The sequence below is a fragment of the Rhodococcus sp. no. 34 genome (genome assembly GCF_054589475.1).
The window spans coordinates 300378-358048 of sequence record NZ_BAAILK010000047.1 but is presented as its reverse complement, the minus strand read 5'-3'; the positions used below and the strand labels follow the sequence as shown (position 1 = coordinate 358048).

Here is a 57671-nt window from a genome sequence, read left to right as displayed (position 1 = left end):
TACTGCGGTTGATCTGACCGCTACCGTTGCTCCGAGCAACGCTGTGGGTTCGGTGCAGTTCAAGTCGAACGGCGCGGCCATTGGTTCACCGATGACAGTCTCCGCGGGTGTTGCGACTCTGTCGCACGTATTCGATATTGCTGGCGCTCAGAGTGTTACGGCTGACTTCACCGCTGGTGCTGGGTTTGTCAGCTCGTCGGCGTCTGCTCAGACGGTGACGGTCTCGGATCCGGCTCCGGTGGATGTGGAGACGACGACGTCGTTGTCGGTTCCGGCTACTGCCATCTCTGGTACGGCGATTGATCTGACCGCTACCGTGGCTCCGAACAACGCTGTGGGTTCGGTGCAGTTCAAGTCGAACGGTGCGGCGATCGGTTCACCGGTGACAGTCTCCGCGGGTGTTGCGACATTGAGTCATGCGTTCGATGTTGCTGGCGCTCAGAGTGTTACGGCTGATTTCACCGCTGGTGCAGGGTTCGTGAGTTCTTCGGCGTCGGCTCAGACGGTGACGGTCTCGGATCCGGCTCCGGTGGATGTGGAGACGACGACGTCGTTGTCGGTTCCGGCGACGGCGATTGCGGGTACTGCGGTTGATCTGACTGCGACGGTTGCTCCGAGCAATGCTGTCGGTTCGGTGCAGTTCAAGTCGAACGGCACGGCGATCGGTTCCCCGGTGACGGTGGCTGCTGGTGTTGCGACGCTGTCGCATGCGTTCGATGTTGCTGGTGCGCAGAGTGTTACGGCTGACTTCACCGCCGGTGCTGGGTTTGTCAGTTCGTCGGCGTCGGCTCAGACGGTGACGGTCTCTGATCCGGCTCCGGTGGATGTCGAGACCACGACGTCACTCTCGGTTCCGGCGACGGCAATCACGGGTGCGGCTGTTGATCTGACCGCGACGGTTGCTCCGAGCAATGCTGTCGGTTCGGTGCAGTTCAAGTCGAACGGCACTGCAATCGGTTCCCCGGTGACGGTGGCTGCTGGTGTTGCGACTCTGTCGCATGCGTTCGATGTTGCTGGTGCGCAGAGTGTTACGGCTGACTTCACCGCCGGTGCAGGGTTCGTGAGTTCGTCGGCGTCGGCTCAGACGGTGACGGTCTCTGATCCGACTCCGGTGGATGTCGAGACCACGACGTCACTCTCGGTTCCCCCGACGGCGGTTACGGGTGCGGCTGTTGATCTGAGCGCGACGGTTGCTCCGAACAATGCTGTTGGCACTGTGCAGTTCAAGTCGAACGGCACGGCGATCGGTTCACCGGTGACAGTCTCCGCGGGTGTTGCGACATTGAGTCATGCGTTCGATGTTGTTGGCGCTCAGAGTGTTACGGCTGATTTCACCGCTGGTGCAGGGTTCGTGAGTTCTTCGGCGTCTGCTCAGACGGTGACGGTCTCGGATCCGGCTCCGGTGGATGTGGAGACGACGACGTCGTTGTCGGTTCCGGCGACGGCGATCACGGGTACGGCGGTTGATCTGACTGCGACGGTTGCTCCGAACAACGCTGTGGGTTCGGTGCAGTTCAAGTCGAACGGTGCGGCGATCGGCACTCCGGTCACAGTCTCCGCGGGTGTTGCGACGCTGTCGTATTCCTTCGATGCTGCTGGTGCACAAAGCGTTACCGCTGATTTCACCGCCGGTGCTGGCTTTGTGAGTTCTTCGGCGTCGGCTCAGACGGTGACGGTCTCGGATCCGGCTCCAGTGGATGTCGAGACCACGACGTCGTTGTCGGTTCCGGCTACGGCGGTTACGGGTACTGCTGTTGATCTGACGGCGACGGTTGCTCCGAACAACGCTGTGGGTTCGGTGCAGTTCAAGTCGAACGGTGCGGCGATCGGTTCCCCGGTGATGGTGGCTGCTGGTGTTGCGTCTCTGTCGCATGCGTTCGATGTTGCTGGTGCGCAGAGTGTTACGGCTGATTTCACCGCTGGTGCAGGGTTCGTGAGTTCGTCGGCGCCTGCTCAGACGGTGACGGTCTCTGATCCGGCTCCGGTCGATGTCGAGACCACGACGTCGTTGTCGGTTCCGGCTACGGCGATCACGGGTACGGCTGTTGATCTGACGGCGACGGTTGCTCCGAGCAATGCTGTCGGTACGGTGCAGTTCAAGTCGAACGGTGCGGCGATCGGTTCCCCGGTGACGGTTTCCGGTGGTACCGCGACCCTCTCACATTCCTTCGATGCCGCTGGCGCGCAGAGCATTACCGCGGATTTCACCGCTGGTTCCGGATTCAAGAACTCGGTTGCGAGTGCGAAGTCAGTTCAGGTCAGTGTTGCCGACCAGGAATCCGTCGTCGAACTGAATATCCCGACCGACGCCAAAACTGGTGTGGCGACCGACTTGTGGGCAACCGTCCGAACGTCGTCGGATGATGCTGTCGGCGTCGGAACCGTGCAGTTCTACGACGGTGGCGTCGCGATCGGCGGTCCTGAAGCGGTTACGGCCGGCGCTGCCGGCCTGACGCATTCGTTTACCTCTGCGGGTGCGCACAGCATCACTGCGGTCTATTCGGGAGGAGCTGGCGTGGTCGGATCCTCGGCCCAGGCGCGGACGGTGAATGTAACGGACCCTGCGCCTTCGGATGTCACCACGGAGACTGTGGTGACGGTGCCTGGTGATGCCGTGGTGAACAAGTCGGTGACCCTGTCGGCGACTGTCAGTTCGGTGCAGAACGGTGGAACGGTGCAGTTCATGGATGGGGATACTCCGATCGGTGACGCTGTTGCAGTGGTCAACGGGATCGCGGCGCTGAACCACACCTTCACCACAACTGGCACGCATTCGATTTCGGCAATCTACAGCGGGGCAACCGGATTCACAGGATCCACCTCGACGGCCCACGCAATTCAGATCAAGGCTGCAACCGGCGGTGGCACGGGCAGCCTCGGTTCAGGAAGCGCTGGCTCGAGCGATTTCCTTCCGTTCGGTTCCTGACCGGAACAGTTCAGGTCGCGGCCCCGAGGCAATATCCCTCGGGGCCGATCGACAGGGTGAACTGCATCGAGCGTGAGTTACCCGTTCCGTCGCGGACGGGCAGGGTGACACGGACGTAGTCGCCGCGAACCGGAGTGACTGTTGCAGCGTCGGCGTCGAAAGACTTGATACCGGCCAGCTGATTCGGATCGAGCTTGAGTGGCGGCTGGCCGGTTGCGCCGGTGCCGTCGGGATCCCACGGGCTGTTGCCGGGGCAGATCAGTGGATAGAACGTCTCGACGTCGCGGGTATTGACCGGCCGTCCCGTGGCGCGTGAGAGAAACCTGACGACGGCGTGGGAAGCGTCGGCCGCGGTGTAGAAGTTTGATTGCCCCGCAGGGAAGACGAACGGGCACGCATAGCCGGAAGCGATCTCCGAGCGCTTGGCGGCGACGGAGAGTCCGCCGCCGCTCCAGGTGACCGCGTACTGGCCGTCGACGCCTGGTGCAGCGATGGCCGTCAAGATGGCGGGCACATCCGAATATCGGTCGGCGATCGTTGTGGGCGGCATCGTCCAGCATGCGTTCGTGAGCGCAGCCACGTCCAAGGACACCAGGTCAGTTGCCCAAGCTGCCAAGGCCGGCGCAGCAGCCGGATTGCCGGGCACGTCACCAACCGGAGGTGGCGCGACCGGCGCAGCGGGCGCAATTGTCGTCGTGGGTGCGAGAGTGGTTGTCGTCGTGGTTTCCGTCGTCGGCGGAGACGGTTCGTCCGTCAGGATTCCCGTCCGTCCGTCGTCCTCACATGCGGTTATCGCCAACGTCATGGCGAGTGCGACTGCCCCCACTGCCGCTCGTCCTGCCGACTTCATTCGTTCGTACGCCCCTTTTGCGACATTCTGACCAACACCCACCCCAGAACTGCTGCGGGTCAGATCACGGATTCCCGTCTACGCTAGCGAACTGTGGATCCCGTTTACAGAACAGTCATCGGCATCGCCCGTACCGTCTTCGCTTTCGAGGGCCTGAAGTTCTCCGTCAAGGGAGAGCAGAACATCCCGGCGTCCGGTGGCGCCGTGATCGCGATCAACCACACCGGGTACATGGACTTCACGTATGCGGGACTGCCGGCACGGACCCCGAAGCGCTACATCCGGTTCATGGCCAAGAAAGAGGTCTTCGACAACAAGATCTCCGGACCGATCATGCGGGCCCTCAAGCACATCCCGGTCGACCGCGGCGCGGGCGCCGACTCCTACAAGGCAGCCGTAGATTTCCTGAAGCGCGGCGAATTGGTGGGCGTGTACCCCGAAGCCACGATCAGTCGGAGCTTCGAGATCAAGGAATTCAAGTCCGGCGCCGCCCGCATGGCGATCGAGGCGGGCGTCCCGATCGTTCCCGTCGTCATCTGGGGCGCTCAGCGCGTGTGGACGAAGGGTTATCCGAAGCGTTTGGGCCGCACCAACACTCCCATCTCCATTGCCGTCGGCGAGCCGATTGCACCTTTCGAGCCGGCGAGTGAGCTGACGGCGAAGCTGCGGTCGACGATGCAGGAGTTGCTGCTCGATCTGCAGAAGAACTACGACCATCCCGCCGGCGAGTACTGGGTGCCGGCCCGCCTCGGTGGCAGCGCGCCGACGCTCGAGCAGGCCGACAAGATGGATGCCGATGAGGCCGAGGCGAAAGCCAAGGCTCGCGAGGCGCGGAAGTCCGAAGGCTGACCGATGTCCTTCGAACCCGTTTACACCGCTGTCGAGGTAGTCGCGCGTGGTCTGAGCGGTTTCCAGGGTGTGAAGGTCACCCGCACCGGGACTGAGAACGTCCCGGTGTCCGGTGGCGCCGTCATCGCGATCAACCACACGAGCTACCTCGATTTCATACCGGCGGCCCTGGCGGTCGGTACCGCGAAACGCAAGCTCAGGGTGATGGCAAAGGCCGAGTTGGCGGACAACAAGGTCCTCGGCTTCCTCATGCGTGGATGCGGAGTCATCGAAGTCGATCGCTCTGCCGGAGCGCAGGCGTATCGAGCCGGAGTCGACGCCCTGAAACGGGGCGAACTGGTGGGCGTCTACCCGGAGGCGACGATCAGCCGGAGCTTCGAGATCAAGGAAATGAAATCCGGAGCAGCTCGGATGGCCATCGACGCCGGCGTTCCGATAATTCCGCTGATTGTCTGGGGCGCCCAGCGGATCGTCACCAAGGGCGGACCGAAAAATCTGGGCCGCAATCATTTCCCGATCTCGGTGGAGGTGGGTGCACCGATCGATCCGGTCGAGCCCGCCGAAGCGTTGAGCGAGATTCTGCGCATCGAGATGGATGCAATCCTGCGCCACGTGCAGGACGGGTTCGTGCACGAGCCCGGGGCGTACTGGGTGCCTCGTCGACTCGGCGGTGGCGCACCGACGCCGGAGGAAGCCGCGGCCATGGACGCACAGGAACGCGCGAAGCGGGCGCGCTGAGCGAGACCGTCGTACCGGGCAGGCACAATGGCGGTGTGAGCCCAGACCGTCGTATCAGCCCTGACCGCCCAACCTTGGTTGCGACCGATGTCGACGGCACCCTCATCGATCACGACGAGTTGGTCAGTGCCCGCACCCGCGCCGCCGTGCATGCCGTCGTCGAATCCGGCACGCCGTTCCTGCTGGCAACCGGGCGTCCTCCGCGATGGATTTCGCCCGTCGTCGAGGGCTTGGGATACGCGCCACTCGCCGTCTGCGCCAATGGAGCCGTTGTCTACGACAGCTACGCCGACCGCGTCCTCAGCGCCGCGACCTTGTCGGTCGACGCACTCACCGAACTCTCCGAGCTGGCACTGGTTGCACTCCCGGGCGCAGGTTTGGCCGCGGAACGAGTGGGGGAGAGCGCACATGACGCCGCCACCCCACAATTCGTCAGCTCACCGGATTACGAACATGCCTGGCTCAACCCGGACAACACCGAGATGTCCGAGGACGAAGTGCTTGCGGCGCCGGCCGTCAAACTCCTGATTCGCCGTCCAGGCATGACCAGCACGGCGATGTACGACACGCTCGCTCCGCACGTCGGTGCGCTCGCCGACATGACGTACTCCACCGAGAACGGACTGATCGAACTCTCGGCGCCGGGCATCACGAAGGCGTCGGGCCTGGTTGCCGCCGCTGAAAGGTTCGGCTTCGACCTGTCGGGTCTGGTGGCCTTCGGAGACATGCCCAACGACATCCCGATGCTGGGGATGGCACGCCTCGGCGTTGCCATGGGCAACGCTCACCCCGAAGCCAAAGCCGCAGCCGACGAGGTCACCGACAACAATTCGGCACACGGGGTCGCAAAAGTCCTCGAGCGCTGGTGGTCGTAGAACCCGCCAGCGCCCGAGGACGTGTACTGCTCGAGTGTCAGCCGACAGGCGCGCTGTTGGCCATTTCCTGGGCGAAGGTCTCGTTGTAGGTCTTGAGGACCTTCGTGACCATGCCGGTGATCTGGTTGAAGATCAGCGAACCGTTCTCGAAGTCACTGCGCAGGCCGTCCGGGATCGAGTACTCGTCCGAGATCGGCAATCCCAGTTCACCCGCGTCGGAACCGAAACTCTGCCACGACTTGAAGATCTCGCCGAGCACGGTGAACACTCCGCCGTTCGGCGAGGTGTAGACAGCGCCGTTCTGGAACAGCGCACCCTGGTTGCCGAGCTTCGCCTGCAGAATTCCGGACAGTGCCTGGCCGAGGCGTCCGATCTCGCCACCTTCGGCGATCCACTTCTGCGCGAGCGGTGAATTGTCGGTGATCTGCAGAATCTGGGTGACCAGATCCGGGATCGACGAACCGGTGCCACCGGTGACCGTGTCGACCGGAGTGGTCGGCTTGGGCGCAGGCGTCGACGGATTGGAAGGGTTCGAGGGGTTCAACGTTCCCCCGATGTTCGCGGCCGCGATGTTCCGGATGTCGTTCATGTGTGCGTATGCGGCATCACCCGGGCACGCGGTGTTTCCGACGTCGCGGTGGGCGAAAATGATCGGCAGATCGACTGCTGCGCCCTGCGGGTACGGCGTGAACTCGGTGCCCTCGGAGTACATCGTCGTTCTGCCCTTGGGATCGAGTCCGGCCATACCGAGCTTCCAACCGAGGAACTTGCCGACGGCGTTGAGCGTCGCCTGCGAAGGCTCGACGGTGGAGTAGTCGCCCATCATCGCGATACCGGTGGTGTTCTCGTTGAATCCACCCGCGTGTGCACCCTGAACTGCCTTGTCGAGTCCGCCTGCGCGGCCTTCGAAGGTCTGACCGTACTTGTCGACGAGGACGTTGTATCCGACGTCGCACCAGCCGAGCGTCTGTGCGTGGTAGGCGTAGATCGAGCGGACGATGCCGGCCGATTCGGCCTTCGTGTAGTTGTTGCTACCTGCGGTGTGGTGAACGGTCGCGCCACCGATGAAGTCGTCGTAGGTGGGGGAGTCGCAGCGAAGTGACTCGTCTGCTCCCCACTGAGCACGGGTGATGACGGACGGTCCGCTGCCGCCGAGCGGCGCTGCGACGGCCTGCAGATTGCTGTCTGCCTCGCTGGCACCCGGGTCGATCAACACGGCGGTGACGGCATCTGCTGCCGTCGTCACCTGGCGAAGCGGCTTGGACACCGAAGCGGGTGTGTACCCGAGTTCGCCGGTGGCTGCGGGTGCTTCAGCGGGGGCAGCTTCCGGAGCGGGCGCGGGGGCAGCTTCCGGAGCCGGGGCCGGCGCAACCTCGGCTGCGGGAGCAGCGGCGCCCTGCGGCGTGAGGATCTGGATGGACTTGGTGGCGCCGACGAAGACCGGTTCGGTGGCGGTACCGGAGTTGGTGGCCTGATCCGAGCTGGCGGAGTCGATGGCGTCAGGGGTGAACCACGGGCCCCAGGTGCCGTCTTCGGCCAGGGCGCGGACCTTGGACTGCGCCGAGGCGATGGTGTCCGAGGTCAACGCGACCATGCTGAACGGAGTGTCGCGGGTGACTTCCTTGACCACGGCACCTGGCTCTTCCTCGGAAGGAACCGGAGCGGTTTCGGTCGGGGCGCCGGGAGCAGCGGGTGCCGGGAACAGCTCGGTCGGCAGCGTGATCCCGGGAGGTAGCGGGATTTCGGTCGGGAGCTTGAGGTTCCTGAGATCGCCCAGGTTGATGTCGGGGAGATCGAGACCGGTCAGCTCCTTGACCGGAATGATGATGTCGGGCACCGACGCGAGGAGCACCTCTGCGATCTGGGTCGGCACTGCTACTGACGTCGTCTCGTTCGCGGAACGTACATCGGACGTAGTGCTCGTGAAGCCGTAGACCGCAAAAGGACTTGCGACAGCCACTGCGGCTACAGCCCCGAGTACGAGCGAGGGCTTCGGTCGACGGTGTGGCAAGGGATTACTCCTCGGTTGTAGTTACTTGCGAGCGAACTTCAGGGCCGATGACGGCCGTGAACGGAATCCTTCAAAACCGGATCCGAGCAGGTCGGATGCCATGTTCTGGGGTTGAACTCCAGTTTTCGGACGCGTACGTCTGCAACTCGTGATGCTGATGTGACTCGTGTGACTGGTGTTGCTAACTCCAAACACTCTTGCCACACTAGTCACAAAAGTCCATAACGCTCAACCTTAGGGTGAGACTTTAGTTAAATCGTTGTGGACTGGCCTGCGCGCGAAGTACCGACTTCGCGGACTCGTGAGGCCGGTAGCGATGAGGAGAGCATTGATGGCGAGAAGCGGAAGAAGCGGAACTGCAGGTAAGAAGCCTGTGTCCGGTCGCGCAGGTCGCTTTCTGGTGGGCGGACCCGGGAGGCGAACCTCGCTGATGCGGATCTCGGTCCTCGGTCTCGTTCCGGCTCTTGCGCTCGGCGTCGCGATCGGAGGTTTCACGCAAATCCGCGCTGACGAGCCGTCGATCCTGCACGCCGTCGCTGCCGACACGCAATTCACGCTCTCCGGTCACGGCAACGGACATGGCCGTGGAATGGGCCAGTGGGGCGCTTACGGCTACGCCAAGAACGACGGCTGGTCCGGCGAGCGAATCCTCAGTCACTACTACGGCGGGACCGTCCTGGACTCGATGCCGCCCGCCCAGATGAGTGTGCGGCTCACGGCCCAGGACAACTCGACGCTCGACGTCTACTCCGACGCCGGCCTCGTGGTCAACGGTCAGCGCACCGCGCCCGGCGAGGCTGCCCATCTCACTGCACTGCCCGGTGGCGGTGCGCAGGTAGTGGTCACCAGCGGGTGCGGTGGCGGGGTTGTCTGGGAAGCGGTCACCGAGCATCCGTGGGTGGACCCGGTGGACCTCGGTCCTGATCGACCCGCCGACCAGTTCCTGAAGCTGTGCAACAACGATGCGCCCTATCGAGGCGCCCTCGGCGTAGTGCTCGACAACAGCTCGGCTCGGACAGTCAATCTCCTCGACATGGAGGACTACCTGCTCGGCGTGGTGCCGGTCGAAGCGAAGGCCGAATGGGCCGATTCCGGTGGGGCCGAAGCGCTACGGGCGCAAGCCGTGGCAGCACGCTCGTACGCTGCGACCGAGCATCGCAGCTCGTACGCCGACACCTGCGACACTCAGGACTGCCAGGTCTACGGCGGAGCGGGCAAGGAAGATCCCCGCACCACCGAAGCCGTCCGGTCCACCGCCGGCGCCGTTCTGTCGCGTGACGGCAAGATTGTTGCCACCGAATTCTCCTCGTCCACAGGAGGTTACAGCTCCGGCGGTGAATTCCCGGCCGTCGAGGATCTCGGTGACGCCCTTTCTCCGAATCATGACTGGACAGTGAATCTGACCGCAGGGCAGATTGCGGACGCCTTCGATGTGGGTGAGCTGCAATCGCTCAAGATTCTCTCGCGCAACGGATTCGGTACCGACGGCGGGCGAGTGACGGCAGTCGAGGTAGTCGGAACAGATGCAACTGTTGGCGCCACCGGAATTCAGTTCCGCCAGAAACTCGGCCTGAAATCCGACTGGTTCACCATCGGTGACGGTGCGGGTGTGGTAGTGGCACCGGATTCGGAATCGACAGTGCCGGAATCCAATTCGCCATCCGACGATCCATCGGGTACGGTTACGGAGACGCAGATCGAGAAGAAGTATCGGGAGCTCGGCGGTGAAAGCGGCTCTCTCGGTGCTCCTGCCGGCCCGGAGATGCAGTTGCCCTCCGAAGCAGGCACTTTCCGTGTCTACGAAAACGGAACCATCATCTGGACAAAGGTTTTGGGCGCGCAGGTAGTTGATGCCAACGTGCTCCGCGAGTGGATACCGACGGGCGGAAGCTAGGGGAAGGTCGGTCGGTAGCGACTCGCACGTATCGACTCTGAAGGGTCTCTGCCGTAACCCGGCGGAGGCCCTTCAGGTCGTTCAGGGTTCGTTGGTTGTCGGTCAGATGGTCGGGGCGTCGCCGAGCAGGCGGTACTCGAGCCACAACTCCGCACGTTCCGTGGGGGAGCCGAGGTCGAGCTGGAGAAGGCTCTCGATCCGAGCGAGTCTGCTGCGCAACGTATGCCGATGAATATTCAGCGCTGTGGCCGCGGCGTCGCCCACACCGTTGTGTGCCAGCCACATGGCCAAGGTCCGGTAGAGATCGCTACCGCCCTTCGCTTCCAGAAGCGGGCGCAAGTGTGCCGCCGCGAATGCCGTCGAGCGATCCTGGTCGAGAAATGCGGACAATCCGCTCTCCGAGAGTTCGGCGAACCGCATCGAAGGCAGGTTGCGGGCACCGGCCTCGGCTGCTGCCTGCGCGGCTTGGCGTCTGGCGCGCGAGAGATCGTCCCACCACAGCATGTCCGACACGCCGACGGTGACGTCGATTTCGTTGACACGGGCGAGGATTCGCCCGCTGTCGGTAGCCGAGACGACGGCAATCAGTGCACCGTCGGTGATGCCGAACGCCAGATCGCGGCTGAGACCATCGAGCAGTGAGACGGACACGCTCTCGAGCAGGCCACTTGGGCCCGCTACGTGGAAGACCTGGAAAGGCTCGACCGGAAATCCTCCCCACAGTTCCCCGGAGATGTTGCGGGCGAGCGCATTCTGTCCCTCGAACAGCTGATGCATCGCAACGGTACGAAGGTGGTTCATCGTCAGCTGTGCGTCTCGGGTTCGAGCCGTCATCAACGTGAGCAGAGACGCGGCTGCGATGACGATGCCCTGATTCAGTGAACCGACGGCGCCGGGGCAGCCGGCGACGAGGTACCCCATCAGCTTTCCCCTCGACGTCAGCAGCGGATGGGAGATGACGTCCTCGTTCTCACTCGTGAGGAAACTGACTTCCATCGGGCGGGCGTCGCGCTCGGGGGCAGTTCGCTCGATTCCGGCGGCCGCGGCGGTGTGTGAGATCTCGACGGTATGTCCGGCCGAGTCCAGCAGAGCCGCCCATCCGCCGATCAATTCCGCCACCCGTCGTACGACTGCCCGGGTGCCGTTGACCGTCACCGCAGCTTGAAGCAGTCGCCGCAGGCTCTGGTAATTGCTGCGGAGCGCTTTCATGTCGTCGTCGGATTGCGCCTTCGACACCGCTTTGGTCAGGGCGATGAAAGGTGTTCGCAATGGGACGTCGAGAAGGGGCACACTGAAACGGGTGGCCGCATCCACCAGAGTCTGTGGCGCCTGCTCGTATCCGAGGCCGGTTCCGAAACCGATTCCGGCAATTCCGGCCGCCACCAGGGTCCGTACGAATCGGGTCGTTTCCGCGGCCGTCGTCGGTAGTGACACCCCGGTGATGAGTAGTAGTTCACCGCCGTCGAGGAAGGGCGTCGGGTCGGGAAGTTCGGAGACATGTGCCCAGGTCAGGGTGCGATCGAGCTGGTCGTGCCCCGCCAGGACGCGAAGGCCGAACTGTTCGGTCGCACAAAGCTGGCGGAGCGTGATGGGCATGGGTCCAGTCTGACATCTCGGACTCGCCACTTTGTAGTGCCTGCGGTCACGTTTGTACAAAGTGGAGCCTGACGCGAGCTTGCCGAAGGTCCGACACTGGCGCTATCGAAAATGCGCTCCGGATAGAGCGCCACCGAGATCCACGTTCCGAACAGCCCACAAGGAGTACTGATGTCCAGTACAGACCAGCCGGCACTTCAGCACACGCTGAAGAAGCGGCATCTGTCGATGATTGCGATCGCAGGCGTCATCGGCGCCGGACTGTTCGTCGGCTCCGGTGTGGCGATCCAGGAGACGGGACCCGGTGTCCTGATTTCCTACGCGCTTGCCGGCGTCGTCGTCATCCTCGTGATGCGCATGCTCGGTGAGATGTCGGCAGCGTCGCCGGAAACCGGCTCGTTCTCCTCGTACGCCGACAAGGCCATCGGCCGCTGGGCGGGCTTCTCGATCGGCTGGCTGTACGCGTGGTTCTGGATCATCGTGCTCGGCATCGAGGCCACCGCCGGTGCCCTCATCATGAATCGTTGGGTTCCCGGCGTTCCCCAGTGGACCTGGGCATTGATTCTGATGATCGTGCTGACGCTGACCAACATCATCTCGGTCAAGTCGTTCGGCGAGTTCGAGTTCTGGTTCGCCTCCATCAAGGTCGTCGCCATCATCGCGTTCCTCGGCATGGGCATCGTGGCGATCTGCGGATGGATGCCCGGCGTCGAAGCACCCGGAATGACAAACCTGACCGGTCACGGCGGCTTCCTGCCGAACGGAACAGGAGCGATGCTCGCCGCAGTCCTTGTGGTCGTGTTCTCGTTCTTCGGGGCCGAAATCGCCACGATCGCCGCCGGTGAATCGGCCAACCCGCTCGAAGCTGTTCGCGCAGCCGTCAAATCCGTCGTCTGGCGAATTCTCATCTTCTACATCGGCTCGATCGCGGTGGTCGTCACCCTGCTTCCCTGGGACAGCGCGTCGGTCGCACTCAGCCCGTACGTCGCCGTCATGGACTCCTACGGCATTCCGGCCGCGGGCAACATCATGGACGTCGTCGTCCTCACGTCGGTTCTGTCCTGCCTCAACTCGGGTCTCTACACCGCGAGCCGCATGATCTTCTCCCTCGCCGGCCGCGGCGACGCCCCCAAGTCGCTCTCACGTATCGAGAAGACCGGCGTCCCGATGCGCGCTGTCCTGGTCTCGACGATCGTCGGCTTCCTGACCGTCGGCATGAACTACCTCTCCCCGGACAAGGTCTTCCTGTTCCTGGTCAACTCCTCCGGTGCGATCGCGCTGTTCGTCTGGCTGGTCATCTCGGTGTCCCAGCTGCGCACCCGCCGCAAGCTCGAAGCTTCGGGCCAGGAGCTGGAACTCAAGATGTGGTTCTTCCCGTACCTGACCTACGCCACGATCGCCGCCATCATCGCGCTCTGCATCGGCATGCTCACCCTGGACTCGACGCGCAGCCAGATGATCGTGTCCCTGGGACTTGCAGCGATCCTCGTGGGTATCGGGCTCTACCGCTACCGGAACCACAAAGACACCGACGCCGAGGTCGTGCCCGTCGCCGAGAGCGCTCCCACACCCTGACACCAACGTCCCCATCTGCGAGATACTTCGATGTCCTAGTATCGGCCACGGACAGAGAAATCGACGTGAGCACAGCAGATGGGGACAATCATGACCACACCCGAACCGATCGTCATCGTCGACGGGGCCAGGACCCCCGTCGGTAGCTTCGGCGGCGTCTTCAAGGACGTACCCGCGCACGAGCTGGGCGCCGCAGCAGCCAAGGCCGCGCTGAGCCGCGCCGGCGTTGCGCCAGAAGACATCGACGAGGTCGTCATGGGCTGCATCGGCCAGGTCGGCCCGGACGCCTACAACGCACGCCGCGTGGGCATCGCCGCCGGACTGCCCGAGAACGTCCCCGCCTACACCGTCAACCGTCTCTGTGGCAGCGGCCTGCAGGCTGTGTGGTCTGCGGCGATGCAGATGCGATGGGGTGCAGCTGCCATCACGCTCGCCGGCGGTGACGAGAGCATGTCTCGCATGCCCTTCTACGACTTCGCCGCCCGCTCGGGCTACAAGCTCGGCGATCGCAGCCTCGTCGACGGCACCGTCGCGATGCTCACCGACCCGTTCAGCAAGGCTCACATGGGCCGCACTGCCGAAGCCGTCGCCCGTAAGTACGGCGTCAGTCGCGAGCAGCAGGACGAGTTCGCCGTCGAATCTCAGCGCCGCGCCGCTACCGACGCAGCGAAGGCGGCATTCGCCGAGGAAATCACTCCCGTCGAGACCGGTGGTCGGCGCTCCGTCACCGTCACCGAGGACGAGCATCCCAAGCCCGGAACCACCGTCGAAACCCTCGCCAAGCTGCGCCCCGCATTCGAAGAGGGCGGATCCGTCACCGCCGGTAACGCGTCGGGCATCAACGACGGCGCCGGCGCACTCGTCCTCGCGACGGGCACCGAGGCAGCCAGGCGCGGTCTCACCGGACTGGTCACGCTCGAAACCGTCACGACGGCAGCCATGGAGCCCGGCCTGATGGGCTACGCTCCCGTGCTCGCTCTCGAAAAGCTCTTTGCACAAACAGGATTGAAGCCGTCCGACATCGGCACCGCCGAGGTCAACGAGGCGTTCGCTTCGCAGGCCATCGCCGTCATCCGTGACAGTGGCCTGGATCCGGAGAAGACCAACCCGTACGGCGGAGCAATCGCCCTCGGACACCCGGTCGGCGCCACCGGAGCCATCCTGACCCTGCGTGCCGCACGCGACATGGTTCGCCGCGACCTCGAATTCGGCATCGTCACCATGTGCATCGGCGGCGGTCAGGCACTCGCTGCCCTGCTGAAGCGGGTCTGATCATGGCGACCAAGCGCAAGCCGTCGTGGCACGACGACGAGATCGCCGCAGTAGCCGAACTGGCCCGTGGTTTCTTCGATCGTGAACTGATCGCCAAGCGTGAGCAGTGGGACGCTCAGCATCGCGTCGACCGGTCCGTGTGGCTCGAAGCCGGCAAGCTCGGCCTGCTGTGCTGCTCGATTCCCGAGGAATACGGCGGGGGCGGTGGAACTTTCGCGCACGATCTCGCTGTCTTCGAGGCGCAGGGCTACTGCGGTGACTATGCGCTCGGTAACTCCGTGCACAGTGGCATCGTCGCCCACTACGTGCTCGAATACGGAAGCGAAGAGCAGAAGAAGGCCTGGCTGCCAGGTATGGCGACGGGCGAAATCCTCGGCGCCATCGGAATGACCGAGCCCGGAACAGGTTCCGACCTCAAGGCAATCACCACGTCCGCGATCCGTGACGGTGACCACTACGTCGTGAACGGGTCGAAGACCTTCATCACCAACGGCGGCAGCGCAGACATGATCGTGCTCGCCGTCAAGACCGACCCCAAGGCGGGCGCCAAGGGTGTCTCGCTCCTGATCGTGGATCTTCGTGACTGCGAAGGCTTTGCGGTCGGCCGCGTGCTCGACAAAGTCGGGCAGCACGGCGCCGATACGTCGGAGCTGTCCTTCACCGACGTTCGCGTTCCCGTCTCGAACCTCCTCGGTGAGTCCGAGGGGCTCGGCTTCGGTCAGTTGATGGCGCAGCTGGTGCAGGAACGCCTCATCATCGGCGCGCAGGCCATCGGCACCATCGAGCGTGCAGTCGAGGAGACCGTCGCATACACCAAGGCGCGTCAAGCGTTCGGGCACAGCCTCTTCGAGTTCCAGAACACCGCCTTCGAGCTGGCCGAGTGCCAGACGATCGCACGCACCTGCCGTGTCTTCCTCGACAACTGCATCGAGGATCACCTCAACGGCGAGCTGGACGGCGCAGACGCCGCGATGGTCAAGTACTGGCTCACCGAGCAGCAATGCGCCGTCGTCGACCGGTGCGTGCAGCTCTACGGCGGATACGGCTACATGCGTGAGTACCCGATCGCGCGCATGTACGAGGACTCCCGCGTCCAGAAGATCTACGCCGGCGCCAACGAAGTGATGAAGGGCATCATCGCGAAGAGTCTTTGATCACCGGCGTCGAAAACCATTGACACCGACCAGGCACCCACCGAGCATTTCGGTGGGTGCCTTTGCGTGTGCCTACAAGCGGTATCGAGCTGTTCGGAAGGCAAACACTGATGAGCTTCACCATCGACGTCGGGTCGGCACGCGTCACCCAACTGACAGAGCTGGCGCACTGGCCGTTTCCGCCGCGAGAGCTCTTTCCCCAGGCGAGTGAGGCCGAGATCAGTGAAGCGTCGGCGCGGCTGACACCGGAGTTCTTCGACGCGGGTAGTGGTGACCTCGTGCTTGCCATCCACACCTACCTGGTGGAGATCGGCGGCAAGGCCGTCGTCGTCGACACCGGCAACGGCAACAGCAAGCACCGGCCGAACCTCTTGCCGCATCACATGTTCGGCACCGACTACCTCTCACGCTTCGCTGCCACCGGTGTGTCCGTCGACGACGTCGATCTGGTGGTCAGCACACATCTGCACCCCGACCACTGTGGCTGGAACACCGCCCTCGACGCCGAAACCTGGCGGCCTACCTTCCCCCGCGCGACCTACATTTTCGATCGCACCGAACTGGCCGCGCTCCAACAACTCGCCGCCGACGGTCCACACGAAGGAGTGGTCTCGGATCTGGCGCAGACCTTCGAGGACAGCGTCCGTCCCGTTCTGGACGGGGCGAAGTGGGAGGCGGTCGACGACGGCCACGTCCTGGTCGAGTCCGAAGGCACACGCGTCGTCGTTCGCAGCGCGCCCGGCCACACGCCGGGCCATATCGTGATCGAGATTCGCACTGCCGACGGCGGCGCCGTCATCTCCGGCGATGTGGTCCACCATCCGATCCAGTTTCTGTACCCGGACCTCAGCCAGGGCGGCGACGCGGATCCCGAGATCGCGAGGGTCACCCGCCGCGAACTTCTCGAACGCTGCGCGTCGGAGGGACTGCTTCTACTTCCCGCACACTTCCCCGTCGACGAACCGATCGTGATCGAATTCGATTCGAGCGGTGCACCTCGTGCTTCCGGTCTGATCGGTCTTGCAACGTCCTGACTTGCCGCATCGTCCCTGGTGACGCATCCAACCCTCGGCGTCCGAACAGGTCCGATACCCTGGTTCATCGTGACCGCTGCAAATTCAGAGACCGCCCGTGCCCAGTACGACCTGATCGTCGTCGGTTCGGGATTCTTCGGGCTGACCATCGCCGAGCGTGCCGCTACCCAGCTGGGTAAGCGCGTGCTGGTGTTGGATCGCCGTCACCACCTGGGGGGGAACGCATACTCGGAGGCAGAGCCGGAGACCGGCATCGAGGTCCACAAGTACGGTGCCCACCTGTTCCACACCTCCAACAAGAAGGTCTGGGACTACGTCACCCAGTTCACGGAGTTCACGAACTACCAGCACCGTGTCTTCGCGCTGCACAAGGGACAGGCGTATCAGTTCCCGATGGGACTCGGTCTCGTGTCGCAGTTCTTCGGTCGGTACTTCACTCCCGAAGAAGCACGCGCCCTCATCGCCGAACAGTCCAGCGAGATCGATTCGAAGGACGCCTCCAATCTCGAAGAGAAGGCGATCTCCCTGATCGGGCGCCCGCTCTACGAAGCATTCGTGCGTGACTACACGGCTAAGCAGTGGCAGACCGACCCCACCGAGTTGCCCGCGGCGAACATCAGCCGCCTGCCGGTCCGCTACAACTTCGACAACCGCTACTTCAACGACACGTACGAGGGCCTGCCTGTCGACGGCTACACGGCGTGGCTCGAGAACATGGCGAAGGATCCGAAGATCGAGGTCCGCCTCGACACCGATTACTTCGACGTCCGCGACGAACTGCGCACCGCCAGCCCCGACGCCCCTGTCATCTACACGGGCCCGCTCGACCGCTACTTCGACTACTCCGAAGGTGCACTGGGATGGCGCACCCTCGATTTCGAGACCGAGGTTTTGCCCACCGGAGACTTCCAGGGCACCCCGGTCATGAACTACAACGACGCCGACGTGCCGTTCACCCGTATCCACGAGTTCCGTCACTTCCATCCGGAGCGCGAGTACCCGACCGACAAGACCGTCATCATGCGTGAGTTCTCACGTGCCGCGGAGGCGAAGGACGAGCCGTACTACCCGATCAACACTCCAGAGGATCGCGAGAAGCTCTCCGCGTACCGCTCACGCGCCAAGAAGGAGACCGCGGAGAACAAGGTCCTCTTCGGTGGGCGTCTCGGTACCTACCAGTACCTGGACATGCACATGGCGATCGCCAGCGCGCTGACGATGTTCGAGAACACCCTGCGCCCGCATCTCGAAACGGGTGCGGAATTGGCAGGGGAGAGCGAATGAACGCACGTCATCTACTCGAAGGCGAAGATGCCGTCAGCGGCGACGAGGTGACCTACCTCGGCAAGTCCCTGCTTCAGCGGATCATCCTGCCCCGCGCCGGTGAGCCGCTCGACGTCCGCACGTTGTACTTGGAAGAGTCCTGGTCCAACAGTCGGCGGGCGCACTCGACCTCGCGCACGTCGGTAGCGCTCGGCGCCGAGACCGAGGTCTCGTTCGCCACGTACTTCAACGCGTTCCCTGCCAGCTACTGGCGTCGATGGTCCATCCTGAAATCGGTGGTCCTTCGTCTCGAGCTGTCCGGCCACGGCCGCGTCGACATCTACCGTTCCAAGGCCGATTCCTCGCGAATTCACGTGGAAGGCAAGGAATTTGCCGACGGCGATGCCGCGGTCGAGTTCGAGGTGGAACTGGCGCCGTTCGAGGACGGTGGCTGGATCTGGTTCGACATCACCACCGATACGGCAGTGGTCGTCGAGAGCGGCGGCTGGTACGCGCCCGTCGAGGCTCCCGGCGAAGCGACTGTCGCCGTTGGTATTCCGACGTTCAACCGTCCGACCGACGCGGTCAAGGCGCTTGCTGCACTGGCTTCGGATCCGCTGGTGTCGGACGTGATCAAGGCCGTCATCATGCCGGATCAGGGCACCCGCAAGGTGCGTGACGAACCCGGATTCGCCGAAGCTGCTGCAGCGCTCGGTGATCGGCTCGCCATTCACGATCAGGGCAACCTCGGCGGCTCGGGCGGATACAGCCGAATCATGTACGAGGCACTCAAGACGACGCAGTGCCAGCACATCCTGTTCATGGACGATGACATCGAGATCGAACCGGACTCGATTCTGCGTGCGCTTTCGTTCTCGCGTTTCGCGAAGTCGCCGATGCTGGTGGGTGGGCAGATGCTCAACCTGCAGGAACGAAGCCACCTCCACGTGATGGGTGAAGTGGTCGACCGCGGCATCTTCATGTGGACCGCGGCACCGAACGTCGAATACGACCACGATTTCTCGAAGAAGCCGCTGCGCGAATCGAAACTCCTGCACCGCCGCATCGACGTCGACTTCAACGGCTGGTGGATGTGCATGATCCCGCGCCAGGTCGCCGAAGAAATCAAGCAGCCACTACCGCTCTTCATCAAGTGGGACGACTGCGAATACGGTTTGCGCGCAAAGAAAGCCGGATACCCGACCGTCACGCTGCCCGGTGCCGCGATCTGGCACATGGCGTGGAGCGACAAGGACGACGCCATCGACTGGCAGGCGTACTTCCACCTCCGTAACCGTCTGGTGGTGGCCGCGCTCCACATGCCGGGCAACGGCCGTGGCCTCGTGGTCAACACGGTGAAGGCAACGCTCAAGCACCTGCTGTGCCTCGAGTACTCCACCGTCGCGATCCAGAACAAGGCCATCGCGGACTTCCTCGCCGGACCCGAGCACGTCGCGAACATGCTGCCGACGGCACTCGGTGAGGTCCACGCCCAGCGCAAGGAATTCTCCGACGCCGTCGTACTGCCGTCGTCGACTGCGTTGCCGCTGCCCTCCGGTGCGGATGTCGGAGACGTGAGCCTGCCGCTGTCGACCGTCGCGAAGATCACCCGGGTCCTCAGGGCCGGAGTGCACAACGTGAAGCCGGCCAAGCCGGAACACCTCGAGCGCCCTCAGCTCAATGTTCCGACCATCGACGCCCGTTGGTTCCTGCTCTCGCAGGTCGACGGCGTCACCGTCACCACGGCCGACGGTCGCGGCGTCGTCTACCGCAAGCGAAACCCGAAACTCGCGCTCGAACTGCTCAAGGAAGCAACACGGTTGCGCCGCGAACTCGCCGCCCGTTTCCCCGAGCTCAAGAAGCAGTACCAGGACGCCGTTCCTTCACTGACCAGCACGGAAAGGTGGGAACGTGTCTTCGGCATCTCCTGAAGTACAGATTCTGGCCGGGATTCAGTCGACCGTCGGGCAGCTGCCGGGAGCCGTCAAGGTCGCCCGCGGTATGTCTCACTTCGGTGAGCACTCCCTCGGGTGGATCGCGATCGCTGCCGTCGGAGCTGCTGTGGACAAGCCGCGTCGACGGGAATGGGCCGGAGCAGCCGTCGGAGCATTCGGTGCACACGCCGCCTCCGTGGTGATCAAACGAGTCGTCAGGCGCAAGCGACCTTCCGACCCTTCGGTGCAGGTCAACGTCTCGACACCGAGCAAGCTCAGCTTCCCGTCGTCACACGCGACGTCGACGACGGCGGCGGCTGTGCTGATCGGTCGACTCACCGGGCTACCCTTACCGGCGTTGCTGGTGCCCCCGATGATGCTCTCGCGTCTGGTCCTGGGAGTTCACTACCCGACCGACGTACTCGCCGGAGCGGCACTGGGAGCCGCATCCGCGGCGGTAGTTCGCCGGGTCGAAGAAGCCAGAGCCGAACAGAAATGTGGAGATAAATGAGCGAGGAACCGGCTACGGTCAGCGGACCCCCGAAGTCCCTGCCCGCCGGCATCGTCAAGGCGCTTCGCCCACGTCAGTGGGTCAAGAACGTCCTTGTGCTGGCAGCGCCCATCGCGGCCGGAACCGCCACCGAAGCCGACGTGCTCCTGCCCGTCGCGCTGGCGTTCGTCGTGTTCTGCATGGCGGCATCGGGCATCTACCTCGTCAACGACGCGATGGATGTCGAAGCCGACCGTGCTCACCCCACGAAGCGATTCCGTCCCATCGCGGCCGGAGTTCTACCCGTCAACATCGCGTACGGCATGGCAGTCGTGCTGCTTGCCGGTGCGATCGGGCTGTCCTTCCTGGCCAACTGGCAACTCGCCGTGGTCATGGGCGTGTACATCGTCATCCAGCTCGCCTACTGCTTCGGTCTCAAGCATCAGGCCGTCATCGACATCTGCATCGTCTCGTCCGGCTTCCTGCTTCGAGCGATCGCCGGTGGCGTTGCCGCCGAGATCGATCTCTCGCAGTGGTTCCTGCTGATGATGGCGTTCGGCTCACTCTTCATGGCGGCAGGCAAGCGCTACGCCGAACTGCAGTTGGCCGAGAAGACCGGCGCGAAGATCCGTAAGTCCCTCGAGAGCTACACGATGACGTACCTGCGTTTCGTGTGGACGATGGCAGCGACGACGCTGGTCCTCTGCTACGGACTGTGGGCGTTCCAACAGGACGCCATCAAGGGCACCAACTGGTACGCCATCTCGATGGTGCCGTTCACCATCGCGGTGCTGCGATACGCGGTGGACGTCGACGGCGGCGAAGCCGGAGAGCCTGAGGAGATCGCGCTCGGTGACCGGGTGCTGCAACTCCTCGCGATTGCGTGGATCGGAGTAGTGGGTGTCGCTGTCTACCTCGTCTGAGCCACGCACCGAGGCCGACCCGCACGTCGACACTGCGGCGAATCGCACCACCCTCAGTCGAGGAGTTTTTCTCGGCGGGGTGGTGCTTGCTGCTGCCCTCATGTTCTGGGGTGCGTGGGAGCGTCGCTGGATCGCCGACGACGGACTCATCGTCTTGCGAACCGTCCGCAACCTGCTCGCGGGGAACGGCCCGGTCTTCAACGCGGGTGAGCGTGTCGAGGCGAACACGAGTACCGCGTGGACGTACATCGTCTACGCGTTCAGTTGGCTCACGCAGATCCGTCTCGAATACGTTGTTCTGACGATCGCGCTCGTACTCTCGACTGCTGCCGTCGTGTTGGCGATGCTCGGCACCGGTCGTCTGTACCGCGGCGTTCGGCCGTCGGCGGGCGGAACGATCCTGCTGGTACCGGCGGGTGTTCTCGTCTACATCGCGGTTCCGCCTGCGCGAGATTTCGCCACTTCCGGGCTCGAGACATGCTTGGTGATCTTCTGGATCGCGCTCCTGTGGGTACTGCTCGTTCGGTGGGCGCAGGCGTCGACGCCGTCCACGGCGTCGATCCTGACTCTCTCGTTCGTGGCCGGACTCGGACCACTGGTTCGACCCGAGATGGCGATTCCCGGTGCTGCCGCGTTGATGATGATCGTTCTCTCCGCAGGCCTGACCTGGAAGATTCGCACACTGATCGTCGTCGTCGCCGGACTTGTCCCGGTGGCCTATCAGATCTGGCGAATGGGCTATTACGCCTTGCCGTACCCGAACACCGCGGTGTCGAAGGACGCCGGTGGCGCGAAGTGGGCGCAGGGTTTTGCGTACCTGTGGAACCTGGTCGGGCCGTACCTGCTCTGGTTGCCGTTGCTGTTCCTGCTCATCGGTGCGCTGCTGCTCGTGTGGCGAAGCCGAGCGGACACACCTACCGCTACCGCAGATCAACCCGCACGCCCGCTGTGGCAGCGCTTTCAGCAGTTTCTGCGCACGCCGCGGGCGATTGTCACCTTCATTCTCGGCAGTGGGCTGATCCTCGGGATCTACTCTCTGCGCGTCGGCGGCGACTTCATGCACGGCCGCGTCCTGTTGCCGGTGCTGTTCTGCCTGCTCATCCCGGTGGCGGTCATTCCGTTGCGGGTGCCGGCGCGGGCAGCGTTCGGAAGTAATCGCGACACCGCGATCTTCGGAGTCTCGGCGGTGCTGTGGATCGGCACGATCATCTGGGCCTTCTTCGCCGCGAACACGACGGGTATGCCCGAAGGATCCGTGGTGGGTCGCTCGGGAATCGTCGACGAGCGAGCGTTCTACGCACTCAACACCGGTCACAAGCATCCGATCCTGGCCGAGGACTACCTCGACTATCCGCGAATGCGTGCCATGGTCGAGACCATCGCGCGGACTCCGGAGGGTGGGCTGCTGCTGCCGTCCGCGAGCTACGACTCCTGGTTCGTCGTCCCACCACCCGGACCGATCGAAGAGCCGGCCGAGCACGTCGTCTTCTTCCTCAACCTCGGAATGACGAGCATGAACGTCGGCCTCGACGTTCGGGTGCTCGATCAGATGGGGCTGGCGTACCCCCTGGCAGCTCACACCGAGCGACTCGAGGACGGCCGGATCGGGCACGACAAGAATCTCTATCCGGACTGGGTGGTCGCGGACACGGGAATGATCGACGTTCGACCGTGGCTGCCGTTCTTCCTCGACGAAGACTGGGTTGCGGACGCAAAGCTGGCCATCACCTGCCCGGAAACGCAGGAGTTGCTCACGTCGTACCGCTCCGAGCTGACCTGGGCCAGATTCAAACAGAACTTCCAGCAGGCATTCGACTTCGCGAAGTACCGATTCGACCGGGTTCCGGCCTACGAATTGGAACGCTGCGGTCTCGTTCCACCGGAGTCACCCAGGTGATGTGATCAGCATCACCGACTGTTGAGGGTTTGAATATTTCGATTCAGTAACACCGAATTGATTGGCCACGATGTACTCGAAGACGATTCACCTAACCTGAATCACCCCCGAGGGGTGATGACGGTGTTGCTCGCGGATTGGGACGTAACGGTCCACCTATTTGTCACAGCTGAACCTGTGACATAAAGTCCAGCGAGCGCAGTGTGACTTGGAAGAGGTCCGCTGCCGACCCGAACTCGTTCGGGCTGGCAGAAAAGCCTGTTCCCCGACGGAATCCGCCGGAACCACTCCACCGAGTGGGTTCCGCAGACGAAGAGAGAGAGCAGTATCCATGCGTTTTGCCAGAAAGAGGCTGACCCAGCGCCTCAAGCACCGAGCGTTGGCCATCGGTGCCGCAGCACTTGTGCTCCCCCTTGCTGCAGGAGTTGCCGGTAGTGCTGTCGCCTCTGCTGCGCCTGCGCACACTGCTCCCAGCCACACCGCCCCCTCCGGCGGATACGACGAGCTGTGGGTGCCCTCCTCGATGGGCAACATCAAGGTCCAGGTCCAGTGGGCCGCTCGCGGCGGAAACGCTGCCCTTTACCTCCTCGACGGCCTGCGTGCGCGTAACGACGCCAACGCGTGGAGCTTCGAGACCAATGCGATGGACCAGTACCGCAACGACAACATCACCCTCGTGATGCCCGTCGGCGGCGAGTCCAGCTTCTACAGCGACTGGTATGCACCGTCGAACTTCAACGGCCAGCAGATCACGTACAAGTGGGAAACCTTCCTCACCGAAGAACTGCCCAACTTCCTCGCGAACTACGGCGTCTCGCCCACCAACAACGCGGTCCTCGGCCTCTCGATGGGTGGCAGCGCTGCTCTGACGCTGGCTGCTTACCACCGTGACCAGTTCAAGTTCGCCGGCTCGCTGTCGGGCTACCTGAACATCTCGGCTCCGGGCATGCGCGAGGCAATCCGCGTCGCAATGCTCGATGCCGGTCGCTTCAACGTCGACTCCATGTGGGGACCGCCGTGGAGCCCGTCCTGGCTGCGCAACGACCCGTTCGTCTTCGCGCCGCGTCTGCAGGGCCTGTCGATGTACATCTCGTCGGCAAGCGGCCTGCCTGGTGAATACGACCACCCGCGCGCACCGATCGACTACTACAACACGGCTAACGGCATGGGCCTCGAGGCTCTCGCCCTGGTCAACACCCGTGCATTCCAGATCCGCATGAACTCGCTGGGTATCCCGGCCACCTACAGCTTCCCGTCCAACGGCACGCACTCGTGGCCGTACTGGTCGGCAGAGCTGTGGAAGGCTCGCGGCCAGATCCTCGACACCATGAACGCTTGGTGATCGTGCGCGATCCCGTGACCTAGTCACTTCACCAGTGCCGTTCCGGACTCCTCGAAGGAGAACCGGGACGGCACTTGTGTATTCAGGTGCTGCACAAGCGCCCGATGTCAGTAACAATTGCACCACCAGTAACAGCGCGGCTACCCCAAGCGGGGATCGTTTGCGTGTAGAAATAGTTTCAACGGGGGTCTGGCTGCTCAGGCGGCCACACGATCGACGCGCGGACCGAACGTAAGGAAAGAGAGTGAGCTCATGCGAGTAGGCCTTGCCACGGAGGACCGTCGCCGGTCCCGGGCAACCTTCCGGACAAAGGTCGTCGGCGCACTGGCAGCGATGCTGGTTCTGCCGATCGCCGCGGGCTTGACGACGGCCGGAACCGCGGCAGCCGCGCCGGCACCTGCTCAGGCCGCACCGGCCGCCACCCAGAACCCCACCGGAGCAGCGGTCACGAAGGTCGACTGGCTCAGCGAGCGTCGCGTCGCGCTGTGGGTGAACTCTCCCGCGATGGGCACCCCGATTCAGGTGCAGATCCTCTTGGCCCGCGATTGGAACGTCAATCCGTCGGCCAGCTTCCCCTCGGTCTGGATGCTCGACGGTCTTCGCGCGACCGACAACGAGAACGCCTGGACCTACGAGACCGACGCCGAGTCCTTCTACGCGGACAAGAACGTCAACGTCATCCTCCCGGTCGGCGGTCAGTCCAGCTTCTACTCCGACTGGCTCCAGCCCGACAACGGCAAGAACTACCAGTGGGAGACGTTCCTGACCAAGGAACTGCCCCCCATCCTCGAAAAGGACTGGCGGACCACGCAGACACGCGGTGTCGTCGGACTGTCGATGGGCGGCACGTCCGCCATGTTCCTCACGGCGCGCAACCCCGGCTTCTTCAAGTTCGCCGCTTCGCTCTCCGGCATCCTCACCACCACCTCGCTCGGCATGCCTCAGGCAATCCAGTTCGCGATGACCGACGCCGGTGGATACAACTCCGCCGCGATGTGGGGACCGCCGTCCAACCCGCAGTGGGCTGCACACGATCCGTACGCGCTCGCCGAGAAGCTCAAGGGCGTCAGCCTGTACGTCTCGAGTGGTAGCGGTACGACCGGCCCGTACGACCAGCCGTCGGGAATTCCCGGCGTAAGCACCAACTACGCAGGCATGGGCCTCGAGATCCTCGCTCGCCTGACCTCGCAGACCTTCGCGACCAAGCTCAACCAGCTCGGAATCCCCGCGCAGGTCAACTACCGCCCGTCCGGAACCCACTCGTGGCCGTACTGGCAGTTCGAGCTTCATCAGCTGTGGCCGCAGTTGGCCAACGCCATCGGCGTCGAGGTCGAGAAGCCGGCTTGCGGCACTTCGGGTGAGATCGGTGCGACGGCCGCAGCCAACGGCTGGATCGGTGACTGCATCACCCCCGAGTACAGCGTCGCGGGTGGCCTGGCACAGGACTTCCGCAACGGTCGCATCTACTTCACCAGTGGAACGGGCGCCCAGCCCGTCGCCGGTCGTATCGCCGGCGCGTACATGAACACCGGAGCAGCGGCCGGCCCGCTCGGCTTCCCGCGTACCCCCGAACTCGGTACCCCCGACGGACGCGGACGCTTCAACCACTTCCAGAACGGCTCCATCTACTGGACCCCGCAGACCGGCGCTCACCCCGTCAGCGGCGACATCCTCGCCGAGTGGTCCGCACAGGGTTGGGAAGGTGGCCCGCTCGGCTACCCGACTGCCGACGAGATCGCGACCCCCGGCAAGCCGGGCAAGGTCCAGGGATTCGAGATCGGCGCAATGTACAGCAGCGCCAACGGAACTCACGCGGTTCTCGGAATGATCATGGGCAAGTACGGCGAACTCGGCTGGGAAAACGGCTGGCTCGGATTCCCGAAGTCGAACGAGGTTCCGATCAAGGACAACGGACGCTTCACCGAGTTCGAGGGCGGCAACATCTACTGGAGCCCCGGCACCGGTGCATGGTCCGTCGAGAACGGTCCGCTGTTCGACGGTTGGAAGAGCGTCGGATACGAAGGTGGACGACTCGGATTCCCGATCAGTGACAAGTTCGACATTCCCGGTGGTGTCCAGCAGAACTTCCAGTTCGGCTACATCACGGTGATCGGTGACAAGACAGAAGTTCACTAACTCACAGTGGTGCACGACGGGCGGGCCCGATCACGGATCGGTGCCCGCCCGCGTGCGTTGCGTAACCTGTTGATGGACTTTCGACTGAAGGCAAGGACGGACATTGATGTCGCTTTTCTCGGGTAACCGAAACACTTGTGCACGCGCGATCGCGGTCGGCGCCCTGGCGCTCGCCACCGGTGGCGCGCTTGTCGCGTGCGGTAGTGACGACTCCACTGCAACCTCCAATCCGGTCACCACGACGTCCGCGGCGGCTTCGTCCTCGAGCGGTTCGGCATCTGCGTCCGCCTCTGCGACCACGACGGCGTCGGCTGCGCCCACCAGCCCGGGAGCCGCGGCCACCGCGCCGCCGGAGCAGCCGCAGAGCATCGAGGGCTTCCCGGGTCCCACAGTCGTCGAGGTCAGTCCCGAGGCACAGAAGTTCCTCGACGGACTGAAGGCGAAGGGCATCACCCCAGCCGGTGACGGAAGTATCGCCGTCAACACGGCCAATTACATCTGCGCTGCCGGTCCTCAGACCGACGACGAGGTCCTGACCTTCGTGACCGCCTTCGTCGGCCAGGAAGCGTCGGCGGAAGGCAAGCAGATCACTCCCGAGCAGGCAGGTGCGAACGCTCAGATCTACATCGACGTCGCCAACGCCACCTACTGCAAGTAGGCGCGGGTCATGGCGAGGTCTGGAAAGCGTCGTGGGTGCCTGATCCCGCTGCTGATCATTCTTGTGGTCGCAGCGGTCGTGATCGGCGGTTGGTACATCCTGGCCGGGCGGGTGCCTTCGCCGACTCCGATCCCGCCGAGCCCGGAGCCTCCGGTGTCTCAGCCGGCCAGTTGCCCCGATGTCCAGGTAGTAGCCATACCGGGTACGTGGGAGTCGAGCGCTACCGACGACCCGTACAACCCGACGGCCAATCCGGCGTCGTTGATGCTGAACGTGACCCGTCCTCTGCAGGAGAAGTTCGATACTTCACGGGCCGACGTCTACACCGTTCCGTATGTCGCACAGTTTTCGAATCCGGTTGCGATCCCGCCGGACGGACAGCAGTCCTACAACAACAGTCGGGCCGCGGGAACTGCTGCCACTAACGACTTTCTGATGAAGCGGCACGCCGAGTGCCCGCTCACGAGTTACGTCCTGACCGGATTTTCCCAGGGCGCGGTGATCGCGGGTGACGTCGCCGCGAGTATCGGCGACGGTACCGGCGCGGTGCCTGCCGATCTGGTTCTGGGCGTCGGCTTGATCGCCGACGGTCGGCGCGATCCGGCGTTCGGGAACACCGTTGGCCCGAGCGTTGCCGGTGTCGGCGCCGAGCTGTCGCTGAACGGGCTGAAGCTGCCCGGTCTCACGATGACCGGCCCGAGGCCCGGCGGGTTCGGTGACCTCAACGATCGGACCTATCAGATCTGCGCGCCGAGCGACGGTATCTGCGACGCGCCGGCAGCCGCTCTCAACCCGACCAACTGGCTGAGTTCGGCGCCGCGACTGCTCGAGTACTACAACAACCCTGTGCACGCGATGTACAACTCCTTCCAAGTCGATCCGAACGGCACGACGGCCACCCAATGGATGGCACAGTGGGCTGCGGAGAAGATCGACGCTGCACCGACGCCGCCCCACAGTTGAGTCACCGCCGCACTGTTGATTCGTCACAATCGGGCGTCTCGGGAGTTCGCTCGCGGGTAATCTGCTCGTTTGGTCCCGGTAGAGTGCTGCACGGTCCGGGGGCTTCCTCTACAGTGCTGTCACGTAAGTGACTGGCGAGTAGGTTCGATTTGTCCGAGTTTGTAGTTCGAGTACGACGTACGTGTCCATCACAGGAGATCGATATATGAGTTCCACCCACGGCAGCGATGCCCTACGCAAATTTCGGTTTGCGGCCGGTGGCGAGGGCAACGCCGAAGAGGGTGGTGCGCGACGCTTCGTCAAGCTCGCGCAGAAGGCCGAGGAACTCGGCTACGACTCGTTCATGATTCCGGATCACCTGGGTAATCAGGTCGGCCCGATCGCCGCTCTCGGAGCGCTCGCGGTGGCCACCAACAAGATTCGTCTCGGCACCGCCGTGTTGGCCAACGGCTTCCGTCATCCTGCTGTGCTCGCGAAGGACGCGGCGACTATCGACGTGCTGTCCGGTGGTCGACTCGAACTCGGTATCGGTGCGGGCTGGATGAAGGAAGAGTTCGACAAGGGCGGCATCGCCTACGAAAGTCCGGGCGTTCGCATCGAGAAGCTCGAGGAGTCTCTGCAGATTCTCGATGTTCTGCTGCGCGGGCAGGAATGCACTTTCGAAGGCAAGCACTATCAGGTGCGCGGCCTCAAGGGCAGCCCGCGACCGCGGCAGGGCCCGCGGCCACCGATCATCGTGGGCGGCGGAGGCCCGAAGATGCTTGCTCTCGCGGCGAAGTACGCGGACATCATCTCGGTCGCCACACCCACCAACCGTGACGGGCGGCTTCTGCTCTCCGGAATCACGATGGAAAAGACCATCGAACGTGTCGAGCGGATCCGCGAAGCTGCCGGCGAGCGTTTCGATGAGATCGAACTCAACTGGACCATCACCATGATCATGATCACCGACGATCGAGAGCAGGCTGCCGAAATGGCAATCGCCGCTCTGGACCAAGGTTTTCCGCCGAACATCGAAGTGGATCGTAAGCTGAGCGTGGAGGAGCTGTTGAACTCTCCATACCTGGCTGTGGGCACTTTCGAGGAAATCGCAGACCAGATTCGACTGGTCCGCGAGAAGACGTCGATGTCGTACGTCGGGGTCTTCCCGACGCAGATGGAAGCGTTCGCCCCGATCATCCCGTTACTGGCGGGCGAGTAGGCCGGAGAATACGGACGATGCGAATCTGTAACATATCGATGGTTTGGGATCGATGAAGTGATTCAGGTGAGTTGCGCACAAAGTGCGATTCGATTGATCGAAGATGGACCCGAGAGAGCGAAGGAAGTCTGGGGCGCAGGCATGAAAGACAGTGCTTGTGTGATCGCTTCGGAGGAGATGGAATGAACGCGCTGTTCGATGGCTTTCTCGACGAGAAGGGCCAGATCCGCCTGCAACCAGGCTTCACGCTGGTCGACTACGTCGAGCAACACTCGCGTGTCAACGCGGACGAGCTCGCGTATCGGTACATCGACTACTCACGCGAGCGTGACGGTGAAGCCCTGGAGCTGACCTGGGAGCAGTTCGGTGTGCGTCTGCGCGCTGTTGCAGCCCGTCTGCAGCAGGTCACCAAGCGTGGCGACCGCGTCGCGATTCTTGCTCCGCAGGGACTCGACTACGTCATTTCGTTCTTCGCGGCCATTCAGGCCGGTTCCATCGCGGTGCCGCTCTTCGATCCGGACGAGCCCGGTCACACCGACCGTCTTCACGCTGTTCTCGGTGACTGCAAGCCGACTGCGATTCTGACTGCCGCATCGTCGGCGGCCGGTGTTCGCCAGTTGTTCCGCTCGCTTCCCGCTGCCGAGCGTCCGCGCATCATCGCCGTCGACGCGATTCCCGATACCGTCGGTGAAACGTGGGTTCGTCCCGACATCGAACTCGACGACATCGCGTACCTGCAGTACACCTCGGGTTCGACCCGAGTTCCCGCCGGTGTGGAGATCACCCATCGTGCTGTCGGAACGAATGCGCTCCAGATGGTCGACTCCATCGAACTCAACGAGGACTCACGCGGCGTCACGTGGCTGCCGCTGTTCCACGACATGGGCCTGCTGACGGTCATCCTGCCTGCTCTGGGCGGCAAGTACATCACCATCATGAGCCCGCGTGCTTTCGTGCAGCGGCCGTACCGGTGGATCAAGGAACTTGCTGCGGTTTCCGACGGCGCCGGCACCTTTGCTGCCGCTCCCAACTTCGCTTTCGAGCACGCTGCCGCGCGTGGCCTGCCGAAGGACGGCGAGACCCTGGACCTGAGCAACGTCATCGGTCTGATCAACGGCAGTGAGCCGGTCACGACGTCGTCGATGCGCAAGTTCAACGACGCTTTTGCTCAGTACGGTCTGCCCAAGACTGCGATCAAGCCGTCGTACGGCATGGCCGAGGCGACGCTCTTCGTCTCCTCGACCAAGCATTCCGACGAGGCCAAGGTCATCTACGTCGACCGCACGGAACTCAACAAGGGACGCATGGTCATCGTCGACCAGTACTCCGAGAACGCAATCGCACAGGTCTCCTGTGGGTACGTCTCGCGCAGTCAGTGGGCGGCGATCGTCGATCCCGAGACGCTGACCGAGGTCCCCGACAATCACGTCGGCGAGATCTGGTTGCACGGCGAGAACATCGGTATCGGCTACTGGGGTCGCCCCGACGAGACGGCGGAGACCTTCCACAACAAGCTGGACAATCGGTTGAGCGAAGACAGCCACACCGAGGGCACGCCGGCGGATGCCAACTGGATGCGTACCGGCGACTTCGGCGTCTACGTCGACGGCGAGCTGTACATCACCGGTCGCGTCAAGGACCTCGTGATCGTCGACGGTCGCAATCATTACCCGCAGGACCTCGAGGCTTCGGCTCAGGAAGCCAGCCCGGCTCTGCGCCCCGGCTTCATCGCTGCGTTTGCCGTACCGGCCAACCAGCTGCCGTCCGTCGTGTTCTCCAACACGCACTCGGGTCTGAAGTTCGACGACGACGATTCCTCGGAGCAGTTGGTCATCGTGGCCGAGCGTGCTCCCGGCGCAGGCAAGGCCGATCCGCAGCCGATCGCGGACACCGTGCGTGCGGCGATTTCTTCCCGTCACGGCGTCACGGCCCGAGACATCCTGCTCGTCCCCGCGGGCTCGATTCCGCGTACGTCCAGCGGCAAGATCGCTCGCCGCGCGTGTAAGGCGAGCTATATCGAGGGAACGTTGCGAGGCGGCTATCAGCAGACCGCATTCCCCGATAGCGTTTGAGGAGCAGTCCCTTCATGATCGGTGGCTTGGTGAGTTGATGGTTGAACAAGATGGTGCGCAGAGCAAAGACGTTGTGAGCGAAATGAGTGTCGCGCAGCTGCGTGAGTGGCTTCGCAATTGGATCGCCAACGCGACCGGTCAGCCGGCGGGGTCGATCACGGACGATCGCCCGATGGAAGAGTTCGGGCTCGCCTCGCGGGACGCAGTCGCTCTGAGCGGAGACATCGAGGATCTGCTCGGCGTCACGCTGACCGCCACGGTTGCCTATCAACACCCCACCATCGCTTCGCTGGCTACTCGGATCATCGAAGGTGAGCCCGAGGCGCCGGAGGAGACCGTCGACGCCTCGTATTACGTCTCAGGCGGCACGACGGACGCTCACGACATCGCCATCGTCGGACTGTCCACACGATTCCCCGGTGCCGGGCACACGCCTTCGGACATGTGGGAAATGCTGGCGGCCGGACGCGACGGCATCAGCGACCTCCCCGAGGACCGCTGGGCCGAGTTCATGTCGGATCCCGCCATCAAGGCCGCGGTCGAGAACGCGAACACCAAGGGCGGGTACCTCGACGACGTCAAGGGCTTCGACGCCGAGTTCTTCGCGATGTCTCCGCTCGAGGTCGTCAACGTCGATCCGCAGCAGCGCCTCGCACTCGAACTCGCGTGGGAAGCACTCGAGCACGCTCGCATTCCGGCCAGTGGGCTCAAGGGCAAGCAGGTCGGTGTTTTCATCGGCAGTTCCGCCAACGACTACCAGCTGCTCGCGGTCAGTGATCCGACGACGGCGCATCCGTACGCGTTGACCGGAACGTCGACTGCCATCGTCGCGAACCGGGTCTCGTACTTCTTCGACTTCCGTGGACCGTCCATCGCTCTGGACACCGCGTGTTCGTCTTCGCTGGTTGCCGTTCACGAGGCTGTGCGCTCGCTGCGCAGCGGTGACTCCAACATCGCGCTGGCCGGTGGCGTCAACATGCTGCTGGCCCCTCCCGGAACCCTCGGTTTCGATCAGACCGGGATGCTCGCTCCCGACGGAAAACTGCGTGCCTTCTCCGCTCAGGCTCAGGGAATCGTTCGCAGTGAGGGCGGCGGACTCGTCGTGCTCAAGCGCCTCGAAGACGCCGAGCGTGACGGAGATTCCATCCTCGCGGTGATCGCCGGATCCGCGGTCAACCAGGACGGCCGTTCCAACGGTCTGCTCGCACCCAATCCCGATGCCCAGGCCGACGTGTTGCGTTTCGCGTACCGCGACGCCGGAATCTTGCCGACCACCGTCGACTACATCGAGGCGCACGGAACGGGTACCGATCTCGGTGATCCCATCGAGGCCGACGCGCTCAGTCGTGTCGTCGGTCGTGGTCGTGACGAAGACAAGCCGGCACTGCTCGGTAGCGCGAAGACCAACTTCGGGCACCTGGAAGCAGCTGCGGGCGCCGCCGGCCTGATCAAGGTCGTTTTGGCGATGCAGGAAAACAAGATTCCCGCGACGATCAACTACCTGGGCCCGAACCCGCACATCGACTTCGAGAAGTCGCACCTGCAGGTGACGCCCGAGGCCACCGACTGGCCGCGTTACACCGGCAAGGCTGTCGCCGGTGTTTCCGGTTTCGGTTTCGGCGGAACCAACGCGCACGTCGTGGTCAAGGAATACGTGCCTGCCGAGACGGTAGTCGATGAACCGGTTGTGGATGCCCCGGTGGTCGACGAACCGGCAGCAGAGAACGAGAGCACCGTTGTGCTGGCCGTGTCCGGCGCGCTGCCGTCGCGTCGTCGCCGCGCAGCCGCTGACCTGGCCGACTGGCTCGAAACCGAAGAGGGAAGCAAGACGCCCCTCGCCGACGTCGCCCGCACACTCGCGCGTCGCAACCACGGACGCTCGCGCGCCGCTGTTCTGGCGAAGACGCGCTCCGAGGCCATCAGCTCGCTGCGTGCCGTCGCCGCGGGCAAGCCTGCTCAAGGAGTCTTCTCCGCCGACTCGCCGTCGCCCAAGGGCGCGGTGTGGGTGTTCTCGGGCTTCGGCTCGCAGCACCGCAAGATGGCCAAGCAGCTCTACACGGAGAACTCGGCCTTCAAGGCGGCCGTCGACGAGGTCGACGCGCTGATCCAGGACGAGGCCGGTTACTCGATGGTCGAGATGTTCCTCGACGATTCGATCGAGTACAACGTCGAGACCGCCCAGGTGGGAATCTTCACCATCCAGGTCGGTCTGGCCGCGTTGCTGCGTCACCACGGCGCCGAGGCCGAAGCCGTGGTTCCGCACTCGATGGGTGAGGCCGCTGCCGCGTACGTTTCCGGCGGCCTGAACCTGGAAGACGCTGTCCGCGTGATCTGTTCACGTTCACGGCTGATGGGTGAGGCCGAGGGCGCACTCGTCGGTGACGACATCCGTCTGATGGCTCTGCTCGAGTACAGCGCATCCGAGATCGAGGCGCTACTGCCCACGTACCCCAAGCTCGAGGTCTGTGTTTACGCAGCTCCGACGCACACGGTGATCGGTGGACCACAGCCGGACATCGAGGCGATCGTCGCGGCCGCCGAGGCCGACGGCAAGATGGCGCGTGTCCTGCAGACCAAGGGCGCCAGCCATACTTCGCAGGTAGATCCGCTGCTCGGTGAGCTTGCCGCCGAGTTGGCCGGTATCGAGCCGACCACGTTGAAGCTCGGCGTCTACTCGTCCGTCGACAAGGACACCTTCTACCGCCCCGGTCACGAGCCGATCCATCAAGAGGCGTACTGGGTCAAGGGTCTTCGCCACAGCGTGTACTTCACCAACGCGGTACGCGGTGCAGTTGCCCACGGCCACACCACTTTTGTCGAGCTTGCACCCAATCCGGTGACGTTGATGTCGGTGGCGGCTACCGCTTTCGATTCGGGCCTGCACGACATGGAGCTCATCCAGACGCTCAAGCGTAAGGAAGACGAGTCCGCGGGTGTTCTTGCCGCTCTCGCACAGCTGTACGTGCACGGCCATGCCGTGAACCTCGAGTCTCTGCTTCCCGCAGGCGATTTCGCTTCGGTGCCGCGTACCGCATTCCTGCGTAAGCCGTATTGGCTCGACATTCGCGTCAGTGCCGGCGGTGCGGCTCGCGTACCCGGTTCGCACGTCGCTCTGCCCGACGGTCGCCACGTGTGGGAGGTCGACGCATCCGCCGTCACCGATCTGGCTGTGCTCGTGAGCGCTGCTGCCGGACAGGTGCTCTCGGATGTCGCTCTCACCGCTGCCGTTCCCCATGGTGAGCTGGCCGGCGCTGCGACCCTGACCACGACACTCAACCCGCATCCGGGTGGAGCGTCGGTGCAGGTGCACGCTCGTGAGGGCGCTACGTTCCGTCTGCTCTTCGACGCCGTCGTCACGTCGGGTGAGCCGCTGCCCGAGCTGGTCGTCAGCGCGCCGGTCAAGACCAGTGCGCCGATGGAATCCCTGGCCGAGGTCGTCGAAGACGCCGGAGACAAGTGGGATCCGAACGGTTCGCAGAGCCTCGACGACCGCCTCAAGATCGTGGTAGCCGAGTCGATGGGGTACTCGCCGGAGGATCTGCCGGCCGAGGTTCCGCTCATCGAACTGGGTCTCGACTCGCTCATGGCGATGCGTATCAAGAACCGCGTCGAGTACGAGTTCGACATTCCGCAGCTCCAGCTCCAGGCAGTCAAGGACGCGAGCCTCAACGAGGTCAACAAGTACCTGCGCTACGCGATCGACAATCGCGAAGAGGTTCAGGCGATGGCCGACAAGCAGGCCGCGGAGAAGTTGGCGGCCGACGCTGCTGACGAGGACGTTGCTCCCGCCGAGGTGGCAGTGGAACTACCTACCACTGCTCCGGTTGCAGCTGCGCCTTCCGATCCTTCTCGAGCCGGAACTGCCGACGACGCAGGCTCGGACGTTCCGCCGCGAGATGCGGCCGAGCGCTTGACGTTTGCGACGTGGGCGGTTGTCACCGGGAAGTCGGCCAAGGGCATCTTCAACGATCTGCCGATCGTCGGTGACGAGGTCGCCGAGAAGCTTGCTGCTCGGCTTTCCGAGCGTGCCGGCGGCGAGATCACTCTCGACGACGTTCTCGACTCCACCACCATCGAAGAGCTTGCGGACGTCGTTCGCCAGTACCTCGAGGACGACGGCAAGATCGACGGACTCGTACGTACTCTGCGTGCCCGTCCCGAAGGTTCCACTGCCGTACCGGTATTCGTATTCCATGCTGCCGGTGGTTCGACGGTGACGTACGAGCCTCTGCTCAAGCGCCTGCCCGCCGGCACGCCGATGTACGGATTCGAGCGGGTCGAGGGCTCGATCGAAACCCGTGCTGCTGCTTACGTTCCGCTGCTGCGTGAGATCCAGGGCGACGGGCCGTACGTGCTGTGTGGCTGGTCGTTCGGTGGCGTGATGTCGTATGCGGTCGCGAAGTTGCTGCGCGAGCAGGGCGCCGACGTGCGTGTGGTCGGGCTGCTCGACACCGTCATGGCCGGCGAGGTCGTGCCGGACACCGAGGCGGAACGACGCAAGCGCTGGGAGCGCTACGGCAAGTTCGCCAAGCGCACCTACAACCTGGATGTGCCGCTGCCGCTTGACGTTCTGGCTTCCACCGAAGCCGACGAGGATCAGATCCAGATCTTGATGGACATGATCAAGATGAGCGGCGCCAAGATTCCCGGCGGCATCATCGAGCATCAGCGGACGTCGTGGTTGGACAATCGCGCCATCCAGACGGCCGAGTTCAGCAGTTACGACGGCGACGTCGTGCTCTACATGGCTGACAAGTACCACGACGAGCTGATGACGCTCGAGCCTGCATTCAAGACCCGCAAGGCGGATGGTGGCTGGGGTGACTACGTGAAGAACCTCGAGGTCGTCTACATCGGAGGGGACCACCTGCAGATCGTCGACGAGCCGTACATCGCGAAGGTTGCGGCAGACCTCACCACCAAGCTGGCCCAGATCGAGACAGCTCAGACCAAAGCAGCGGAAACCGGAGTTCAGAAGTGACGACAACCACCGCGGAGAAGCTCGCTGAACTCCGCGAAAAGTTGGAGAAGGCAAAGGAACCCGGCTCGGCTCGGGCCATTGCCAAGCGCGATGCAGCAGGGCACAGCACGCCGCGCCAGCGCATCGACATGTTGCTCGACCCCGGTAGCTTCATCGAGATCGGTGCCCTGGTGAAGATGGCGGGCGAGGGCAACCCGTACAGCGACGGCGTCATGACCGGTCACGGAACCGTCGACGGGCGTCCGGTAGCCGTGTTCGCGCACGATCAGACGGTGTTCGGCGGTGCCGCCGGAGAGATGTTCGGCCGTAAGGTCGCAGCTGTCAACGATTTTGCGCTGAAGGTGGGCTGCCCGGTCGTCGGTATCAACGATTCCGGTGGAGCTCGCATCCAGGACGCCGTTTCCTCGTTGGCCTGGTACGCCAACATGGGTTCACGTCAGGAGCCGTTGTCCGGCCTGTGCCCGCAGATCTCGGTCATCCTCGGTAAATGCGCCGGCGGTGCCGTGTACGCCCCGATCAACACGGACGTCGTGGTCGCGACCGAAGAGTCGTACATGTTCGTCACCGGACCCGACGTCATCAAGTCGGTCACCGGCGAAGAGGTCAGCCTCGAGGACTTGGGTGGAGCCCGCAAGCAGGCGGAGTACGGAAACATCCATCACGTCGCTCCCGACGAGAAGGCTGCCTTCGACTGGGTGCGTGAGTACCTGAGCTTCATGCCGTCGTCATGCCAGGAGAAGGCGCCGCTGATCAACCCGGGCCTCGAACCCGAGATCACCGAGTCGGATCTCGAACTCAATGCGTTCATGCCGGATGCCGACAACGCCGGCTACGACATGCACGACATCATTCTGCGGATCTTCGACGACGGCACTTTCCACGAAATCGGAGCCCAGGTCGCGCACAACGTGATCACCGGATTCTCCCGCGTCGACGGCCTGCCCGTCGGTGTCGTGGCCAACCAGCCCACGTACCTCAGCGGCGCCCTCGACGCGGACAGCTCCGACAAGGCCGCCCACTTCGTGCGTCTGTGCGACGCTTTCAACATCCCGCTCGTCTTCGTCGTCGACACACCGGGCTTCCTTCCCGGCGTCGATCAGGAAAAGGTCGGCGTCATCAAGCGCGGCGGGCGTTTCCTGTTCTCGTACATCGAAGCCACTGTGCCGAAGGTGACTGTGGTGGTTCGTAAGGCGTACGGCGGCGGTTATGCCGTCATGGGTTGCAAGCAGCTCGGTGCCGACATCAACCTCGCGTGGCCGACCGCTCGTATCGCCGTGATGGGCGCCGAGGGTGCCGTCAACATCATGGGACGTCGTCAGCTCGCCGAGGCGGGAGAGAACGCACCCGCGGTGCGTGCTCAGTTGATCAACTTCTACAACGAGTTCGTCGCGACGCCGTACATCGCGGCTGAGCGCGGATACATCGACGCGGTGATCGAGCCTTCGCAGACGCGTCTCGAAATCCGCAAGGCTCTGAAGTTGCTCAAGGACAAGACGATCTTCAAGAACCCGCGCAAGCACAACTTGATGCCGCTCTAATTCTTCTTGTCACAGAGGGCGTCGAACTGGCGGCGTAGCGCTTCTATCGCCGCCAGGACGGCAGGTCTTTCGCTGTCGGTCCGCCAGGCGAGGTAGATGTCGCGGCCCAGCGGCGGAAGGGTGTCGAGCATTCGAACACCTTCCGGTGGTACAACTCTCGCCAGACGTGGAATCAATGCGACGGCGAGGCCCTGAGCGACGAATTCGACCTGGGTGGGAAACTCGGCGACCTCGTACTCGATTCGTGGGTCGAACCCCTGCGCGCGCAGGGTCCGGACGGTGAAGGTGTGAAAGTCCGTTCCCCGTGTCCACGTCGCCCAGGCATGCTCGGACAGCTCGCTGAGCGCGACGACCTTGTTCTCCGCCAGCGGATGTGACGCCGGGAGAGCGAGCAGCGCCACGTCGTCGTACACGGGCGTGAAGGAGAGTCCGTCGGGAAGTTCGACGGGCAGAGTGCTCCAACTGTCGACCACCACGACGTCGAGGTCGCGGCGAATCAGTGCGGGGAGCAGTTCTTCGGATTCGCCTTCGTTGAAGGTGATTTCGAGCTGCGGGTGCGCATGCCTGATTTCGGCGATGGCTCGCGGCAGCACCGTCCTGCTGGGGGAGACCAGGGCGCCGATACGTACGCGGCCCGTCACCTCGCTCTGCAGCGACGCGATTTCCGCCTCGGCCTGGGCGAGCGTCGAGAGAACCTCTGCGGTTCGGCGCGCGAGGATTCGGCCCGCTTCTGTGAGTCGCACACCGCGGCCCTGCGGTTCGAGGAGCGGAACACCGACCTCTCGCTCGAGTTTGTTCAACTGCTGCGAAATCCCGGACGGTGTGACATGCAAGGTGCGGGCGGCAGCCGCCACTGATCCGTTCTCGGCGACGGCGTGCAGGGCGCGAAGTCTTTCGAGATTCAACACAGTAGTAATGCTACCGAATATACGGTCTGAACATTTGCTTGTGCTGAATAGTTAGCGGCAGGAACATTGTCGAGTGACCACACTGACCTCCGCGACCGCGCAGACACCGACACCCACCCGAACTCCTCGGGGGCGCATCGACCCTCGATTGCTCGTCGTCGGAGGCGCAGCCGCGATCTCGATCAGTTCGCTCCTCATCAAGTTGGCTGATGTCGGGCCCTCGACGGCCGTCTTCTTCCGTTGCTTCCTGGCACTGCCGCCGCTGTTGTGGTTGGCGTGGCGGGAGTACCGCCGGGTGGGCAAGCCGAGCCGGCGGGCAGTCCTTCTGCAGGTGCTCGGCGGTCTGCTGCTCGGACTGGATTTCGCGTTGTGGTCGCAGTCGATTCTGATGATCGGCGCGGGGATGGCGAGCGTCGTCGTGAACGTGCAGGTGGTCGTGGTGCCCGCACTGTCCTGGTTGGTGTTCGGCCATCGGGTGCCGATGCGGTTCGTCTTCGCCCTGCCGTTCATGTTCACGGGAATCGCCTTGGCGGGCGGCGTGTTCGGAGGTGGGGGAACCGGCGACGACTTGCTGTGGGGAACGGCGCTCTCGCTCGTCTCCGGAATCGCCTACGGCGGCTACATCTTCGTGGTCGGCCGGACGGGCGAGGCGGATCGGGCAGCGAGCCAGGTGTTGATCTCGACGACGTCCGCGGGCATCGCCGGGTCCGTCATCGGATCACTGTGGGGCCGGATCGATTTCGTCCCGGGCTGGGAAGCGTTCGGCTGGCTCGCGGCACTGGCACTGGTCGGCCAGGTGTTCGGCTGGATGCTGATGGGGAACTCGCTCCCTCGGCTTCCCGCCGAGGTGGGCGCGACGCTCCTGCTCATGCAACCGGTACTTGCCGTACTGCTGGCGGTCGTGCTGCTCGGCGAACGGCCAGGCGTTGGGCAACTACTCGGGTGCGTCGTCGTTGTCGGAGCGGTCTCTGCCGTCTCCGTACGTCGCACCCGAGCAGTCACCCGAGTAGGTAGCGCAGGCTAGTGCACTCGCATCTCGCCGGGCATCCACATGCCCGAGCGGGTTGCGGTGCCCGTCTCCACCTCTGCCGGAACAGCATTCGGGAAGTACCGGTCGTACCGCTCGAGTGATCCCCAGTCCCGCGCCCAGTCGTCCTTCAGGTACGTAGGAACCGTCGTCGCACCGGCAAGAACCTCGGTGAATCCGAGCGGGCCACCGTTGTCCGCGGACTGCCAGGTGTCGGTGGAACTGACGGCCAGGGGACGGTCCGGGAGGATGCGGAAGTTCGGCATCTCGGCCACGCCGTTCTGATGTGTGAACGGACGTTGGCACGGGAACTGAAGGCCGACAGCCCAGTCCAGGAGGACCGGCTGCTCGTTGCCGATGTACGAGTTCAGGGACTCGAGCTTGGGCACGCGCGGCGGCGTGAATGCCATCCACTGATCGCCCGTGAGATTGGGATCGAACGCGACCACCCGAACGGCGTCGGCGTCCGGCGCGAGTTCGTCGATCGGGATACGGACGTTGCGCCACGACGGCGCGGGTCCGATGTCTCGCGGCATGTACGAACCCTGAACCTGCACGGTTCCGTCGGGCTGAGTCTTGCCGTACTCGACCAGCAGCGACTGGCCGTACGTGATCGCACCCGTGTTGTCGACGGACCACACACGCCCGGCGACGGACATGACCACTAGCGGTGATTCTTCACTGCGAGTGGGCAATCCGTACCAACTCGAGATGAGGGAAGCAGGTTCCTGCACGCCGGGCTGGTAGCTGCCCATGACCGGTGTCTTCGACGGATCGAGGCCGAAGGGGAGCTTGGCCGTGCTGCCGTTGACGCCGACGTTGCCGGTGCCGCCGCTGGTTCCGGCGCCGGAACCGGTGGCGAAGGTGGGACCGACGCTCTGGCTGTCGGTATTACCCATGCCCTGCTTGACTTCGATGTAATCCGCAGTCAGATCGCTGGGAACCCCATTGGGGGAGAAGCCCTTCGAATCAACTCCGGACAACGGATCCTCGGCGTTGAATCCGGGAGCGGTCAGAGGCCGCAGATTCCCGGAATTGACGTCGGTCTCGACCAGAACGTCCTCGGCCATGCCGCAGGTCTTGCCCGCGAGTGCCTCGATGTTGCTTCGGCCCAGCGAGTACGCCGGGTACTGCGACACTGCACCCTTGAGTAGCGAGAGCACCTCGAACAGGACCATCAGACCGGCAATCACGGTGAGGGGAGCGGCCGCGAACTTGCGAATTCGTCTGCCCTTGGCCGTGTTCGGCTTCTCGGGCGGGGCGGCGAATCCCTCACGCAGGTACTGCCAGGCGGCAAAGGCCAAGGCGAGAGCAAAGAGCGCGAGGAACAGGGTGTTGGATTCACGGCCGTCGTAGGAGATGGTCTTGTCGAACCACGGCACGCCGTAACTCGAGACGTACCAGTAGCCGTTGATGCCGGCGAACGTCAACGCGAGCATCAGGAGCAGTCCGGCCACGAACACCGATCGGTTACGACGCGAGCGCAGGGCGGACGCGGACACGGCCACGGCGGTCAGCGCGGCGAGAGAACCGGCGATGCCCGCGTACGCACCGAAGTGGTGAGTCCACTTGGTGGGGTTGAACATCATCAGGAACATCGTGCCGAAGACGACGCCGACCAGGCGCCACGACGGACCGGTTGCCGCGCCGGGGACGCGGCCGCGGCGCAACAACACGAAGAGCGTCGTGAAGAGGCACAGGATCATCGTCAAGAACGCGAAGCGTCGGGCAACCGAGCCGTCGACCGTCTGGACGAAGAGGTAGTAGTAGCGCAGGAAGTCCTGGTACCACTCGAGATTGGGGCCGATGATCGTTCGGACGCGCGTGGCTTCCATGACGCCGGCAAAGGTCTGGTCGGCGAAGATGACCACCAGCACGATGGTTCCGGCAGCGGCGATCGGAGCGAGAAGCGGCAGGGTGCCGACCAGTCGGTGACGCTTGACGACGATGCGCACCAACGGGCGCACACCGGCGAGAAGGGCTGCGATACACATCAATCCGGTGGGTGCGGCGGCAAGAGTGAAGGCGCCGATCAAGATTGCCGTGGCCGCGGGCAGCAGACGTCCGGTGGCGATGGCGCGCTCGATGGAGCACCAGGTGAGCAGTGCGCCGAGAGCCACGATGGGCTCGGGGCGAAGACCGTTGTTGTACGCCAGCCAGAAGGACAGGAATACCAGACCGCCGGTCCAGAGGGCGACGTTGCTCCGGCGAACCGCCCGGCCGAGACGCGGGACGACCTCGCGGCTGATGACCATCCAGCACAGGATTCCGGCGAGCAGAGCGGGCAGACGCATGAACGGGCTTGCGGTCGAGATCTTCGCCATCACGGCCAGCACTTCGTAATACCAACCGAACGGGGCCTCGGGAACGCCGAACCAACGGAAGTAGTTGGCCATGTATCCCGCGTCCGGTGAGACTCGAGCCATGGTGAGGAGGTAGCCGTCGTCGGCGGTGTTCGCACCGATGAAGTGCCACACGACGAGCGTGCCGACCACCACTCCGTCGATACCGGAGAACTTCCACCAGCGTGCGGGCAGGAAGCGTCGGTGCTTGCGGCCGTCGGTGCCGTCGAGGCGAGCCAGGGCGACCAGCGCGACGATGGTCGAGAGGACGGCCACGATCATCGCGACCAGCTTCAAGACGCTGGGGCTCGAGGAGAAACGTGAGTCGATCGTCATCGAGAAGCCGAGGCCCTCGGGGGCAGCGCCGTCGGGCAGGTCGCTGAAGACGCCGACCACCTGCGGGCGGAAGTCACCGTCGAGCTGGCCACGAATCGGGTTGCCGTCGGGATACGTCAGTCCGACGAACTCTGCCGTGGTTCGGTTGACGTCGGAGCTGAACGCGATGGCGCCACAGCGACTGGACTCGACGTCCTCGCGTGCCGCCGAAGCGACGACGACGTTGCGATCGAGCACGTCGACGCTCGTCGCGGACACCCGGACGAACATCGACGACAGTGCCGCGCCGTCGCCCTGTGCAGGTGCCGTCGACAGCAAGATGCCGCCGCCCTCGGGCAGCGAGCTGACCGCGGTGCAGGGGATCGATGCGTTGACGTCGATGGGAACCTGCGCCATCAGAGGTGCCTCGACGTCTCCGATCACGCCGTTCTGCGGCCAGTTGACCGAAGCCGTCGTCTGCACGACGGGAAGCAGCGGAGTTGCCAGTGCGAGCACGAAGCCGAGCAAGCCGGCGATGATCGCGACCCATCGCGTGCGATGGAAACGCTCGCGGGCATCCTGACCAGCAGGAGGCGGCGAACTCGAAGTCTGAGGTGAAGCTGTCACGGCGTCGGGCACGGCTACCGATGGTATGTCAGGGCTGAGCGTGGACCTACCGTGCCCAGGTGGTTGGTAGGTCCACGCGTAACAGTTACGACTGGTAACGAATCGGGCCCGGTGTCCAGGTGCCCGATCGGGTCTCTGTGGTGACGTTCATTTGCGCGGGAACCGCGTCCGAATCGAGCGGTGTGTACTGCTCGAGCGATCCCCAGTCACGATCCCAGTCGTTGTCCAGATAGGTCGGCAATGCCCTGGCCGAGAGCAGTTCGGTAGTCCAGCCGAGCGGTCCGCCGCCGTAGTGGTCCTGCCAGGCGTTGGTGGACTCCGCGCCGATGCGGTCGGGCAGGATGCGCCAGTCGGGGATCTCGGCGACGCCGTACAGGTGATCCACCGGACGTTGGCACGGGAAGGCCAGACCGACAGCCCAGTCCATCAGCACGGGATCGGTGGATCCGACGACGTCCTGCAGCGTGCGCATGGTCGGCACTCGTGGCGGTGTGACCGCCAGCCACTGGTCGGCGCTGATGTCGGTGTCACTGGCCACCAGACGCACGGTGTCGGCGTCGGCGGGCAGCTGATCCATCGGAACGCGCAGGTTGCGCCACGACGGCGACGGGCCGATGTCGATCGGATCGACACGTCCCAGTGCGTCGACGCTCCCGTCGGCCTGCTTCTTGCCGTACTCGACCTGCAGCACTGCGCCGGGGGTGACGATGCCGTCGGAGTTGACGTAGCGGATGCGTCCGGCGGCCGCGACGGTCAGGAGCGGTGCGGCGTCGTTGCGCTCGGGGAGTGAATACCAACCGGTGGTCAGTGACGCGTTCTGAGGTGCTCCGTAACTACCGAGCACCGGGGTTTTTGCGGGGTCGAGCCCGAACGGGAGCGCGACGTTGCTGCCGTTGACGCCGGCCGTCGACTGCGAGCCACCGGCGGTGCCGGATCCGGTTCCCGGCGTGGTGGTGCCGGACTGCGAGGTCGAGGTGTCGAGGCTGTTTGCACTGCCTGCCGTCGAGTCTTCTGCGTCGGCCGTGAGGTCGCCTGCAACCCCGTCCGGCGAGAACCCGGTTGATTCGCTCGCACCGAATGCACCTGCGCCGGCGAGATCGGTGGGCCGATCCGTCAATTGCAGAACGCCGGCGTTCGGATCGGACTCGACGAGTACCTCACCCGCGAGACCGCAGCTTCCGCCGAAGACGGATTCGATGTTGGACTTGCCGATCGAATACGCGGGGTACTGCGCGACCGCGCCCTTGAGCAGGGACAGCACCTCGAACAGCACGACCGCTCCGGCCGCGATGGTCAACGGTGACGGGGCGAGAAGGCGGAGTCGCCTGGTCTTCTTGACGCTGTCCTCTGTGCCGTTTCGCCGGCGCGGCTCCATGACGTGGTACCACGCGGCCAGCAGCAGCGCGAGAATCGTGAGGCCGAGGAAGGCCGTCGAGAATCCCTTGCCGGCGATTGACGGCGGCTTGTCCCACCACGGGACGCCGTAACTCGAGACGTACCACCAGCCGTTGGAGCTCGTGAACGCCACAGCGAGGATGAACAGGATGCCCGCGGCGAACAGCGCGCGGTTTCGTTTGGAACGCATGCTCGACGCACTCACACCGACGGCGGCAAGGACGGCCACCGTGGCGGCCAGACCGGCGTAGACACCGAAGTGGTGAGTCCACTTGGTGGGGGTGAACTGCATCAGGAGCAGCGACGCGAACACGATCCCGAGGATTCGGCGCGAGGGCCCGATAGCGGTGCCCGGGATCCGGCCCTTGCGCAGGATCATCATGACGCAGAAGACGAGTCCGACGATCATGACGAACATGCCGAAGCGGCGGGCCAGTGAGCCGTCGGGGGAGATGGTCATCAGTGCGTCCCAACGCAACCGTTCCTCGAACCACGGAACGTTCGGCCCGACGGCCGTTCGCACTCTGGTCGATTCGAGAACTGTCGCGAGGGTTTGATCTGCGAAGACCGCGACGAGCACCACGGTTCCGGCGGCGAGAATCGGCATGATCTGGGACAGGAAGCCGACGCGTTTGCCGCGGGCGATCAGGATCTGCAGGATCGGCCTGGCTCCGGCGATCAGCGCGCCGATGGCGATCAGCCCGGAAGGCCCGGCGGCCAGCGAGAATGCGGCGATCAGCACGGCCATCGCGGCGGGCAACAGACGTCCGGTGGCGATGGCGCGTTCGATGGAGCACCACGTGAGCAGAGCGCCGAGGGCGATGATGGGCTCGGGACGCAGGCCGTTGTTGTACGGCAGCCAGAAGGCGAGGAACACGAGCCCGCCGGTCCAGATGGCAACCTTGTTGCGGCGCACCGCAACACCGAGTCGCGGTATCACCTCGCGGCTGATCACCATCCAGCACAGAATGCCGGCGATCAGCGCGGGCAGGCGCATCCACATGCTCGCGGTGCTGACCTTCGCGAACAGCGCCAGCACGTCGTAGTACCAACCGAACGGCGCTTCGGGGACTCCGAACCAGCGGAAGTAATTGGCCATGTACCCGGAGTGCTCCGAGACTCGGGCCATGCCGAGCAGGTAACCGTCGTCGGAAGTGTTGGCGCCGAACACATGCCACAGCGCCAGCGTGCCGATAACCAGGGCGTCGATGCCGGTGAACTTCCACCATCGCGCCGGCAGGAACCGCCGCGCACGACGGCCGTCGACGCCGTCGATCCGGTGCAGTGCGTACAGCGAGACGATGGTCGAGAGTGCCGCCACGATCATCGCGAACAGTTTGAGAAGTGTGGGGCTGGACGAGAACCGCGAGTCGACGTCCATGTGGGCGGACAGTCCGGCGGGCGCTGCGCCCTGCAGGTCGGTGAAGATGCCGACAACCTGTGGGCGGTAGTCACCGGTCAGGGTGGTGCCGACGCCGTCGATTCCGGTGACCGCCGCGACGGTCTGCTCGGAGTTGGTCGTGATGGTGATCGCCGTGCACCCGCTCAGTTGATCGAGCGGGGTCGAGATCAATACCGAATCGCGGGTGAGTGCTTCGAGGCGGTCGGCAGTGGTGCGGACGGTGAGGCCGCGGGCGTTTCGGTCCGGCGCCCCGTTCGGCATGGTCGAGAGCAGTGTGCCGCCGCTGCCGCCCAACTGGCCGAGAGTGGAACAGGGGATGCTGATGTCGAGCGATGTGGGCGAGTAGGAGATAAGCGGCGACGAAACGCTGTTGACGGTCCCACCCTGCGGCCAGTCGATGCTCGCGGCTTCCTGCTTGACGGGCAGGAAGGGCGTCGCGAGTGCAAGAAGCAGGCCAAGAAGGCCGGTGACTATCGCGATGAGTCGTGCCGTCCGGACTCGCTGGGAATCCGATTCTCGGGGAGCTTCGGGGCCAGTGGGCACGGGTTTCGGGGGCACTACTACTTCAGACGGCACAAGGAACGATGTTAGGCGAGTGTGGGCCCGCACATCCTGAGAGAACTACTCAGGATGCAACTTCCTGTTCGGATTGTGGTGTTTCAAGTGTTCGGGCAATGGTGTCGAGTGAAATACCCAACACTTCCGCGACCGCGCTGATGGTGAAGAAGGCGGGTGTCGCGATGCGTCCGGTTTCGATCTTGCGCAGCGTTTCGACCGAGATGCCGGCATCGAGCGCTACCTGAACCATGCTTCGGTCTCCCCGTGCCGATCGCAGGAGTTCACCCAGTCGTAGTCCTCGTTCGAGTTCTTCCGCCGTCAGCGGTACGCGCACCATGTGCTTATAGTAATACCGGTATAGTTATTCGACAAGGAAGGTGTTCGAAATGGTCGAAATCAAGACCGCAGGGGAAATCGACGCGATGGCGGCGGCTGGGAGAATCACGGCGCAGGCTCTGGCTGCGGCGCGTGAGGCGGCAAGCGTCGGGGTGACGTTGCTCGAATTGGACGCCGTTGCCGCGGAGGTTATTTCGGCGGCCGGCGCCTCGGCGCTGTTCTTGAACTACCGGCCGGCAACGGCACCGACGCCGTTCCCAGGCGCCATCTGTGCGAGTGTGAACGATGCTGTGGTGCACGGTATCCCGAATGAGTACCGGCTTCGCGACGGTGACCTGGTCAGCATCGACTGCGGCGCGAGACTCGACGGTTGGTGTGGTGACTCCGCCATCAGCTTCACTGTCGGGCGGGGGAGCAGTGAGGATCAGGCACTGATCGACGCGACCGATGAGGCACTTGCCCGTGGCATTGCCGCTGCCCAGCCCGGAAACCGATTGGGCGACATCGGTGCCGCGATCGGACAGTACGCGCGCGGCCTCGGATACGGAATGCTCGCCGATCACGGTGGGCACGGCATCGGCCGCGAGATGCACGAAGGCCCGGACGTGCCCAACGAAGGCCGAGCAGGCAAAGGCTTCCGGCTACGGCCCGGCCTGGTCATCGCCATCGAACCGATGCTCATCGCCGACGGAACCGACGACTACCGGCACGACGCCGACGGGTGGACCCTTCGCACCGTTTCGGGCGCCAGGGCTGCGCACAGTGAGCACACGGTCGCGATCACCGAAGACGGTCCGGTGATCATGACCCGCTGATCAACCCGCTCAGCTCTGGTTGGAGGTCTTGCCGCTCACGAGGTCTCGTACGTCCCACACCCACACGTCGTCGACGCGCTTGGCGTCGAAGCCGACCAGCTCGTCGACCGTGTGGCGCAGGGCGTCGTCGCCGGAGAATCGGGGAAGCACCAGTACGTCGGCGTGCCAGTACCGCAGGTCGGTCAGTGCGTTCGCTCTGGTGCCCACGTCGATCAACGGGACCTTGCCGGTTTGTTTGGCATTGACCAGCAGGGTCGAGGTGGGCCGGGACTCGGCGCCGTAGATTCCGGCGCGGGTCTTCGAATCCGGGCCGACGAAGTACCCGCCGGCGATGGGGAAGCCGAAGTCGGCGTCGACCTGCCAGCTCAGTGCGCGGGCGTCTTCGGCGCTCGCGACGGGAACCGTCACCAGGGTGCCGTCGCTGACGTAGTTCTCCCACGAGCCGCTGGTGATGAATTCGGGCGTCGCAGATCGCTGATCGGCGTCGATGGGGGTCGGGATCAGGGGAATCATCGCGACGGCGAGTGCCACCAGCCAGACACCGGCGGCCGTGCGGCGCGGTCCACGAAGTTCGACAAAAGCGCGGTAGGTGCCGAGGGTGAGCAACAGTCCGATCGCCGGAATCGCGCCCATCGCGAATCGGGATTCGAGCACCGATTCGAACAACGGCAAGTCTGCGAGGAGTTTCCACGGCAGGGTGATGCCGGTCTTGTCACCGTCGATGGTCAGTTCGGAACCGAGCGAGAGCACACCCATCACCACGATCACGGCGGCGGCAGCGCGGGTCAGACGGATGCGCCACAGCCACACCGTTGCACCGAGAAGCAGGAGCACCAGCGGCCATCCGAAGTACGCGTTCTCCTCGGTCGGGTTCATTCGGAACTCCGCGCCCTCGGGGTCGCCCGCAACCGATTCGGTCGGGAACGTGGTGAGTGCAGCGGTGTCGTTGCCGGCCTGACCGTGTGAGACGCCGTCGTAGCTCGCTGGGCCGAAGAACTGCGACCACAGCGGCACCGCAGTGATCAGGAGTGTGACCGCGCCGCCGATCACGAGGCCGGGCATCGCGCGCTTGATCGCCTGGCGCGACTTGGCCAGGCCGGGCAGTGCATAGGCGGCGCCGAACACCATGGCTGACATCGTGAAGATGAGGAGCGGTTCTTCGCCGAGGAAGATCTGCCAGGCGACGAGTAGGCCGAGGACGATTCCGTCGCGAACCGGACGCTTGCCGTTCGAAATGCGCACTACCTGCAAGAATATGAACGGAAGTACGAAGAACGCGACGAAGTTCGGGTGGCCGTTGGCATGCGAGATCATGGCGGGCGCAAATCCGCAGAACCCCGCTCCGACGGCGGCGGCGACCTTGGAGCGGACGGAGACTCCGGTCAGTACGTGCCGCGAGAATGCCCAGTACCAAGCGATGGCGGTGCCGCCGAGGCCGGCGGTCAGCCCGATCGCATACGTGGCGGTCGGTCCGAAGATCAGCGTGATCGGGGCCAACGGGATACTGATGCCGAACATCGCGGTATTGGCCATCAGGTTCACGCCGAGTGGATAATTCTGCAGGTCACTGAACAGTGGGCTGCGGAACTGGGCGAGGGCGTGAGCGGTATCGGCGAAGAACCATTCCCACATGGCCTGGTCGCGGCCCGCGTTGAACAGATAGCCGGACTGCAGATCGCTCCACAGGTTGGACATCACGTAGATCGCCGCGACGGTGAACGTCGCCATGATCGCGAGGTCGACCAGACGACCGCGCTGGACGACCGAGCGCCGCACTGCTGAACGGACTCGCCCTGGACGTGCTTCTTCGAGCAGTTGGACGTCGGGCAAGGTCTCGGTCATGCAGTCGGTGCCTTTCGGTTCTGGCGCCCATCCCTGAAGTGGCGATCTCAGAAGTTCGGGGTGGCCTACTTAGGTCTCGATTCGATAACTTCCACTGTCAGAGTAACGAACAAAACGGTTCGCGTCCGCGAGCGGGCGCAGTCAGCGGGACAAACCGGTCCGCCCGACTTGTCCGGAAAGTAATGTTTTCGTGCACCGTTTGACGGGTTCGTGACCGGGGTATCGCAACAAGGATCTTGCTCGCGTTTGTTCAGGCAGCCCCGACGAATCCCATCCTCGACGAAGAGTTGGAACCTACGTCCGGGGCCTATACCGGATGGGATGGTGCTTGTGCATGTCGAAGACAGCAGTTCGCAGTAGCGCAGTGGGGGCAGTGGCCCTGTTGGCCGTTGTCCTGGGGGGTGGGACGGCGTCGGCAGGCGTCGACAACACCAGTTCGATCACCGACGTCAAAGGAAATCGGATAGAAGTCTTCCAGGCTGATACCGCTATCCACGTCTTTCCGCCTCTCGACAGCTCACCGCTGAGCGTCGAGTTCTTCCACGACGGGGTTGCCGGCGTGAAGATCGACGGCCCGGATGCAGCAAGTTTCACCGGAACGAAGCTGACGATCGGTTATCAGATCGGTTACCCGATCGCGCTGACCGGTGCGACGGTCGTTCTCAACAGTCCCGGTCTCGACTGGGCGATCGACAGTGGCACCGACATCGGCATCGGACTCATCCCAGACCCGGCACTGGGCGTGGACTTCACGAATCACGTCATTCTCGGCGGGGACATCATTCCGTCGCAGGAACTTGACGTCGATCTGGCGCCCGGCGGAATCACCGACGTCGCGCTGCTCGAGGATCAGACATTCGACGGTCCCGAGGCCGCTGTCCGTCTGTCCGGAGTTCACGGTTACGTACAGGGAGCAATCGGGCCGGTGACCATCAGGCCGTACGCGAAGGCTGTCACGTCGAATGGCGATACCGTCGTCACTTACGGTGTACCGCAGAGGCTTTAGCGAAAGCGGATGCTCCCGCCGTCACGCTGCAACAGCGTGATGGTGGGAGTTTTCCGTGTTCCGTGTGGTCGAATCGGCGCCACGAATCGGCGAAGCGTCTGCCCAGTGGGCACTACGGGAAACACTGACGAGTTTCGCGACCAACCGTGCCGCGATCCACACGAGGTACACGGCGGTGATCAGAAGCAGAAGTGCCCAGTCGTGCGCGAAGAATCCGACAATCCCGCCGATCGTGAACGCGAGGGCGACGAAGACGACCCGTCCGCCCACGTCGGTCTCGACCAGATACTCGGGTTCGATCGGATCGTCGGGTTCACTCGATTCATTGACGTCCTCGGATGACTCGTCCCTGGACTTCTCGTGGTGTTCGGTCGGGATCTCGAGTAGCTCGCCCCATTCGAGTACCGCAACGGTGTGTGCGGTGTCGGTCGGGATCGCGCGGTAGTCGCGGGACTCGGACACGTCGATGAGAGCCCTTGCCAGAGTGAGTACTTCGATGCGATTGCGAATCGCGACGCTCAACACTTCATGGAAGGCCTGCTCGCGCCCGAACGGTTTGCCGCGCGCAATGACCAGAACATGTTCTGCGGAATCGAGAACTGCACGATGCGGTACAAGCTCGCGGCTTTGCGCAACGAGTTCGCTCACTGTCATCACCTACCCCGCCGGTGGTTGATGCGGCCGTTTGCTCGACTGCGCTTGGAGGGGCTGAGTACCCCGGCAGTTTCGGAAACAAACTCGCCGGACAGCGTGTCAGATTTGCGCAGCCGGGGCCGAGAGTGCTCCGAGGCAACTTTCGATCAGGTCGGCAACAATCACGTGAGCACGTTCTCGGCTGTCGACGCGACCCTCCCACGTGGCAAAAGTGACGACGGTGAGCACGGTCAGAGTTGCCGCCCGAAGTTCGGCGATCTCTGCCGGTAACGAGGACGCAGCGACTATCCGCCGCTGAACTTCGCGGAAACTCTCGGCCTGCATGTGATCACGGATGGTCGACGACATGGCCGGGTCGAAGATCGACTGCACCAGGAACCGTGCGTACAACGTGCCCTCGCGGTAGATGGTCTGTTCCGCCAACGGCAGGACGAGAGCCTCGATGAGGGCACGCATCATCGGTGGATTCGCGTCGAGATCGATCGTGTCGAGCAACTCACGACGACGCTCACCGGCAGGTCGCATTCTGGACTCGACGACGGCCGCCAGCAAACCTTCACGTGACCCGAAGTGATACTGCGCAGCCGATTTGTTGGCCTGCCCGGCTTCGGTCTGAACATCACGAAGAGTCAGAGCGGCCAGACCTCGCTCGGCAACCAGACGCTCGGCTGCATCGATCATCGCCGCTCGGGCATCGGTTCGGGGCACGGTATGAAGTTAGGGGTGCGTCGGGGTCGCGTCAACGACCCCGACGGTAAGCCTTTTGTGACGTATCTCCTGGTTAGATTGCGTCAGAGCGGGTAACGACCACAAACGGCCCCTGCTCGGTCACGGTGAAACGAGGATCGTCGAACAGTTCCTTGGGGAACGTGACCGTGTAGCGGCGGACGTTCGGGTCGTTGGGGTAGACGTCCTCTGCCAACCGCAGCGTGTACCCGTCGGCGCCCTGGCGGAAGACGAAGGCGTCGGGGCTGCGCCACGGCGCCGAGTCCAGCGCAGCTATCAGTTCGTCAGGCGTCTTCAGTTCCGACCACTGCTCGATCAGCGCAGCGCGCGCACGGAAATCGGCGAGCGGGTTCGCGTAGTGCGACGTCAGTCCTTGAAAGCCGAAGTACGGGTAGAAGCTGAGGAAGCCGATGTCGGCAGTGAGGACCACCGTGTCATGGGGTTCGCGTCCCAACTGCTCGCGAATGATCCGGTCGATGTCGGCATAATTGGCTTCGGCACCCGGGGGTCGCTTGTCCCCGCGCTCGCCGTTGCCGTCGGTATCGCTGTATGCCACAGCGATATCCGGCGCCAGCACCTGCGGGATGTTCTGCGCGAAGGCGATGGCTCCGATGACACCGAGTGCAACCAGTACCGCTTTGACGCGAGGATTTTCGCTGGTGGCCAGCACGATCCAACCGGCGAACTCGAAGAAACCGAACACACCGGCGGCGGCAAGGAGTCCGATCAGGACCGGCTCCAGTCGGAAACCGAGGAGCGTACTGCCGGCGACGGTGAACGTCATGGACAGCAATGCCCACAGGTACACGGCAATGACACCGATACCGAGTGCTCGGGCGCGGCGGGAGAACAGGAACCGCGAAATCAGCCAGATCGTGCCGAGTAGGCACAGCCCACCGACGAGGGTGAAGCTCAGCATCGGGAAGGGCAGTACCGCACCGGAATCGGGGAGGTAGTGCATTGCGGTGCCGGACTCTGCGGTGGCACCGGAGAGTGCCTTCAGCAGGTACGGCGTCCAGACGGTCAGAGCCACCAGGCCGGAGATCACCGCGATCACGGCGAGCCTGACGAGGGGTCCCAGTGCGGCTTTCCACGTGTTCTGGGCGCGTGCGGCAAGTACTGCGGCAACCAAGGCCATCAGAGTCACTGCGAACGCGGCGAATCCGAGATAGAGCGTGTAGACCGTTGCGGCGAGACCGAGGAACAGGCCCGTCCCGAGTATTGCGCCGGCTCCGGCAAATCGAGATGCCCCCGGCCGGTCCAATGCGCCCCACGCGAGGATCAGCACCGGCGGGATCAGGAGGTTGATGACGGCGCCGTACGCCTCGGGGGAGTTGTACGCCAACACGACGGCAGTGACGGCCAATGCCGCGACGACGGCCCAATCGCGTCGAATCAGCTTGGTCCACAACACGAGTGCAACGACGGCGACGACAGCCAACGAGCCGATCGCATAAGGCTTGAAGGCTTCCCAGCCGTCCATTCCCAGCAGGTTCGCGACGCGTCCACCGATCCAGAACCAGCCGGCCGGGTAGAACGGCGGCAGATCCACGTACGTCATGTCCTGCAGCGCAGCAGAATCCGTCAGTCGGGTCAGGTACTCGGTCCGGAACTGCTGATCGACCGAGACGCCGTGCAGATACAGACTCGTCGCGGCCAGGGGAAGTCCGAGCGTCGTGGTGACGAAGCCGGAGAGCCCGGCCCACGAGAGGAGTTTTGCGACCCGCTCGGCCTTGCGGGCACGGAACATCAGAACCGCAACACCGACCACTGCGATGCAGAGCACCTGCAGCACCGTCGTGACGGCCTGCGTGACATTGGAAGAGGTGAACGCCGGCCACTGCACTCGGCCGAAAGCAAAGAGCCCGACAGCGGCTACAACAGCGGCGACCAGCGCTCCGAGGGCCATTTCCACCACCGTCGCCGCGGCATTACGCCACGGCGACGGGGTCGAAAGGTCTGTACTCGGAGCAGTTGTTGTTTCTGGCACGGGAGGAGCTTAAACCGGCAACTTCCGGAAGATCGGGCGCGGCACGTGGCGAAGACCCATCATGACGAAGCGCCACGGGCCGGGAGTCCAGACGATTTCCTTGCCCTTGTCCGAGGCGGCAACAGCGAGCTTCGCGACGATGTCCTTGTTGACCGTCAGCGGAGCTTCCTTGACGTGGGCACTGAACTGCGTGCGCACCATGCCGGGGCGAACGACGGTGACCTGCGGTCCGAATTCCGCGAGAGCCTCGCCGAGTCCGAGGTAGAAACCGTCGAGGCCCGCCTTGGTGGATCCGTAGACGAAGTTGGCACGCTTGACGCGCTCGCCGGCAACCGACGACATCGCGATGATCTTGCCGAAGCCCTGAGCCTTCATCTTCTCGCCGAGAAGAACACCGACCGAGACGGAAGCGGTGTAGTTGACGTTTGCCACCAGAACGGCCTTGCGCTGGTTCTGCCACAGCTCTTCGGAGTCACCGTCCAGTGCGAAGGCGACGATGGCGACGTCGACGTCACCGTTCGAGAACGCCTGGTCGATCACCTTCGGGTGCGATTCGAAATCAACGGCGTCGAAGTCGATGAGTTCCACCGAGGTGGCGCCCTTGGCTTCGAGCTGTTTGACCGCAGCTTCGCGTCCCGGATCGCCGGGGAGTGCCGCCAGAACGACGCGGAGCGGCGCCTTCTTCAGGTACTCCTCACAGATGGCGAGGCCGATCTCGGAGGTTCCACCGAGAAGCAAAACGGTTTGCGGGTTACCTACAGCGTTGATCACAGTTCCAGCCTTCTGGACATATCGGAGGCGAAAACGCCTGTGGGGTCGTACTTGCGGCGCGTCGCGATCCACTCGTCGATGCGCGGGTACATGGCGTGGAAGGTTTCCGCGGACGTCCGCGAGTCCTTGGCCGTGTACAGGCGTCCGCCGAATTCGAGGACACGCTTGTCGAGTTCGGTGACGAACTCGTTCAGGCCCGGCCTGATGCGGAAGTCGACGCAGATGTTCCAGCCCGGGATCGGGAAGCTCAGCGGCGCCTGATTGCCTTCGCCGAAGAGCTTGAACACGTTGAGGAACGAGTAGTGCCCGCTGCGCTGGATGTCGACGATGATCTTCTTGAACTCGTCGACGGCCTCCGGCGGAACCACGAACTGGTACTGCAGGAATCCGTTGGATCCGTACGCGCGGTTCCACTCACCGAACATGTCGAGCGGGTGGTAGAACTGCGTCAGATTCTGGACCTTGCCGCGATACTTGCCGGACTTGCGGAACCAGACCTCACCGATCGCGGTGAAGTTGAACTTGTTGGCCAGCCCGTTCGGGAAGACGTCGGGGAACGTCAGCAACTGCGGTGCGTCGAAGGCGAGCGGGTTCTTCTGCAGCTTGGCCGGAAGCTGGTCGAGCTTCGCCAATGACCCGCGCGAGACTGCCGCCCGGCCGAGCTTCGGGGGCGCGGAAATCGCGTCGAACCACGCGCTCGAATACTCGTAGTTGGCCTCACTGCCGTCGCTGTGCAGCGCGATGGTCTCGTCGAGGCTGTTGGTGACGTCGCCGTCGGCGATGAAGTACGCCGTCTCCGTCGGTGTCATCTTGATGGTTGCCCGCAAGATGATGCCCGTCAGGCCCATGCCGCCGATCGTGGCCCAGAACAGTGCGGCCTTCGGGTCGTTGCGCCCGCCCTTGGGGGTGAGCGTGCGAACCTTGCCGTCGGCCGTCAGCAGATCCAACGACACGACGTGGTTGCCGAAGCTGCCCGCGCTGTGGTGGTTCTTGCCGTGGATATCCGAGCCGATGGCGCCGCCGATCGTGACCTGACGAGTACCCGGCAGGACCGGAACCCACAGGCCGAACGGCAGAGCAGCCTTCATCAGCTGATCCAGATTTACGCCGGCGTCGACGTCCACCAGAGCGGTGTCGCGATCGATGCGGTGAATGCGGCTGAGGGCATTCATGTCGATGACCAGGCCGCCGGCGTTCTGCGCTGGATCACCGTACGAGCGGCCGAGGCCGCGCGCGATGACGCCGCGTCGCAGATGCGAGGGCTTGGAATCGTTCTGTTCCGCAACCTGGGCGACCGCGTTGGCGATCACTTCCACGTCGGGGGTGGACAGCACCTGTGCAGTGGTGGCGGCGGTGCGTCCCCAACCGGTGAGGGTGCGGGCTTGGGTGTGGAGAGCCGGCTGCGGCGTCTCTTCTGCTGTCGTGGACATCAAGGTAGAGGTTACCTGGGAGTAGTGCCGACGGCTCCGACTCGAGTGGTTACTCTCGTCGTCGTGCCCGAAACACCTGCAAGTCACCAGCACGAACCCCACGTCCCGCTGCCCGTCGAGATTCCTGTCACGACGGACATCGCCGACGACGCGTTGGACCTGAAAACGCAGATCGTCCGGTTCGTCGCGACGGGTGGGCTGTCGGCGGTCGTGGACTACGGGCTGTATGCATTCCTGTTCAAGGTCGTCGGCCTCGATCTGAGCGTGGCCAAGTCGATCAGCTTTATCGCCGGCACTACGACGGCGTATCTGATCAACCGGCGGTGGACGTTCAAGGCCGAGCCTTCTCGCGCCCGCTTCATCGCTGTTGTCGTGCTGTACGCGGTCACTTTTGCGGTTCAGGTCGGGCTCAACGCGCTGATGGTGCATGTGCTCGCCGACGAGTGGTGGCGCATGCCGCTGGCCTTCGTCATCGCGCAGGGCACCGCGACGGTCATCAACTTCATCGTTCAGCGGGCAGTGATCTTCAAGATCAAGTAACGGTTCGGGGTGGATTAGCGCATTCGTCCGGTTTCTCGAGAGAGAATCGAGCCCATGATCATCGTTCTCGATTCTTCGGCCCTGACCAGGGGTGCACGGTTCGACACTGCCGTCGCCGACGCTCGCGCACTCGGACACCGCGTCGTCGTGCCGCGGTTGGTTGTCCTCGAGGTTGCGAGTCGCTACCGCGAGGAATCGGCGGAGATGATCGCGGCCCTGAGCGTCCAGGCGCGCATGTACGACCGACTGGGGTTGCGGCGCGACCTTACGAGGTTCGTCGACGCTGCTCACGACAAGGCCGACGGCTACGTCGACGACGTGATCGAAGACCTCGTGGCGATCGGCGTCGAAGTGGTCGATCCAGTCGACGTGTCGCATGTCGAGGTGGCCGAGAGGGCGATCTCGCTGCGTCGGCCCTATACCGACAAGAAGAAGCGAGACGGATATCCGGCGACGCTGAACTGGCTGACCGTGCTCGATCTCGCCGACCGCAACCCGGGCGTCGACGTCATCTGGGTGAGCTCCGACGCACGGGCATACGGCGACGGCGAAGACGGGGTCTGGCACGGCGATCTCGCGCGTGAGCTGGCGTCGCGCGGTCTGGAGTATCGGGTCCGCTGGGCGTCGGACATCCCGGTGATCGACGGACCGGTGCAGGTGGAGCAGGTGGCGGAGGTCGAGGAAGCCGCTGAGGTCGCGCCCGAGGCCCCGGTTGCTCAGGGCTTCGTGGAGCCGGAAGCGGTGGTTCCAGCCGAGGTTCCCGAACCCGCGGCACCTGCAGCAGCCCCCGCCCCCAAGCCTGTTCAGCGCGCAGC

Annotated in this window: 40 protein-coding genes (1 of these 40 only partly in view); 27 read left to right on the top strand and 13 right to left on the bottom strand. The window is 64.0% G+C overall.

From position 1 onward, the window contains the following. On the top strand, positions 1–2926 hold the 3' portion of the coding sequence (locus ACYP01_RS27360) for a beta strand repeat-containing protein (protein ID WP_459683168.1). The gene continues 875 nt to the left of window position 1, outside the view; 2926 of the gene's 3801 nt are visible here — the last part of the coding sequence; its start codon lies off the left edge, out of view; the stop codon is at positions 2924–2926. A 10-nt stretch (positions 2927–2936) separates the two neighbouring features. Here the strand turns inward: ACYP01_RS27360 and ACYP01_RS27355 are convergent, their stop codons facing one another. Beyond that, positions 2937–3776, bottom strand: a complete 840-nt coding sequence (locus ACYP01_RS27355) for a hypothetical protein (RefSeq protein WP_212633823.1) — start codon at positions 3774–3776, stop codon at positions 2937–2939. 93 nt (positions 3777–3869) lie between these two features. Here ACYP01_RS27355 and ACYP01_RS27350 point away from each other — a divergent pair, with 93 nt between their 5' ends. Genes ACYP01_RS27350 through ACYP01_RS27340 form a run of 3 tightly spaced genes read left to right on the top strand, consistent with a single transcriptional unit; the run spans position 3870 to position 6238 of the window. Beyond that, positions 3870–4625 carry a lysophospholipid acyltransferase family protein gene (locus ACYP01_RS27350; protein ID WP_003943903.1) on the top strand — a complete coding sequence of 252 codons (756 nt, stop codon included), beginning with the start codon at positions 3870–3872 and terminating at the stop codon, positions 4623–4625. A gap of 3 nt (positions 4626–4628) precedes the next feature. Beyond that, entirely contained in the window at positions 4629–5363 is a 735-nt protein-coding gene (locus tag ACYP01_RS27345) for a lysophospholipid acyltransferase family protein (RefSeq protein WP_007731829.1), read from the top strand. Positions 5364–5416: 53 nt separating this feature from the next. Then, positions 5417–6238, top strand: coding sequence for an HAD family hydrolase (locus tag ACYP01_RS27340; RefSeq protein ID WP_459683459.1), 822 nt, complete (start codon positions 5417–5419; stop codon positions 6236–6238). Positions 6239–6275: 37 nt separating this feature from the next. On the opposite strand, the gene ACYP01_RS27335 is transcribed toward ACYP01_RS27340, so the two are convergent. Beyond that, on the bottom strand, positions 6276–8249 hold the full coding sequence (locus ACYP01_RS27335; RefSeq protein WP_158170224.1) for an N-acetylmuramoyl-L-alanine amidase: 1974 nt from the start codon (positions 8247–8249) through the stop codon (positions 6276–6278). A gap of 331 nt (positions 8250–8580) precedes the next feature. On the opposite strand from ACYP01_RS27335, the gene ACYP01_RS27330 reads away from it, so the two are divergent. Then, positions 8581–10143 (top strand): SpoIID/LytB domain-containing protein, encoded by a 1563-nt coding sequence (locus ACYP01_RS27330; protein WP_459683164.1) that lies wholly within the window; start codon positions 8581–8583, stop codon positions 10141–10143. A gap of 102 nt (positions 10144–10245) precedes the next feature. Here the strand turns inward: ACYP01_RS27330 and ACYP01_RS27325 are convergent, their stop codons facing one another. Then, positions 10246–11739 (bottom strand): PucR family transcriptional regulator, encoded by a 1494-nt coding sequence (locus ACYP01_RS27325; RefSeq protein ID WP_003943944.1) that lies wholly within the window; start codon positions 11737–11739, stop codon positions 10246–10248. A 171-nt stretch (positions 11740–11910) separates the two neighbouring features. Between ACYP01_RS27325 and ACYP01_RS27320 the strand changes: the two genes are divergently transcribed. The 17 genes from ACYP01_RS27320 (at position 11911) to ACYP01_RS27240 (ending at position 38172) form a co-directional block, all read left to right on the top strand. After that, complete coding sequence (locus ACYP01_RS27320) at positions 11911–13314, top strand: amino acid permease (protein ID WP_007731826.1); 1404 nt, start codon at positions 11911–11913, stop codon at positions 13312–13314. A 90-nt stretch (positions 13315–13404) separates the two neighbouring features. Further along, positions 13405–14586, top strand: coding sequence for a thiolase family protein (locus ACYP01_RS27315; RefSeq protein WP_459683161.1), 1182 nt, complete (start codon positions 13405–13407; stop codon positions 14584–14586). A gap of 2 nt (positions 14587–14588) precedes the next feature. Beyond that, positions 14589–15740: an acyl-CoA dehydrogenase family protein gene (locus tag ACYP01_RS27310; RefSeq protein WP_261256660.1), complete on the top strand. Its 1152-nt coding sequence runs from the start codon at positions 14589–14591 to the stop codon at positions 15738–15740. Between the two features lie 110 nt (positions 15741–15850). Next, entirely contained in the window at positions 15851–16774 is a 924-nt protein-coding gene (locus ACYP01_RS27305; protein WP_459683159.1) for an MBL fold metallo-hydrolase, read from the top strand. A 69-nt stretch (positions 16775–16843) separates the two neighbouring features. Next, positions 16844–18058 (top strand): UDP-galactopyranose mutase, encoded by a 1215-nt coding sequence (gene glf, locus ACYP01_RS27300; protein ID WP_007731822.1) that lies wholly within the window; start codon positions 16844–16846, stop codon positions 18056–18058. Then, positions 18055–19968, top strand: coding sequence for a glycosyltransferase (locus tag ACYP01_RS27295; RefSeq protein WP_007731821.1), 1914 nt, complete (start codon positions 18055–18057; stop codon positions 19966–19968). The genes glf and ACYP01_RS27295 overlap by 4 nt, the downstream gene beginning before the upstream one ends. Beyond that, positions 19949–20482 carry a phosphatase PAP2 family protein gene (locus tag ACYP01_RS27290; protein ID WP_003943893.1) on the top strand — a complete coding sequence of 178 codons (534 nt, stop codon included), beginning with the start codon at positions 19949–19951 and terminating at the stop codon, positions 20480–20482. Before ACYP01_RS27295 ends, ACYP01_RS27290 begins: the two co-directional genes overlap by 20 nt. Further along, the gene (locus ACYP01_RS27285; protein WP_003943808.1) at positions 20479–21384 is read left to right on the top strand and encodes a decaprenyl-phosphate phosphoribosyltransferase; all 906 of its coding nucleotides are present in this window, start codon (positions 20479–20481) and stop codon (positions 21382–21384) included. Before ACYP01_RS27290 ends, ACYP01_RS27285 begins: the two co-directional genes overlap by 4 nt. Next, the gene (gene zomB / locus ACYP01_RS27280) at positions 21362–23281 is read left to right on the top strand and encodes a flagellar motor control protein ZomB (protein ID WP_063315260.1); all 1920 of its coding nucleotides are present in this window, start codon (positions 21362–21364) and stop codon (positions 23279–23281) included. The genes ACYP01_RS27285 and zomB overlap by 23 nt, the downstream gene beginning before the upstream one ends. 331 nt (positions 23282–23612) lie before the next feature. Beyond that, the gene (locus ACYP01_RS27275) at positions 23613–24623 is read left to right on the top strand and encodes an alpha/beta hydrolase (protein WP_007731818.1); all 1011 of its coding nucleotides are present in this window, start codon (positions 23613–23615) and stop codon (positions 24621–24623) included. A 252-nt stretch (positions 24624–24875) separates the two neighbouring features. After that, positions 24876–26759, top strand: a complete 1884-nt coding sequence (locus ACYP01_RS27270; protein ID WP_003943922.1) for an alpha/beta hydrolase-fold protein — start codon at positions 24876–24878, stop codon at positions 26757–26759. 106 nt (positions 26760–26865) lie between these two features. Then, positions 26866–27417 carry a DUF732 domain-containing protein gene (locus ACYP01_RS27265; protein ID WP_003943980.1) on the top strand — a complete coding sequence of 184 codons (552 nt, stop codon included), beginning with the start codon at positions 26866–26868 and terminating at the stop codon, positions 27415–27417. Between the two features lie 9 nt (positions 27418–27426). Then, positions 27427–28380, top strand: a complete 954-nt coding sequence (locus tag ACYP01_RS27260) for a cutinase family protein (RefSeq protein ID WP_003943848.1) — start codon at positions 27427–27429, stop codon at positions 28378–28380. Positions 28381–28585: 205 nt separating this feature from the next. Beyond that, positions 28586–29581, top strand: coding sequence for an LLM class F420-dependent oxidoreductase (locus ACYP01_RS27255; protein ID WP_459683153.1), 996 nt, complete (start codon positions 28586–28588; stop codon positions 29579–29581). 182 nt (positions 29582–29763) lie between these two features. Then, complete coding sequence (gene fadD32 / locus ACYP01_RS27250; RefSeq protein WP_003943899.1) at positions 29764–31653, top strand: long-chain-fatty-acid--AMP ligase FadD32; 1890 nt, start codon at positions 29764–29766, stop codon at positions 31651–31653. A gap of 37 nt (positions 31654–31690) precedes the next feature. Beyond that, on the top strand, positions 31691–36634 hold the full coding sequence (gene pks13, locus ACYP01_RS27245; RefSeq protein WP_459683150.1) for a polyketide synthase Pks13: 4944 nt from the start codon (positions 31691–31693) through the stop codon (positions 36632–36634). Continuing rightward, a complete protein-coding gene (locus ACYP01_RS27240; protein WP_099696817.1) occupies positions 36631–38172 on the top strand; it encodes an acyl-CoA carboxylase subunit beta in 1542 nt (513 codons plus the stop codon). The genes pks13 and ACYP01_RS27240 overlap by 4 nt, the downstream gene beginning before the upstream one ends. Here the strand turns inward: ACYP01_RS27240 and ACYP01_RS27235 are convergent. After that, positions 38169–39080: a LysR family transcriptional regulator gene (locus tag ACYP01_RS27235; protein WP_459683148.1), complete on the bottom strand. Its 912-nt coding sequence runs from the start codon at positions 39078–39080 to the stop codon at positions 38169–38171. The genes ACYP01_RS27240 and ACYP01_RS27235 overlap by 4 nt on opposite strands. Before the next feature lie 73 nt (positions 39081–39153). Between ACYP01_RS27235 and ACYP01_RS27230 the strand changes: the two genes are divergently transcribed. Next, positions 39154–40104, top strand: coding sequence for a DMT family transporter (locus tag ACYP01_RS27230; protein WP_459683147.1), 951 nt, complete (start codon positions 39154–39156; stop codon positions 40102–40104). On the opposite strand, the gene ACYP01_RS27225 is transcribed toward ACYP01_RS27230, so the two are convergent. From ACYP01_RS27225 to ACYP01_RS27215, 3 genes are all read right to left on the bottom strand, one after another. Next, positions 40101–43403, bottom strand: coding sequence for an arabinosyltransferase domain-containing protein (locus tag ACYP01_RS27225; RefSeq protein ID WP_030535817.1), 3303 nt, complete (start codon positions 43401–43403; stop codon positions 40101–40103). The genes ACYP01_RS27230 and ACYP01_RS27225 overlap by 4 nt on opposite strands. Positions 43404–43476: 73 nt before the next feature. Next, positions 43477–46731, bottom strand: coding sequence for an arabinosyltransferase domain-containing protein (locus tag ACYP01_RS27220; RefSeq protein WP_007731809.1), 3255 nt, complete (start codon positions 46729–46731; stop codon positions 43477–43479). An 82-nt stretch (positions 46732–46813) separates the two neighbouring features. After that, the gene (locus tag ACYP01_RS27215; RefSeq protein WP_003943854.1) at positions 46814–47083 is read right to left on the bottom strand and encodes a helix-turn-helix domain-containing protein; all 270 of its coding nucleotides are present in this window, start codon (positions 47081–47083) and stop codon (positions 46814–46816) included. Positions 47084–47132: 49 nt separating this feature from the next. Between ACYP01_RS27215 and map the strand changes: the two genes are divergently transcribed. Beyond that, positions 47133–47897 carry a type I methionyl aminopeptidase gene (gene map / locus ACYP01_RS27210; protein ID WP_063315966.1) on the top strand — a complete coding sequence of 255 codons (765 nt, stop codon included), beginning with the start codon at positions 47133–47135 and terminating at the stop codon, positions 47895–47897. Positions 47898–47906: 9 nt separating this feature from the next. Here the strand turns inward: map and ACYP01_RS27205 are convergent, their stop codons facing one another. Next, on the bottom strand, positions 47907–49739 hold the full coding sequence (locus tag ACYP01_RS27205) for a glycosyl transferase (RefSeq protein WP_204855073.1): 1833 nt from the start codon (positions 49737–49739) through the stop codon (positions 47907–47909). A gap of 334 nt (positions 49740–50073) precedes the next feature. Here ACYP01_RS27205 and ACYP01_RS27200 point away from each other — a divergent pair, with 334 nt between their 5' ends. Further along, on the top strand, positions 50074–50745 hold the full coding sequence (locus ACYP01_RS27200; protein ID WP_231915108.1) for an MspA family porin: 672 nt from the start codon (positions 50074–50076) through the stop codon (positions 50743–50745). Between the two features lie 21 nt (positions 50746–50766). On the opposite strand, the gene ACYP01_RS27195 is transcribed toward ACYP01_RS27200, so the two are convergent. The 5 genes from ACYP01_RS27195 to ACYP01_RS27175 form a co-directional block, all read right to left on the bottom strand. Next, a complete protein-coding gene (locus ACYP01_RS27195) occupies positions 50767–51399 on the bottom strand; it encodes a hypothetical protein (RefSeq protein ID WP_459683146.1) in 633 nt (210 codons plus the stop codon). Between the two features lie 99 nt (positions 51400–51498). Continuing rightward, complete coding sequence (locus ACYP01_RS27190; protein ID WP_459683145.1) at positions 51499–52107, bottom strand: TetR family transcriptional regulator; 609 nt, start codon at positions 52105–52107, stop codon at positions 51499–51501. 73 nt (positions 52108–52180) lie between these two features. Continuing rightward, positions 52181–54034: a galactan 5-O-arabinofuranosyltransferase gene (locus ACYP01_RS27185; protein WP_054188738.1), complete on the bottom strand. Its 1854-nt coding sequence runs from the start codon at positions 54032–54034 to the stop codon at positions 52181–52183. Between the two features lie 90 nt (positions 54035–54124). Beyond that, positions 54125–54886, bottom strand: coding sequence for a decaprenylphospho-beta-D-erythro-pentofuranosid-2-ulose 2-reductase (locus ACYP01_RS27180; RefSeq protein WP_007731800.1), 762 nt, complete (start codon positions 54884–54886; stop codon positions 54125–54127). Then, complete coding sequence (locus ACYP01_RS27175; RefSeq protein WP_459683144.1) at positions 54883–56316, bottom strand: FAD-binding protein; 1434 nt, start codon at positions 56314–56316, stop codon at positions 54883–54885. The genes ACYP01_RS27180 and ACYP01_RS27175 overlap by 4 nt, the downstream gene beginning before the upstream one ends. Positions 56317–56379: 63 nt before the next feature. Here ACYP01_RS27175 and ACYP01_RS27170 point away from each other — a divergent pair, with 63 nt between their 5' ends. Next, positions 56380–56856 (top strand): GtrA family protein, encoded by a 477-nt coding sequence (locus tag ACYP01_RS27170; RefSeq protein ID WP_073513418.1) that lies wholly within the window; start codon positions 56380–56382, stop codon positions 56854–56856. Between the two features lie 54 nt (positions 56857–56910). After that, positions 56911–57671: PIN domain-containing protein (locus tag ACYP01_RS27165; protein ID WP_459683143.1), on the top strand; the 761-nt coding region annotated here is incomplete at its 3' end.

Bases quoted from the DNA above. Each gene is read 5' to 3' on its own strand.
- ACYP01_RS27270 (WP_003943922.1), top strand. From the start codon at position 24,876: ATGCGAGTAGGCCTTGCCACGGAGGACCGTCGCCGGTCCCGGGCAACC.
- pks13 (WP_459683150.1), top strand. From the start codon at position 31,691: ATGGTTGAACAAGATGGTGCGCAGAGCAAAGACGTTGTGAGCGAAATG.
- ACYP01_RS27215 (WP_003943854.1), bottom strand. From the start codon at position 47,083: ATGGTGCGCGTACCGCTGACGGCGGAAGAACTCGAACGAGGACTACGA.
- ACYP01_RS27255 (WP_459683153.1), top strand. From the start codon at position 28,586: ATGAGTTCCACCCACGGCAGCGATGCCCTACGCAAATTTCGGTTTGCG.
- ACYP01_RS27320 (WP_007731826.1), top strand. From the start codon at position 11,911: ATGTCCAGTACAGACCAGCCGGCACTTCAGCACACGCTGAAGAAGCGG.
- ACYP01_RS27295 (WP_007731821.1), top strand. From the start codon at position 18,055: ATGAACGCACGTCATCTACTCGAAGGCGAAGATGCCGTCAGCGGCGAC.
- ACYP01_RS27205 (WP_204855073.1), bottom strand. From the start codon at position 49,739: ATGACCGAGACCTTGCCCGACGTCCAACTGCTCGAAGAAGCACGTCCA.
- ACYP01_RS27305 (WP_459683159.1), top strand. From the start codon at position 15,851: ATGAGCTTCACCATCGACGTCGGGTCGGCACGCGTCACCCAACTGACA.
- ACYP01_RS27285 (WP_003943808.1), top strand. From the start codon at position 20,479: ATGAGCGAGGAACCGGCTACGGTCAGCGGACCCCCGAAGTCCCTGCCC.
- ACYP01_RS27315 (WP_459683161.1), top strand. From the start codon at position 13,405: ATGACCACACCCGAACCGATCGTCATCGTCGACGGGGCCAGGACCCCC.
- ACYP01_RS27310 (WP_261256660.1), top strand. From the start codon at position 14,589: ATGGCGACCAAGCGCAAGCCGTCGTGGCACGACGACGAGATCGCCGCA.
- ACYP01_RS27275 (WP_007731818.1), top strand. From the start codon at position 23,613: ATGCGTTTTGCCAGAAAGAGGCTGACCCAGCGCCTCAAGCACCGAGCG.
- ACYP01_RS27175 (WP_459683144.1), bottom strand. From the start codon at position 56,316: ATGTCCACGACAGCAGAAGAGACGCCGCAGCCGGCTCTCCACACCCAA.
- ACYP01_RS27185 (WP_054188738.1), bottom strand. From the start codon at position 54,034: ATGGCCCTCGGAGCGCTGGTCGCCGCTGTTGTAGCCGCTGTCGGGCTC.
- ACYP01_RS27265 (WP_003943980.1), top strand. From the start codon at position 26,866: ATGTCGCTTTTCTCGGGTAACCGAAACACTTGTGCACGCGCGATCGCG.
- ACYP01_RS27330 (WP_459683164.1), top strand. From the start codon at position 8,581: ATGGCGAGAAGCGGAAGAAGCGGAACTGCAGGTAAGAAGCCTGTGTCC.
- ACYP01_RS27195 (WP_459683146.1), bottom strand. From the start codon at position 51,399: ATGACAGTGAGCGAACTCGTTGCGCAAAGCCGCGAGCTTGTACCGCAT.
- fadD32 (WP_003943899.1), top strand. From the start codon at position 29,764: ATGAACGCGCTGTTCGATGGCTTTCTCGACGAGAAGGGCCAGATCCGC.
- ACYP01_RS27260 (WP_003943848.1), top strand. From the start codon at position 27,427: ATGGCGAGGTCTGGAAAGCGTCGTGGGTGCCTGATCCCGCTGCTGATC.
- map (WP_063315966.1), top strand. From the start codon at position 47,133: ATGGTCGAAATCAAGACCGCAGGGGAAATCGACGCGATGGCGGCGGCT.
- ACYP01_RS27355 (WP_212633823.1), bottom strand. From the start codon at position 3,776: ATGAAGTCGGCAGGACGAGCGGCAGTGGGGGCAGTCGCACTCGCCATG.
- ACYP01_RS27200 (WP_231915108.1), top strand. From the start codon at position 50,074: ATGTCGAAGACAGCAGTTCGCAGTAGCGCAGTGGGGGCAGTGGCCCTG.
- ACYP01_RS27345 (WP_007731829.1), top strand. From the start codon at position 4,629: ATGTCCTTCGAACCCGTTTACACCGCTGTCGAGGTAGTCGCGCGTGGT.
- ACYP01_RS27325 (WP_003943944.1), bottom strand. From the start codon at position 11,739: ATGCCCATCACGCTCCGCCAGCTTTGTGCGACCGAACAGTTCGGCCTT.